Origin of the sequence: Anaerobiospirillum sp. NML120449 (assembly GCF_023051105.1) — a bacterium.
GTDB lineage: Bacteria > Pseudomonadota > Gammaproteobacteria > Enterobacterales > Succinivibrionaceae > Anaerobiospirillum.
Genome location: NZ_JALKIL010000003.1, coordinates 1 through 57671, shown reverse-complemented (window position 1 = coordinate 57671; position 57671 = coordinate 1). Strand labels below are relative to the sequence as shown.

The following is a 57671-nucleotide window of genomic DNA, read 5'->3' as shown; positions in this document are numbered from 1 at the left end:
ACTTCTGCAACAGGCAACAGCTTCATAAAAGTTAAATAAGCCATGCCACAAGTCCCATACGTTAGAGACCAATAAAAGCAATATAAATCACTTAAGGAAGCAAAAAGAGCCAAATAAAAAAGGCGAGCCCTTGTGGCTCGCCTTAGAAAAAGATAGATAAGTAGAGAGAAATTTTCTAATCAGTTTTGTATTTTACTGTCCGAGCAGATTAAGTGCAATAGTAGGACGCTGATTTGCCTGGGCAAGAACTGTCTGAGAAGCCTGCTGGATAATGTTGTTCTGGGTCAGGGCAGCGGTCTCAGAGGCGAAGTCTGTGTCCCTTATGCGGCTGCGGGCGTCAGACTGATTTTCAGAAATATTGGCCTGATTGCGTATAGTGCTTTCCATTCTATTTTGTAAAGCACCCAGTCCTGCACGCTTGGAATCAACTACCTGAATCAGCGCATCAATATGCTTAAGTGTATTGGTTGCCACATCAGCAGTACATACACCAAAACGTACAACAGCATTTTGAGCACCCTGGGCAGTTGACTTTACCAGACCCTTACCGCCAGTAGCAGTAACATCTGCAGCTTGAATACCGGCAGCATCACCAATTGATGACAGGGTAAAAGCCATAGCCCAGTCGAGATCCAGGGTGTTACCGGCATTGGCGCCAACCTGGAAAGTAAGCTTACCGTTATTTGGAATCAGGCTGTTAGGATTCTTTGCCTGATCATATTTACCGTTAAGAACCAGCTGGCCAGCAAATGTTGTCTGCTGTGCAATACGGGTAATTTCAGCAGAAAGCTGGGTAACCTCTTCCTGGAGAGCCTTTCGGTCAGCAGCTGAGTTGGTTCCGTTAGCGGACTGTACGGCCAGCACGCGGATGCGCTGGAGCATGTTGGTGGTTTCGTCCAGAGCACCTTCAATGGTCTGGGCTAAGGCAATGCCGTCATTGGTATTGCGGTTACCCTGGTTCAGGCCATTAATCTGGGAGGTCAGACGGTCGCTGATTTGCAGACCGGCAGCGTCGTCCTTTGCAGAATTAATACGCAGGCCTGATGAGAGGCGCTGGTAGCTTGTATTCAGGCTCAGAGTCGCATTGCTCAGCTTGCGCTGAGCATTGATTGAGCTGACATTCGTATTAACGTATAAAGCCATTTGTAAAGTCTCTTTATCTTAAATTAATCGTTAGCTCTGGCGTACTCTTAAATGGTTTTGTTTAGCTCTGTTGAGTTGCCTTGCAGGCAATTTCCAGGCGCCAGATATTGTTAACAAGCTATTAGCAACATGTATACCACTACCCTGATGGATGACTTATATATCAGGAATACAGCTTCATAAAGACAAACAAAAAGGCGACCATGGTCGCCTTGAATTCGATAAGAAATGAAAGCTTAAACGCCTTATTAACCGCCAAGCAGGCTCAGTGCAATTGTAGGACGCTGATTGGCCTGGGCCAGCACGGTCTGGGATGCCTGCTGGATAATGTTGTTCTGAGTCAGTGCAGCAGTCTCAGATGCGAAGTCTGTGTCTCTTATGCGGCTGCGGGCATCAGACTGATTCTCTGAAATATTGGCCTGATTGCGAATAGTACTTTCCATTCTGTTTTGTAAAGCACCAAGAGCTGCACGCTTAGAATCTACAGCTTGAATCATAGAGTCAATGTTTTCGAGTAGATGTGTGGCGCGGCTTGCTGTAGATAAAGAAAACCTGATAGCGCCGTTGCTCAGCATTAAGCCTTTTGTAGCTTTAGAATTATCGATATCTGCTTTCTGTAACTTGGCCTGGCTGGCTATACCACTTAAAGTAAATGCTGACTCCCAAACTAAATCCAGAGTGTTACCTGCATTTGCGCCTACTTGGAAAGTAAGTTTACCGTTTGCTGGAATAAGTCCTTTATCTTTTCCCTGAAGAATAGTTTGACCAGCAAAAGTTGTCTGATTTGCAATACGAGTTATTTCCTGAGACAGCTGGGTTACTTCCTCCTGGAGAGCCTTGCGGTCAGCTGCAGAGTTGGTGCCGTTGGCAGACTGAACGGCCAGCACACGGATGCGCTGGAGCATATTAGTGGTTTCGTCCAGAGCGCCTTCAATGGTCTGGGCTAATGCGATGCCGTCATTGGTGTTGCGGTTACCCTGATTGAGACCATTGATCTGGGAGGTCAGACGGTCACTGATTTGCAGACCTGCAGCGTCATCTTTTGCGGAGTTAATGCGCAGACCTGATGAAAGTCGCTGGTATGAAACATTCAGGCTCAGAGTCGCATTGCTCAGCTTGCGCTGCGCATTGATTGAGCTGACATTGGTATTAACGTATAAAGCCATTTGTAAAGTCTCTTTATCCTAATTTAAGCTGTTACTCTGGCGGGTTATTGAATGTCATATTTAGCTCATACTGATTGCCAGAGTGGCAATATCAGTGCGCCAGATGTCGTTTACAATCCATTAGCAACATGTATACCAGTGCCCAAATGGATATCTTATATATCAGGAAAATGATTAAAGTCAGACCAACAAAAAGGTGACCTGTGTTTTGTATCCATGCACTTTCTAAGTTAGTCGAAATCCAAAGGCACCAAAATGGTGCTTCATGGTAATTTTTATGAATTTTCACCCCCAAATGCAAGATTGTCTATACATCTGTCCCCGGGATTTAAATATTCATGTTTTTTAAGAAATAGCTCCACTGCCGTACAGATTAACTGCACAGCATAAAACATAAAAGAAAGCATAACTTCAGAAGTTTAGATGGACGCCATCTGAACTATCAATCGTCAAAAATTGACGGAAGCTCGTTCTTCGACTCAATATCGATGATTAGAGATTTTGCCAGCTCAGCAACACATTCATAGCCTGCTTCAGGGATGTTCTCGCTGATAAAGCTGTCAAACAACCGCTGTCTTACATCCTTCTCATCGAACGGAAGCACATAACCATGAGTTCGTGCATGGCGGATGTAGGCTACATGACGCTTCATAATTCTGACAAGTGCTGTGTTCTTTTGTAAAGTATATTGATATAGCCAACCATCTGTAGAGGCCATACGAGCACTTCTGTCTGCATCAACCTGCTGCACTGCCATACTTAGCACTTCATTGAGATCACATTCGAGCAACTCCTTGTTATCAATAATAGTACTGCTGAAAAGGCGTTCAACAGTAATAGTCATTCTGCTCTTGTGAAGGGACGTTGCGATGTTTTGCTGTGAGGGGCGGGTTCTTTTGCATCGGGTCGTTATAACCTGAGCAGTGGCTTTTTCACTAAGACTGCCATGTAATTGAATGCCACTTACACGAGCAATAAACTCATTAACAAACTCAGAGACCTGACAGGACTTTGAACCCTTCTCTGGTGATGGCCAGGCATCACTGACAGCTACTTTAGACCTCTTCTGCTTCTTCAGGCACCTGTCAGCACTGTTAGAGAAAGTGTTGGCAATCACGAAGCACCGTTGAATCAGGTTTCTGATGACAGCGGCAAACATGAAGCTTCCACAGAAGAATGGGCACAGGCGTTCACAATGCTCAAAAATTGTATTGCTCTTAACCTGACAGAAGTAGCGCTCCTCCCTCCATCTGTAATGGTAAATCACAATCAAATGCAAAACCTGCTCTGAAAGCTTGATTATATTGTCTGTGTCAAGAGGAAGGTTAGTTACGAAAACAGTGTTATCTTCGTGGTTCTCATGCCCTGGTATGACTACCGCGTGCACGCCTGGTCCATACACCTCAGGAGCCAGCTCGCAGAGGTAGATATGCCCTGGCTTAATATCACGATCCATATCCTTAAGACAGCAGTGCTTATCGCTTACATGCTGCACCATTGCGGTCTTATACATACGTCGTCTAGGATTGTAATCTGCCCGCACAGAGTAGACTTTTACTACATCAGGGTTGAATGAAACCGGAAACCGAACAAGGTAATGCTGCCCCTTGCTGCCATCGAAACTACATAAATTGTCACCAAACATTCCTGCATCAGCAACAACCAGCATATTCTTTTCAGCAAACTCCTCTCTCACCTCGTTGAGAGCTCTTCTTTCAGATACGACGCCAGGGTAAATATCAAGGAAAACTGGAACATCGTACAGCAGAGAGTACGCAGCAAAAGTCTTAAGGCCCGGCACTAATGTTCCTCTTGATATTGGTGTCAGCCCATTAACAGTTAAATTTGTGGAGGTGCCGTCACAGGCGAGAGCATCACTCTTGCCAAATGAATTCAATGCTCGTGCAACGGGAGTTTCTGAGGATGGAATTTCACGCAGGAGTGAATATACTGCATCCATAAGATCAAAGAAGAGCTCTCTCATAACCTTAAACAGCTTGACTCGGTTCAGGTCGAGAGGGCTGTCTGACTTAAAGTAAGCAGAGAAAACTTCAGCCAGGCTGGCAATAGTAATATCGCTGTCTCTACCTGAATACTTATCAAGAATATCTTTAAAGCCTTCATAAAATGAATTAGACAGTTGCTCTCCAAAAGATTTAGTAAGCAAACTCTTAAATTCAAGTAGCTCTGCCATGCATCCTTCGTTCTTAAGTGCCTTGGCAGCAAGCTCCTTAAACTCCTCCTCAGAATAAAACAGCTCTTCAAGAGGCAATGGGCTAAATAGAGGAGTTACTGAGTACTCGGCTGCTGAGTAGAAGCACCTTGAAAACAAATAAAACTGACGCGTTGTAGTACATTCAGGAAAGAGGTAGGAGAAAGTTGATGCTGCAATGGGATGCAGGCCATTCATACATGATTTGGTCCAAAGAAATGACTTGAAATCCTCCATATTGAACCGACTGCCCTGGTCAGAGCAGATGAGCATGATAATTACGATTAAGTAAAGATGCTCCCCATTAAGGCTGTCACTACGCTTACCAGGTAAGAAGAAATCTGTCTTATCGAACTTCGACAGAACGTTTTGTTTAGAGAAAACAGTGGCCACTGTCTTCTTAATCTTCTTAGAGAACTCTTTGAGCTTTCCAGGCTTGATGGACTCCTCAACAATCACTTCAGGAGTGGTATCTGCGAAGCCTAATTTTTCTAAAACATCTTGCTGATCGCGGGTAGTTGCAGCAGGGCGGGGATTGAATGAACTGGACTTGTCTGTTTTGCTTGTAGCGGCCATAATACACCTCTATTTTTTTGAGAGTTGGCTCCGGAACATAGATTGATTCTCCGGAGCCATTCTTATAATATCATAGATGCTACATAACCGCAAGTTTTTTAATGATATTTTCCTGTATTTATCTGATTTATACACATACTGGAAAACATGTACATTTACTTATGTTAATTCGAATTTATAACGCGATCGATTTTGGTGCAATGACTATTTATGTATATAGATATATCAAACAAAAATTTCGTAATTTCTCTCTAAATTAATAAAGTTAGAAAGTGCATGGTTTTGTATCACAGGTCACCTTGATATTGGTTGAAACGAAAAAGTCATTAAGGCTTATTAACCGCCGAGCAAGCTCAGTGCAATAGTAGGACGCTGATTGGCCTGGGCCAGCACGGTCTGGGAGGCCTGCTGAATAATGTTGTTCTGAGTGAGGGCAGCGGTCTCTGAGGCGAAGTCTGTGTCTCTTATGCGGCTGCGGGCATCAGACTGATTCTCTGAAATATTGGCCTGGTTGCGGATTGTGCTCTCCATTCTGTTCTGTAAAGCACCAAGTGCTGCTCTCTTTGAGTCTACAGCCTGAATAAGAGAGTCAATATTTGCAAGTGTGTTTGTTGCAACCTCTGCAGTGCAGACACCAAAACGAATATAGTCTACATTGCCCGATTTTGATTTAACCAGACCTTTCTTGCCGTCCGCCTGATCGGCAGCATTTTTTAGTCCTGCCTGAGAGCCGATGCCGCTTAAGGTGAACTCAGAGCCCCAGTCCAGATTAAGGGTATTACCAGCGTTGGCGCCTACCTGGAAAACAAGCTTGCCATCTGCAGGAATTAAGCTGTTAGGATTCTTCTGGGCATCATGCTTGCCATTGATGACCAGCTGACCTGCAAAGGTAGTCTGCTTGGCAATACGTGTAATTTCCTGGGAAAGCTGGGTAACTTCTTCCTGCAGAGCCTTGCGGTCGGCTGCAGAGTTGGTGCCGTTGGCGGACTGAACAGCCAGCACACGGATGCGCTGGAGCATGTTGGTGGTTTCATCCAGGGCACCTTCAATAGTCTGGGCAAGGGCAATGCCGTCGTTGGTGTTGCGGTTGCCCTGGTTCAGGCCATTAATCTGGGTGGTCAGTCTGTCGCTGATCTGAAGACCTGCTGCGTCGTCCTTGGCGGAGTTGATACGAAGGCCGGAAGAAAGCCTCTGATAGCTTGTATTTAAGCTAAGAGTTGCATTGCTCAGCTTGCGTTGCGCATTGATTGAGCTGACATTGGTATTAACGTATAAAGCCATAATCTCATCTCTTTATCACACGAGCTGTATCCTGGCGCTATACGTAAGATTGTTAAATAAGCCTTCTGTTTAAGGGGCTTGTATGCCAGGTAACAAAGTCGTTATTAGACCGGTGTATACAGGATGTAAATTGCAATAAATGTACCATTTATTGAATCTATGATTTTGCTCCAGGCCTTACTGGGACTGGTATTTCGATTCGTCTATTTAAAAAGGCGACCAGAGGTCGCCTTGAGCATAGAGGTGTAATAGATGATAGCAGTCCGTTATACGCCTTATGCCCGCATCACCAGTATTTTGTTCTTTGTTGTACCGGGTGGTGGTCCGGGCTCATGCTGTGGTAATCAGTCGCGGCCAGCCCATGGTTCATCAGGCTGGATGATGTGGTCGCAGTCGAAGTTGCCATCAAAGACCTTTACGGCTGCCATGCCGGCGTTCTTGCAGCCCTTCATGCCGGTAATGGTGTCCTCAAATACCAGACACTGGGTCGGAGAAGCGCCAATCTTCCGGGCGGCCATGAGATAGATGTCAGGGGCTGGCTTGCCGTTTTTTACCATCTCGCCTGTTACCAGAGCATCAATATGCTCAAGCAGGCCATTGCGTTCGAGCTGATACACAGCCTCTTCCTGGTGAGATGATGTGGCAATGGCCACAGCGCGGCCCATGGCCTTGACCTCTTTGAGCAGGTCGCAGATTAAAGGGAATGTTCCTACCTTGCTCATATACTCATCAAGATAGAGACGGGTCTTAAGTACAGTCATGTCATGAGGATCGCCCTTGACGTTATACTCGTCGACCAGTTTCTGCGCCAGTACACGGGTAGGTAAACCTGCAAGGTCAATGAGCAGCTGAGTACTCAGGGGCGGTGCCCCGTGCTCTTCAAGCATATGGTTCCAGGCCTCACGGTGCCAGACTTCTGAGTTGAGCAGAGTTCCATCCATGTCGAAAATGAATGCCGGGTAGGTTTTGACAGCTTCGAGAAGAGATTGCATGGCGCATCCTGTATTCGTTCAGCAGGGATTTTTGAAGCATGGTTCAGGGACTGTACCTGCTCTGCAGCTCCCTGTCTTTCCGGTTAAGAATTAATCACAACGAGGAAGTTCTTTAGTTCAAGACGTCTCCGGATGACATCACAGGCAGGACTGGTAAAGATCCTGCGGGCATTATCTGATTGACCTGGCTTTGCGGAGGCATTATGCAGTGTCATGCCATGCCATGCCATGCCATGCCATGCCTTGCCGTGCCATTGTTTGCGTGGAGGCACCCAGATTGCCTGACCATGCCTGGAGTGGCATTGCATTGCCGGGCCTGGTTTTCGTGGCAGGTGGTGCACCAGTCATGTCATGTCATGGTATACCTGGATTTATAGTAAACGAATTAAAGTTTTGATTATCAATCAGACTAGTGGCCTGTAAACCAATGTCTTATTAATCAACAATATGTTTCGTTTACTATAGTTAAGGCAACAGGCCTGTCTCATCAGACAGGCTGCATTATCTGTTCTGTATAAGAAAATCTAATAAAGTGATTGTGAATTTAATGTTAAATACTGCGATTTTAAGGGATTTTTCTGCTACTGAAAATTATGAATCTGTCGTTTGAAAGTGATTTTCAGGGACGCTTTTGCTCTGACATGGGGCACAATAGTGTGCTTTGACGAAATTTATGTCCTGACTGGACTAAAAAAATGGCAGCCCCTCTATCAGGGAGCTGCCATTTTTTCAGGTGAATCAGATGTTAATACTTGCCTGCTGAGCATATGGGCAGATAGGGATATCAGCCTCCGCAGCAGCCACCGCCGCAGCTGGAGCTGCCCATCTTGATGTTACGGATAGCAGTGATTGCCTCAATCTTATCGTCAACAGACTGATTGCTGTTTTCGTTGGTAAGGCCCATGTTACGACGATGCTCTTCAATAAGACGGCTGTCGTCATCCCAGTCCAGAGGGTTGACCTCAACCAGAGTACCATCCTCAGAACGCATTACCACGCGCTCAATCTGAGCGTTGAGAATGAGGCGCTCACACATGGCGCAAGGGCTGATGTTTTTGGTAGGTGTATTGGTTGCAGCGTCGGTACCGCACAGGTAAAGGGTGCCTCCCATAATGTCCAGCGGGTTGCCATTGATGATGGCGTTGGCCTCAGCGTGAACGGCACGGCAAATCTCGTAGTGGGTGCCTGGCTTTACATTGAGCTCATCACGCAGACAGATACCAAGGTCGGAGCAGTTGTCGCGGTGGCGAGGTGCACCGTTATAGCCGGTTGAAACAATGCGTCCATCCTTGGATACGATAATGGCACCGTAACGACGGCGCAGACAGGTGGAGCGCATTGATACGGTCTCAGCGATCTCCATAAAGGACTCATCTTTTGATGGGCGGGTGTAAGTAGTTGTCATTGAAACCCTCGCTTTGAGCTGTCTATTACAGGCCTGCGTACTGAAAAACAGCCTGTCAGATCCTTCTGGCCCGGCCGGGCTTATATATATTGTACCGGATGGGGCAGTGCGGCACTATTGTACGCTGCAAAGATATGCAGGCAAGATGTACGCTAACCATTATCATTCTGTCAGGCTGAATCATTTTGCTCTCAGGCCTGAGTACCAGTTATGTAAAGTGCTTTATTTTCCCGTTTGTATAAAGCAAAATCCCGTGTTTGCGGCTTTTTCCACACATGTACTGCTGAATGCTCTTAGCGAAGTGCTGCCAGACAAAGTGAAAAATACAGTCAAAATGCAGCAGCTTACCAGTCATGGAACTCTGCTCATGAGCTGGTGATTGCTGGAGATGCCTTTGCGGCCTTTGCCAGCGATTAGGCCGTCTTGAGCCGCTAGAATCTGACTTACGGGCATGTGCAGTAAAAGCTGTGTACAGCTGTCAGATCAGTTCGCAGGGCGCTACATTAATGATGAGGTATTACTGTTGGTTGCGTGGCATGGGACTGGTGCAGGGGAATCGGTCGTATATTCTGATTTGTTGCTGGCTGGTCGGATTTATAACATTTTCCGGGCACGATTAATGCGGTTGCAGATGGCGAGGGTTGGTTCAGGTCCATTGATGGACTGTCATTTGCGATGATTGAGACATGCATTGCCAGGGCCAGAATCAGGCCAGCTTATGTATGTCAGGAGGTGCAGATCTTTGTTAAGTATATTTTCAGTCTTTGTCAAAAAAATGGTTGACAGTCACATATGCCCTCTTTAAAATATGCGCCGTCGGTGATTAGCGCAGTCCGGTAGCGCAACTGCTTTGGGAGCAGTGGGTCGTAGGTTCGAATCCTACATCACCGACCAGTTTTCTGAGCGCTTTATGAGCGCTTTTTTTTTCAAGCCGTTGGAAGTTTAAGTTTGCTGCCCTGCACAGTCCTAAGATAAAGGAGTGCATCAGCATGGAATACCAGGGCAGGGAGAATGTGAACATCCCTTTTCCTGCTTGCACGGCAGATGTCTGGCCAGACGGTCCGGTCGCAGACGTTTGGCATTAACCATCAATACGAGAGTATCTAATCATGGCTATTTCATTAGACGTACAGGTTCGCAATGACTTAGGGAGAGGTGCGAGCCGCCGCCTTCGTCGTGCTGAGCAGATTCCGGCAATCGTTATTGCCCGTGGCCAGGAGACCTTATCCATCATCCTGGACGAGAAGAAGTTAATCCAGGCTACCACTAAGCCAGAGTTCTTCACCGAAAACGTGACCTTAAACATGGACGGCAACCAGATCGTTGTAAAGCCAATCGCTATGCAGCGTCACCCAGTTTCCTCCCGCGTAATTCACGTTGACTTCCAGCGCGTTTAATCGCTGAAAGGCACGGAGCCTGAGGGCTCCTTACGCTGCGCTTAAAGCGCCTCTCAGGGGCAGGCTGTTCAACAGTCTGCCCCTGAGTGCATCTGGGGTCCATGTTTTTTCCCGACTGCCTGGATACGTGCTGCAATGTGGTTTTGGCAGGCCGCTCCCCATGTACCGGTACATGCATTCTGCTACATACGTATCTGTCCCGGTCTAAATCCATCCGTCCATCAGCCCATCCATCCATCCATCCATCTGACCATTCATCCGTCTATCTGCCTGTCCATCCGTCCGTCCATCCATCCATCCGTTTTCGTCGGTACTGAGCGTTACTGAATTTGTCAGTTACCTGCCTGTTCTGTTAATGCGTTCTATTTCCTTTTATAAAATGTCGCCATGCGAGGTTTTGCTGCAGCTTTATGCAGGCGGGTTTTCGTCTCTGTGTGACCTCCTCATGTTTTGACTGTTACCTGTTTTCCTCCAGCTGCTCGTCAGGCATAGATTTGTTCTATTTCAACCCACATAGGTGTGCTGTTCCTGGCAAAGCCTATGAGCATTGCCCCTGTCGCTGCCTTTGCTGTTGCCATGCTCCTGGATACGGTCATGGAGCTTTGAATATTTTTGGGACTTGCCTGGGGTGGAGGTGATTTTTTTCTGTGAAAAAGCTCAAAAAATCATTTGCTTTTTGCGGTCAAAAGCTCCATTATGTGATCTGAAACCTGTCAAGGGACAGGTAACTTATGATAGACACCTGACAGTTAACTCATTGACATGTTCAGGCCCCTGAAGACAGGGGAGGGACATGCTTCTCAAGGGCGCGACTGCCCCTCAGCTTTTGGCACCGACCTGTGCCGTCAGCTTTCACTGTGAGCTTTACAGCTCGTTTTTCAACAGCCAGATCTCTGTAATCTGAGCCCTCATTCTGGATCTTTTCGGCCCTGTACCGCTTTTCTGGCACGGCTCCCCAGTGGACTCCGCAAGCCAGGTGGCGTACCGCATGCTTTGGGCCTTGCGTACATACTTAATTATCTTTTCCTTTCTTTACTTCCCTGTAAACATGCTCCTGAGCTTTAGCTCTGCATCTGCAGCTTGCTTTGCCTGTGACTGCATTATGGCAGTGGCCTGGCCTGCTGACGGCTTAAGCTGCAGTCTAACTGCAGTTTGCTGATTGCGCAGAGCGCGGCAACGAGGGGCTGATTTACTCTCAGTTTAACTGCCTTGCTTCTACTGGCATGCTTGCATGCTGAGGTCGGAGCTCTGTGGCTTTGCTGCTGTCTTAAGTGGCTGTGCTGAGCTTGCAGGCACATTTAGCGGTGTTACATCTCAGTGTGTTGCCTGATCCAGCTGCAAAGGCTGATGCCATGGCAGCTGAGGATTATGGCAGCAGTATGTGCTCTGCAGTGCAGTGTGCTCTGCAGGGGCGGGGAAGTGATGAGGGGAAGATTTTTGTACGACGGATGAGGGCTGACTGGTTCCCATGGGTTTTGGGATGCGGCAGGGCCTGAGGCCCCTGTCAGGTGCAGGAAAATATAAATGGAACGACCTGAAAACACTAATCTGCCGTCTGGCAGCTCCTCTACTTCTGGTAGCACTACCAAAGTTCTTTCCCGTTTTGCCGAGCGCGCTGCAAAGCAGGCTGCCCGCCGTGAAGCCCAGAATTCCCAAGTTGAATACAAGGTTACTGCCACCCCATGGGTCAGCGGTACCTTCAACCTGAGCAACCGTGATCGTGATGATCGTGGTTTTGGCCGTCGTGATCGCGATGATCGCGGTTTTGGCCGTCGTGATCGCGATGATCGCGGCTTTGGTAGGCGTGATCGCGATAATGAGCGTGGTCTGGCTCCTCGTGAGCGCTATGATCGCGATGGCGATCGTGGCTTTGGCCGTCGTGACCGTTTTGAGCGCGATGATGACCGTGGTTACGGCCGTCGCGAGCGCTTTGAGCGCGATGGTGAGCGCGGTTTTGGCCGTCGTGATCGTGATGAGGACCGTGGCTTTGGCCGCCGTGAGCGTGGTGAGTACAGTGACCGTAGCTCAGCCCGCCGTAACCGCGACCGTGCTGAGGGCCGTGGCTCTGACCGCAAGGTAATTGATGTACGCAGCATTTACCAGGGTGAAGTCCCTATGGGCTGCATGGTTTCCCTGCCTGTTTCCGAGCTGTCTGAAAAGGGCGCTTTTGTAAACGGCAAGGAGCATGGCGCCCTGTTTATTCCGAACTCCCAGCTGCCTGAGGGTATTGGTGAGGGTGATGAACTGCGAGTCTTCCTTTATAAGGATGGTGAGCGTACCCTGGCAACAGCCCGTCGCCCTTACATTGAGCTGGGCATGACTGGTAACCTGCGCGTAAACTCCATTGAAAATGGCACTGCCTATCTTGAGCTTGGCATCCCTAAGGAACTGGTAGTTCCAGTGTCTGAGCAGCGTTCACGCTTTTATGTAGGCTCTGATGCCATGGTGCTGGTTGCCATTGACGATCGCGGCCGTATCTTTGGCACCCAGTGTTTCAACCGCTACATAAGAGAAAGAGCTGAACCTGGTGAGTTTGAGGAAAACCAGCGAGTTCGCGTAGTAGCTGTTGCCCGTACTCCGCTTGGTATGCGCGCCATCATTGACGACAAGGTCTATGGTCTGGTCTATGAGTCTGAGATCAAGGGCGAGTTCATAATAGGCAAGCGCTACGAAGGTTATGTCCGTGCCGTTCGTGATGACGGCCGCCTGGATATCTCTCTTAGCGAGGCAGGTCGCGATGGTGTTGAGCACGCCGCCATGGATATTCTCCAGGCTCTGCACTTCTCTGACGGCGCACTGCCATTTAACGACCGCTCTGAGCCACATGTCATTGAAGACTACATGAAGATGTCCAAGGGCCGCTTTAAGAAGGCCGTAGGCTATCTGTACAAGCTGCGCTTCATTGAGATTATGGAAGAAGGCCTCAAGCTCACAGATGAGGGCTCTGCAGAGGCCGCTCAGCGTTTTGCTCACCTGTCCCGCCGCTCTGAGAGTGCCGTTGGTGCTGACAGTGACGATGCCGCTGCTGTCGCTTCCGGTGCTGGTGCTGGCGAGCACGCTGACTCTGATGCAGACGCAAGTGGTGCAGCTTTATCTGAGCGCTCCGGCGCGTGGGCTGACTCCGACACCGGTGCTGAGTCGTGCTTTGATGCTGAGCGTGATGGTCATGATAATGAGGACTCTTCAGAGCAGGCTGAGTCATCAGGCCGCGCTGACTATGCTGACATTGATGCCCTTGCTGATACTGATGCCAGCGGAGACAGCGACCCTATGGTCGATGAGGTTGTTCACGCCGTAGCCCGTGCCCGTCGCATGAACGGCAATGGTGGCTACCAGCCTCCATTTTCTGTAGACCGCTCTGCCAGATCAGAGTCTGATGATGACTTTGATATGGAGCGCCCTGCTGAGGCTGTAATCGAGTCCTCTGATGAGAACCGTGAGGAAGTCGAGCGTCGCGCTCAGGAGGTTCTGGGTGAGAGCCTTGAGGACTTCGGTGACTTCGCAGGTCGCAGCTCCTTTAATGCTGCTCTCGATAACGCAGCAAGCGCTTCATATGATAAGTCTGAAGACGGTGTTTATGGTCGTGAGCGTCGCGACAGCGATCGCCGTGATGGCCGTCGCTCTGACCGTCGTGAGGGATTTGGCGATCGTCGTGATGATCGTGGCAGCCGCTTTGGTGACCGTGATTCCGGTCGCCGTGGCGGATTTGGTGGTCGTCGTGATGAGCGCCGTGACAGCCGTGACGGCTTCCGTCGTGATGGTGATCGCAGAGACGATCGCCGTGATGGTCGTGAGAGCCGTTTTGGCGACCGCAGAAGCGGTTCTGGCAGCTTTGGTCGTCGTGATGATCGTGGTTTTGGTTCCCGTCGCGACGGTAACCGCGAGGAGCGCCGTGGTTCACGCGGTGATCGTTTTGACAGCCGCCGTGGCAGCTTTGGCGGCCGTGATGACCGCCGCGATGGAGGCCGTGACCGTGGTTTTGGTTCACGCCCTGACTCCGGCTCAAGGGGCTCACGTTTTGACCGCGACACTCGTCCATCCCGTGGTGGCCACGCCTTCAGAGGTCAGCGCTAACATTTTCAGTCGTCTTGAACGGCCTGACTTTACCTGAGCTTCCTTTTCAAAGGCATGGTCAAATCAGGCCAGATCACTGTAAGTCTCGACGGCCAGTTGCCAGATATGCAGCTGAGCTCTGAATGGCTTTTCAGACGGCTGTCATTTGGCATTGCCCAGTTACTGACTGGCGCCAGCTGGCGCCATAATAATAGAAGCGGCATATCATTCTGGTGTTAACCGGGGGATATGCCGTTTTTATTTTTGCTATGTTTTCGCACCCGGCCAATTCATGCTTTTGTGCATCAGCGTGTTGAGCTTATAATGCCCCAGTCCTGACCGTTGTCTTGAAAGCAGCTTAACCCGACATGCACTGAAGCTTTAAAGAACATATTGTGCCTGTCATGCCGCACGGCCTGCCATGCCTTGTGGGCAGCCATGCCGTTCATGCCAGCCACGCTGCTCGGGCCAGCCATGCTGTTCAGGACGCTATGCTGCTCAGGTCTGCGATGCCGTTTAAGCCAGCGCTGCCGCTCAGGCCGCTGTGCTGTTCAGGTCTGCGTGCCGTTCAGTCCCTGCATGCTGCTCATGCCAGCATGTTGACAGGCTGGTCTTTCCCGACAGGCTTTCCATGACTGGCCTTATGGTTCATGCAGACAAGATGGGATAGCAAGAGTGTGGCAGCGGCGCATTTTTCGATTTATCAAGAGCTTTGCAGCAATGGCAGGCACCTGGCACCTTCAGTCAAATGCAGGTGATTATATGCCTGATGCTGGCTGTTTGAGGCTGATGCCTGTCATGGACAGGCTTTTATGTGCCCTGGATTGTCCGGCTCTGCGGACTGGACCTGGTGGCCGGGTATTGCCATGCCGGGCCTGACTGCTGCAGGTGTGTCTGGCAGAGTTGTATTTTTTGGGCCTGGATCAGGCCTGATACAGGGTGTATTAGTTTTTTGAGGATAGGTAATGGTTGAGTTTTTACTTGATTTACTGGCCTTTGTGGTAAAGGGTGCCATAGTCATGGCCGTGGTGATGATTCCGGTCATTGTACTGGTCAGCGTTATTCAGAAGGCCAAGAAAAAGGCAGCCTCAGGTGAGGAGCGCGGCTCTCTGGTGGTTACTGACCTCAAGAAAAAGGCCCGTAACCGTCGTGAGCTGATGGAAAAGAGCCTCAAGCGCTCCAATCCTGAAGAGCAGCTGCATAAGAAGGAAATTAAGTCCGGTCTTATCAAAGAAGATAAGGAAGAGGCTAAAAAGGCATCCTCCAAGCAGGCCCGTAAGGACAAGGTCAAAGAAGCCCGTGAGGAGCGAAATGCTTTAATAAAGGATATTGAAGAGCGTCGTGCCGCAGGTGAGTTCTGCCCGGAAAATCTCTATGTAATTGACTTCCGTGGATCTGCCAAGGGCAGTGAGTTCCGTCATCTGCGCATTAAGATTGAAGCCCTGCTGGAAGTAGCTACCAAAAATGATGAGGTGGTAGTGAACCTGATGAGCCCGGGCGGTCTGGTCAATTCCTACGGCCTTTGTGCCTCGCTGCTGCAGCGTATTCGTGACCGCGAAATCTACCTTACTGTTACTGTAGATGAGGTAGCAGCTTCAGGCGGATATCTGATGGCCTGTGTAGCCAACAAAATTGTGGCTGCACCTTTCTCCTACATTGGCTCTATTGGTGTTATTGCCGGTATCCCTAACTTCCGCAAGCTTTTAAAGAAGTTTGATGTAGATTACGAGCAGATTACAGCTGGTAAGTTCAAGCGTACTCTGTCTGTGCTCGGTGAGAATACTGAGGAAGGCCGTAAGAAGTTCAAGGAAGAGCTTGAAGCCGTTCACGAGCGCTTTAAGGAGCAGGTTCTGCGCTACCGTCCACAGCTTGATGCTGAGAAGATCGCCACAGGCGAGCACTGGCTGGCTGTTGATGCCAGGGAGCTGGGCCTCGTTGACGATATCATCACCTCAGATGATTACATTCTTAAGCGTATGGCTGTAACCACTGGTTCTGCACTCAAGATTGATTACAGGAAGCAGGAAAAGAAGACCCTGGTAAACCGCATTCTGCCAAAGGGTGTTCTGGGCTCCCTGTTCAGCTCTGACAAGTCTGCTGCCGAGCAGGCCGTAGATGAGATAGAGCAGATTGAGCAGAGCTCTTCCGTTCGCTGGCGCTAACTGATTTACGACAGATCCTGCACGGCAATCCTTTGCATCCTTGCTTAAAAATCGCAAAATCTGCAGCTTTGACCTGAGTGCATCAGCTGAGCTTTGCTCGGGAGCGATAAGCTTTAACCTGACTGCATCAGCTGAGCTTATTTTGCCTGTGTAATCTGTCCCTTTGCTGCCGTATTTATACGGCGGCCTGGCCCTGCCCCGCATTGCGGAGTGGGGCCTTGTTTTATCTGCAGTGTAAGGCCATTAATGAAAATCTCAATGTAACAGGGACATCCCAAATCCAGGCTCTGTGTCGATATGCACAGGCTAATGCTCCAGTGCGCAGATTAGCAGCTGTCTGACTGTTGCTCTGAAACAGCAGCTACGTATATTAAGTGGGGCATGGCGGGGCATGGTAGTGCCAGTCCGGGGCAGTGCTCAGCCCCCTGCATGATGATGGTTGCTCAGGGGGATGAATACACTTACTGCGGCTCGCCCCATGCCAGAGACAGGCTGTCAGTCTTACGCAATTATGTATCAGGAGGGCCATGGTGACGGAGGCGCACATCCATGAGCATCCTGTGCAGGTTAGCGCGAAACCTCTCCATGTGCTGAGCTTACAGTACGGTTTTTCCTGCTCCTGGGGATGGCTGCACGGTGCATTGGCCTGCCCGGTGGTCTGACTGGCGCGAGCCGGCCGGGTGTTCTGACCGGTGTGCAGGACTGGTCGATGCAATGGCCTGCCCGGTGGTCTGACTGGCGCGAGCCAGCCAGGTGTTCTGACCGGTGCGCAGGACTGTTCGATGCAGTGGCCAGCCCGGTGGTCTGACTGGCGCGAGCTGGCCAGGTGTTCTGACCGGTGCGCAGGACTGTTCGATGCAGTGGCATGACTGGCTGGTGCTGGGCCTGTATGAGGCGGTGCACTATTGTGGATATTGTTTAACGCCCTTAAGGATTTTGAGGAACTTTATTAGATTTTGCTATAAACAAGCATATATAAGGGCACTTTTGAGTAAAAGTTGCCATTGCGCATGGCGCTGCGGGAAAATTATTTCGCTTTGAGCCGCTTGCTCAACATGAATATCTGAGCTAGCCTATAAATAAGAGTGCAGAAAAGTTAACAGAAACGTCCCATAAAAGGGCGCTGTACGGAGACTGCAGTCGGGAGTTGATACCGGCTGTGAAATTACTGCGGTTTTCTGCGGTGAGCAACTCAACGGAACCAGACTGTTCAGTGGCGTGCCGTCATCTGGCCTTTATGGCATGGTATGGCATGGCCCGTATGGCCTGGCTGGCGTTACCTGCCTGGTTTTGCCTGACCTGAATATCCGTATACATTCATATATGGTCAATTTCAGGAAATTAAGGTTATGTCCTTGCACTGAGACCGTTCCCTGACGTTCAGGCTCTTGATGATGAGCTCTGGATGTTCAGTTGAGGTTACTGGTCTGAGGTCACTGAGCGCATGCTCCGGCAATTAATGTTATGTCCTTGCGATGAGGCAGTGCTGTTGCTTATGCGTTGCTCTGCTTTTGGGGCTGATGCGGTCAGACATGTACATGCGGTCAGACATACAGATGCTGCGGGCATGCACATGCGGTTAGACATGCACCTGCTGCGGGCATGCACATGCTGCGGGCATGTGCCTGTTAATGGCAAAGGCCTGCAGGAAGGTTCTGAAATGCTGCCTCTTACCCGAATGGCAACCTGCCTTACCCTGAAACTGTACGCAGATTTTGCTTATGCCGTGCAGTGTTTTATCAGGATTACAGGCCTGGGCTGCAAAGATACCGGTTCTGGCTTCATTCAGGCGTGATTGGCCTGTATGGAGGCTGTACTGTGTGGCGGCCGGGCTGTGTGTGATGCAGAGCATCATGGCGGGAGGGTCGGGCCAGACCAGCGCTGTGAGAGCGCAGGCTCGTGGTCTGCCATGGATCATGGTGACATGATCTTCAACAGCGCTGCCTGTAAAGGCGGCTTTGTGCTGTCTGAAAAGCACACATTTTCAGCGCACTGTCATGCCGGACGGGCTCTCATGATGCCTCAGGGCGGATTGCTTATTGTTAGACCTCAGGATGTCCTGAGGTGAGGAAAAGGAATGGGCAAAGCGTTAGTTATTGTAGAGTCTCCATCCAAGGCCAAAATCATCAACAACTACCTTGGAGAGGATTACATTGTTAAGGCCAGTGTCGGCCATATCCGTGACCTGCCTACAGGTGCCACCAAAAGCCGCTCAGCCAAAGGTGAAGATGGCGAGCCGGTCAAGCGCACCCGCAAGACAGCTGAGGAAAAGCGCTCTGCACTATTTGATCGTATGGGCATTGACCCGCTTAACGGCTGGAAAGCTCATTACGAAATCATGCCGGAGAAGACAGCTGTCGTAGCTGAGCTCAAGCGTCTTGCCAAGAGTGCAGACGTCGTTTATCTGGCAACTGACCTTGATCGCGAGGGTGAGGCCATTGCCTGGCACCTGCGCGAGATCCTGTCATCCAAAAAAGAAGACAAGCCTTTCTGGCGTGTCAAATATCCTGAAATTACCCGCAGCGCCATCCAGAAAGCCTTTGCCAATCCAGAGCAGGTTAATATGGACATGGTTAATGCCCAGCAGACCCGCCGTTTCCTCGACCGTGTAGTAGGCTTCATGGTAAGCCCGCTGCTGTGGGAGAAGGTCGGCCGAGGCCTGTCTGCAGGCCGTGTGCAGTCTGTAGCCGTTGAGCTTATTGTTGACCGTGAGCGCGAAATCAAGGCTTTCATTCCTGAAGAATACTGGACCATCAGTGCCAATACCCTGACCCCTGGTCAGGAGCAGCTGCAGCTTATGCTGGCTACTGAGGGCAAGAGCAAGGTAAACATTACCAATGCCGCTCAGGCCCAGGAGGTAGTAAACCAGCTGCTGAGCCAGACTTTCCAGGTAGTCAAAATCGAGTCCAAGAAGGGCTCTGCTCACGCACCGGCACCATTCACCACCTCAACCCTCCAGCAGAGCGCTAACACCCGTCTGGGCTTTTCCGTAAAGAAGACCATGACTGTTGCCCAGCGTCTGTATGAGAGTGGTCTGATTACCTACATGCGTACTGACAGCGTCAACCTGTCACAGGAAGCCATTGATGCTGCCCGTGACATCATTGCCGAAAACTACGGCAAGCAGTACCTGCCAGAAAAGCCAAATATCTACCAGTCAAAGGAGTCAGCTCAGGAAGCTCACGAAGCCATTCGTCCATCCCATCCTGAGTTAAAGCAGCTCCCTGGCAATATCGATCGTGATGGTCAGCGTCTGTATCAGCTTATCTTCGAGCGTTACCTCGCCTGTCAGATGAGCAACAACATTTATGAGACCCGCTCCATTACCGTTCAGGCCGGCAACTATTTCTTAAGAGCCACCGGTCGTACCGATATTTTTGACGGTTTCCGCATCCTGCTGGGAGGTCGCAGTGACGACAAGGTGCTGCCTGATGTATCAGAGGGTGATACCCTTAAGCTAGAAGAGCTGATCCCGGCTCAGCACTTTACCCAGCCTCCGGCACGCTTCAGTGAAGCTACTCTGGTTAAGGAGCTGGAAAAGGATGGTATTGGCCGTCCATCAACCTACGCCTCCATCATCAATACCATTCAGGAGCGTGGCTACGTAAAGGTTGAGCGCAACCGCTTCTTTGCTACCAAGATGGGCGAAATCGTAACCGATCGACTGCGTTACTCCTTTGCCAATCTTATGGATTATCACTTTACCGCTTCCATGGAAGAGTCTCTTGACGAGATTGCTGCCGGACGCCGTAACTGGATATCCAGTCTCGATGAGTTCTACAAGGACTTCTCTGACCATCTGGAAAAGGCCATGCTGCCAGCTGATCAGGGCGGTATGCCGGAAAACCGTGCCATTGAGACCGACATTATGTGCCCAAGCTGCCACAAGTATCATATGGCCATTCACATGGGACGTACCGGTACCTTCTTAAGCTGCATGGGCTATCACGACCAGGAGGTCAAGGCCAAGGATCGCTGCCGCTGCACAGTCAATCTGACTCCAACCAACGAGCAGCAGATTCCTGATGGCGCCGAGATGGATGAGGCTACTGAGGCCGCGCTGCTGCTTGAAAGCCGCCGCTGTCCTAAGTGTGGTTCACGCATGGAAGCCTATCTCATCGATAAGAACAACAAGATTTACATCTGCTCCAATGCCCCTGTCTGTGACGGCTTCTTAAGAGAGCAGGGTGACTTCTCCGGTGAGGCAGCTGCAGGCCCTGTAGTTGAGTGCGAGAAGTGCGGCCATGACATGGTTCTCAAGGAGGGCCGTTTTGGCAAGTACATGCTCTGTACCAACGAGGAATGCAAGAACACCCGCAAGATCCTCAAGAATGGTGAGGTAGCACCTCCACGTGAAGATGCTGTTGATCTGCCAGAGCTGATCTGCAATCAGAACCCTGAGTCCCACTACGTGCTGCGTGACGGTGCCTCAGGTATCTTCCTTGCAGCCCACGACTTCCCTAAGGTACGTGAGACCCGTCCGGTAACTGTAGGTGAGCTGCGCCGCTTCCGTGAGCGCATTTCTCCGAAGTTCTACTATCTGGCTGACGGTCCTGAGTTTGACAGCGAGGGAAATCCGGCTCAGGTACGTTTCTCCCGCAAGTTCAAGGTCCAGTACCTGTCTTCTGTTGATGCCAATGGCAAGCAGACTTCCTGGGCAGCCTACTACAAGCCTGAGAGCAATACCTGGGAAGAAACAGTAATGCGCCGCTCCAAGACAGCTGCAGCCGCAGGCTCAGCCGAGGGTGAGGGTGAAGCTGAGGCTCCAAAGAAGCGTGCCACACGTAAGAGCACAGCCACCAAATCCAGGAGCACCACCAAAACCACCCGTAAGAAGGCCGAATAAAGCCTGATATCTTACATACCTCCCGGATGAGACACACGGCGCAGCGCAGCAGCGCCACCGGCCTTCAGAGCAAGCTGCTATGCAGCCGCTGCCGCTGCTGCCGCCGGCGCTGCAGGCGGCCGCAGGCCAGCCTGACAGCCCGGCCATTGCAGGGAGGTAATTACAGCGCCTCAGCAGGCTCCCGCCTGCCGGGGCGTTGTGCTTTCTGGCGACAGAGCGGTTAGACGGCCCGGGACTGACAGTCGCGCTGCAAGGCATGGGCGTGGCACAGCGGCCCATGGTGCAGGGAGCGAAGTTCAGTGGCCACGGAGCAGGGAGCAAGGTTGCAGCGTCGGGCCTGGCTTATGGGGCTGATGTGATAAAATAGCGGCGGCCCCGTGCGGGATGTTTGAGCACCAGTCAGGAGTCCGATGACGTGAACCGTAACCTTTATTATGCTGTTCCTTTGCCTTTGAGTGCCCCTTCACTGCATTCCCGTATGGCAGGCATGAGCATATTGCGTATTCCTGAGGGTGTATCCCTTGACTATGCTACTGTTCGCAAGCTGATGCTGTGCCGCATTCCTCTGCATGGTCTGGTGTCCCCGGCCTTTCTGTTACGCCAGAATATCGATCCTTTCAATCTCAAGCACGGTATGACCTCGCTGGAGTTTATGACCGAGGCTTCAAGTCAGCTTCGTCCTCTCCAGGAAAATGACGTGCTTGTCACATTTGCCATGCGCCACCTGTCGGTGTTCAATGCCATGGCCATTCAGAATTATTTCCTGCCTGATATCTTTGCGCGCTTTAACTACATGGTCGATCTCAAGACCGCTCTTGAGACCTGTGCCCTGTTTGGCAATACCAGACTGCGCCGCATCACCAATCTCAATCAGGTAGCAAGGGATCTGGGATTTACCGGAGATCTGGATAACCAGCTCATCAGAGCCGATGCCCTGCATCATATCTTTACCTGGCTCAATGAACACGATCCAAAGATCATGTCCTTCCTGTGCGCCCCTCGTGCCCGCAGACTTAATCTGCAAAACGGACCATACTTTGTGCACATTGATGAAGGCCGTCTGTGCCTGATCCGTGTGCTCAGCCAGAGTCAGGATCTGCGCCTTGTCAAAGCCATCAAGAATGACGGCAACAGCTTAAGCCTCATTACCATCAACCTTGATCTGGCTCCGCTGATGGCCCCGCCAGGCATTCTTACACCTGAGCGCCAGCAGGAACTCAAATTCGATCTCAATGCCGAACGTGCCCGCCTGGAGAACGCCAATCTGGCCGACCTGTTGCCTCACGACCAGCTCAAGGCCCTGCAGCGTGCTGCAGCCGGCATAGCCGATGGCGCCACCGGCAGCGCCGCTGCCGACGCCAGCGCTGCTGCATCTGCAGCAACTCACGATGCGCCTGCGTCTGCTGATGGCGGCCATGATGCCGGGGCACCTGACGATGTTCAGGGTAAGACTCAGGCAGAGGCTGATGACGTCATGCTTGAGGGGGTTCAGATTGACCCTCAGGCTCTGTATCAGGCAGCAGCTGCTTTTACTGATAAGGACCTGCCTTTCTACGATCTCTACTTCAAGAAACTTGCACCTTACGAAAAGCCTGTGTTTGAGCGTCTGATGAGTCATGACATCAGGCTTGAAACCAATCTGTCCATGGTGGGTAATCCTTACACCCGTTTTGCGGCCCAGGCCATGTGCTATTTCAATGAGAACTTCCCGGGTGCCTGTTTTGAGGCCGAGCGCGACATTTATGAAGAGTACTGCCGCAATCAGTTCAACCGCAGGGCCAAAAGCCTGATGCAGGAGTGCCAGATGCTCTTCAATACCATTGATGAAAAGGACACCCGCTCTATGGTGCTGCTCCGTCGCATTAGCGAGTACTTCTAGGGAGCTGCCCGCACAGCAGTCAGCAGCTGCAGGCAGCAGGCCGCAGGCAGCACAGCCTTGCTGTCGCTCAGGATGCCCGGCGGTCCTCTATGCCCCAGCCCCCGGAATCAGCAGCGGCACCTGCAGCAATGGTGTCAGCACCGGCACCTGCCGCCAGCAGCTGAGCTGCGGGTATTGCGCTCAGTCTCATGGGCCATAAAAGCAAAAAGCAGATTAGATTACTCTAATCTGCTTTTTGCGTCTTTGCAGCCTGCGGGAATGATCGCGGCAATGGCAGCGGCCCCTGACTGTCTCAGAGGCATATATGTGAGCTGTCCGGGGATTAATCGCCGTCGTAGCCCAGCTCGTGGCGCTGCATATCACCTGATACGCCGTGAAGCAGGGTTACGCCCTCTTCGGCATCACGGCTGCCGTTCTGGAAGTGCTGCCAGTCAGAGCGGCTGTAGCCACGGCCACGGAAGCGGCTCATGGTGGTCAGGTCAGGATGGTTTTCCTCCATGAAGCGCTCGATGAGGTGATTTTCCTCTGAGGTCATGGCAAAGTCAGTAACCTTCTCATGGATAGCACGCATCCAGCCGTCGAGATAAGCTGTGGCAGAGCGGCGCAGGTTACGGTTATCTGCATTTTTGCAGGATTCAGACACGAGCTTGTAGATATCGCTCAGACGCTTGCAGCGCTGAATTTCCATAAAGAATGGATTGGCCTCTTTCCACTCATTGAGCAGCTCTTCACGTCTTCTGGCAAGGAAATTCTTTTTGGCAATAGCGGCCTGGCGGGCCAGAACAGTAAAGGTATAGGTGGCAGTCTGGCAGCGGTCGGACGGACCTACAAACACTACAGACTTAACAGTAGAGCCATTCATACGGTAAAAGCAGGTAAGACCGAAAGCTCGGGTTACAATACTGGACAGAATGGTATACATGCGCTTGTCTTTGAGGATAGAAGGTACCTTTTCCTCAGTTTCATTAATGGCGCGTAAGGCAACGTCCTCAGTTGAAAGCTGGTGGGCTTCCATAAGCTTGCGAGCGCGCTCCAGCGCAATGGCAGCCTCATTAGGGTTACCGCTTTCACTCATAGCAAGAAGCTTGGAAAGCTTATCCAGAATTCTGCTGTCAGCCATTTAGCCTGATCCTCATACGATTACAAAAATTACATTCTGCAGGGGCAATCCGCCTGCGACCGCAAAATTATAGCAAAACAAGTCTTTTTATGAAGAGCTGAGCCCATTACTTGCAACTCAGCGCACATATATACACTACAGATGCCCGCAGCAGCGCTGTCATGGCATCACACCGGCACTGCAAATCATGGCCTTGCATCAGCACCGCGCTGCTGTGGCTTCACACCGGCACCGCTGCGATTGGCTTATACCGGCACCTCGCTGCCATGGCATCACACCGGCACCGCTGCGATTGGCTTATACCGGCACCTCGCTGCCATGGCATCACACCGGCACCGCTGCGATTGGCTTATACCGGCACCGCGCTGCTGTGGCTTCACGCCAGCACAGTTACTGCCTCAAGGACCGCAAGGCGGCATGCCGTGGCCGGAAGCTTATATGGCAGGAGCCAGGCCGGGCCCGGGCTGGGGTGGGGAAAAAAGGACCGGGCCTTTTGGGGCGCGGTCCTGATGGCCTGAGCGGTACTGCCTGGTACTGGTACCTGCCATGCTCAGGCGGCGTAACTTTCCCATCCCTTAACAGGGACTGCAGAATTATCGGAACTGGTTCTGGGCTGCGTTGTAGGTAAAGCCGGCCTCCTTGAGGCGGGTTACCAGCTTGTCCTCATCGATCTCGTGGGTCTTGCACAGATCTTCAAGTGAGCTGCAGCTGTCTCTGAGCTTGAGATTAACTGCAGAAAGAAGAATGAACGGGTCCATGGTCAGATAATTCTGAAAAATGTTTGGCATGCCAAATGTCCTTCAATTAACAAAGACCGAAAAGCCGAAAAATAACTGTCTCAGACCTCATGCTTATACAGGGTCATGCATATGTTACTGCTGACAGTGCTGGCGGCATGATAGCACTGCAGGGGCTGATACCAGCAAATATCGATGAAACTTTGTGTTACCAGCCTCAAATTTTGGTTGAAAAACCATAATATGCACCATAATAATGCAAATTCTTGCTGTCTTGTGCAGCAAAATCAGCTTACTGTCAGCCCCTGTTATTCAATTTTTTTCCGATAAATTCGGGATCTTTGTCATATTAAACACCATACCAGCCCATTAACAGGACATGGGCAAGGTTAAAACCGGACAAAATCTGTTTAAACCGCTGCGCATCCATAACTGCCGCTGTATGGGATTGTGCAGTGATGGGCAGGATGCAGGCAGGCTGGTTTTGAGATTGACACTGCAAATGCCACGACCTCGGACACCGTCATAGCCACGGACATGGACATGGCCATGGCCATGGCAAGTGCTATGGCTATGGCTAAGGCAATGGAATGGCCCGGGCTAATGCCAGTGCCTTACTGGGGCAGGCGGTTGGGACGGTAACGTTCGTGGTATTTGTTCATGTCTACCTCAAGCCACTGAGCGGCCTGTCTGTCAGTAAGGTCCAGCAGGGAGGGACTGTAGCTGTAGGAGCTGCCGTTACCGGCTGCGTTCTGATAGATCCTTCCGTAGGGATCGATCATCAGATACGAGTTGATCATGAGATCGCTGTTCTCATGGGCAATACAGTGGCTCAGATGACGGTGGGTGTGGAGAAAATGGCTGAACTGTTCATCAGTACAGAACTGCCTGTCAGTGTTGATACTGATGGCCTGCAGCACTTTCCATTTGTCAGGGCATACGGTTTGGATGAGTTCACTTAAGTCCTCGTCGAAATTGAAGGCATTGACCACGGTATTTATCTTGAGGTTGATCCCGGGACATGCTTTTCTCAATGACGCTGCCAGAGCCTGAATATCTTCAAGTCCGAGATTGTATTTGCTGTTACATCTTCCGGATCTGATATTAGTCTCAGGGTTAAGTGAGTCGACACTTATGCCAAAAACAGACATAAGCGGAGCATACTTTGTGACAAATGCGGGGGTGATAAGGGAGGCGTTGGTGATGATTGAAACGGCAAAACCCATTTTATGGGCTGTTTCAATAATGAAACCAAGGTCACGACACAGAAGAGGCTCGCCTCCGGCAATATTAAGCCGCAGGGTATCTGCACCATATACCGAGGTAAAGGAGGTGTGAATCCTGGCCAGGAGGGCTGTTATCCTGTCCCTGTCTGTGTGGACTTCCTGGCGGTCACAATCTGCGTATCTGGCAAAGCAGTAGTGACATTTGAAATTGCATTTTTCTGTTACATGCCAGTTAACAGTCAGGCTGTTCATCTTTGATATCTTCTTATATTGTGCCTGTTTCTCCTCAAATAAACTGTATTACTTCTACTGGACTAAGTTTCTGACCGGTCGGACTGATTCTGGCTCATGGAGCTGCCCCTGGCAGGTCCACTGTGCGTGTGGTCACGACCTTTTAATTTCAAAATATCAATATGCCCGGCACTAATGCCTGTGCAAAGTGCCTGTATTCGGGCCTGGCCTGAATAACATAGATGTAAGGCCATGAGTATTATAGATTCTTGTTTTGCTCATCTGATTAAAATTTGACTTTCAAAATGTCTTAGTGTGACAGAACTCACGTTATCAGATGGCTGCAGCCCATGGAAAGGCATACTATGCACCTCAATGGCCCAGTCACATCGGATCAGTGCAGCAAAACAGATAAGGGACAGCTCCCGGGGCGCTGTATGGCAAAGCACTTTCTTAGTACATGGCCACAGCCGCGACAACTGTGCCTGTCATGGTGGCAGGGCAGGGATGTTTTTTAAGGCCCGCCGGTTGGCCAAAAACAGCAGGGGCATGCTCCAGAATCTGGAGCATGCCCCTGTTTATGTCTGGCCCACAGCGCCCCGGTGAGGGTTGCAGGGCCTGGCTGCCAGGCACTGGCCTTGCCAATCCTGGCAGTCATGCCATGCCGGGCAGGTTCAGGCCAGTCATGCCTTGCCATGCCAGTGCTGGCATGGCAGGCTGGACCTGAAGTTATCAGGCGGTTACGGTGGCCTTGATGGTGGCGCGCATGGCCTTGGCCTTCTCAACGGCGTCCTCAACTGAGGTGGAGCGGGCCAGCATTACACCCATACGGCGCTCGCCGCGTACTTCAGGCTTGCCGAAGATACGTACATTGGAATGGGCACCGCCGGTCTTGAGAGCCTCGGCAATGTTTTCGTAGGTGATGGTGGTGCCGTCACCTTCAACGAGCAGGGCTGCAGAGGCAGATGGGCCGATAAAGGTGATCTGGCCAATTGGCAGGCCAAGCAGGGCGCGGACGTGCAGGGCAAATTCGCTCTGATCCTGGGAGATCATGGTTACCATGCCGGTATCGTGTGGACGTGGGGAAAGCTCGGAGAATACTACCTGGTTTTCCTGACCAGGGCAGATAAAGAGCTCTACGCCAAAGAGGCCGTGACCGCCAAGGTGCTTGACCACCTTGCTGGCAATGCGCTCGCACTCAGCCTGGATGTCAGCTGGCAGCTCATCACCCTGCCAGGACTCATGGTAGTCACCATTTACCTGGTGGTGGAAGATAGGGCGGCAGAAGTGGATACCGTCAGCGGCGCTTATGGTTAATAAGGTGATTTCCTTTTCAAAGCGCACAAAGCCCTCAACAATCACCTCGGCCACACCGCCACGGCCTTCGGTGCAGGCCTTGTTCCAGCTGGTCTCAACATCCTCAGGGGTCTTAATGGTGCTCTGACCCTTGCCTGAGGAGCTCATGACAGGCTTCATAATGCATGGGTAGCCTACCTTGTCGATCTGAGCCTTTACTTCCTCAAGGGTAGTGGCAAAGAAGTAAGGGGAGGTTGGCAGACCGAGCTCTTCAGCAGCAATGGTACGGATCTGCTTGCGGTTCATGGTGATGTAGGCAGCCCTTGCTGTAGGTACTACGTGGAGGTTTTCCTTCTCCTCAAGCTCCATGAGCATGGTAGTAGCAATGGCCTCAATCTCAGGAATAACTACATCTGGCTTGATGCGGTGGATCTGAGCACGCAGGGTCTCAGGATCTTTCATGTCAAAAACGGCACGCTCATGGGCAACCTGCATGGCAGGGGCATTATCGTAGCGATCGCAGGCTACGACATGTACACCAAGACGCATCAGTTCAATGGCCACTTCCTTACCAAGCTCGCCAGAGCCTAATAACATGGCGGTAGTGGAACGTTGGGTAGCATTTTCAAGCTTAAAAGACATGTTTTAATTCCTGGTTTTCAACCTGAAAAACCGCCGGCATTCTTACTCCGGCCCGGCCGGGCCTGTGGGATAAGGTGCTGACGTATGATGTGCCGACAGACAAAGGTCATGCTGCCAGTAATCAGTATTACCATTGAACAGCGCCGGCTGTGCTGCGCATCGAGGAAGCCCTTACTGTGCTGCACATCGAGGAGCCCTTACTGTGCTGCGCATCGAGGAAGCCCTTGCTGTGCTGCACATCGAGGAGCCCTTACTGAGCTGCACATCGAGGAGCCCTTACTGTGCTGCGCATCGAGGAAGCCCTTGCTGTGCTGCACATCGAGGAGCCCTTGCTGCGGTACACCTCAAGGCTTTCCATGCTGTGGAGCACACAGTCATTGACTGCCTGGCGTACAGCAGGCACCGGATGCGGTGCCAGCTGGCAATGGCTGCCTGGCACCAGGCTGGTACCTGATGCGGTGCTCGCATTCATTGGCTGCGCGCGCCACTGGGGGGCGCTGCTCAAATGAGCTGACTGCGGGGCTGTCATGTACTGCAAGGGGCAGGGCCCTGTGCAGCTGGGAGCGTGGCGTGCCTTTTGCCGGTATTTTGCGGAGATTTTCCTCCCGGCCGGGCAGGAGTAAAAGCTGATAATTCAGCGCCGCGCTAATTTAGTAATCCTGATTAATAAATGGTGGCCCATTATACCGTGCCGTGCCGTCACGATACACACATGAAAATGCGTTTCTTTCTTGTTTGACAGCATTGGCGCCCGGCAGTCTGATAAAAATGATCCATATTGTTAACAAATGGCTTAAAAAGCCATTTTCAGATGCGGGATATGGCTTTTTTCACAGGGCTCTTTAGGCTAGAATAGCGCGCTATGATGGCTGATGTGCGCCATTAGTATGTACACGCACAGCCATGCCCGCTTATACCACTGCTAATCCGGCAAGCAGGTGCGACACCTGCACCATTCCTGTGATGGGGGCTTAGACGGCTATATGCCTGAGTTCTGCCTCAGGGCATCCTGATGGAACAGACCAGCGGTCCAGAATGCTGACTGATTGCTGCAGTTTACGCAGCAGCTGATTTGGCAGGAAGCTGGATCCATGGCTCTCTGTATGCCTCCTGCCATGGCTTTGTTCCTGGCCTGAATATGAGGTCAGCATGAGCCTGTATTCAGGTCAGATCGGGGATTGAGGGTGGTTTTTTGGTGATCTTTGCAGATCTCGTGAGCTTGTCTTCATTTTTTCGGGCGTTTTCCTGATAAGATATGCCCATGCCCGCCCTGTGGGGTGGCAGCTGCTCTGACTCCGGTGCAGGGGCAGGGTAGACGGCAGAATTATCTGCCGGGAAGAATCATGATGAGCGCAGCAGTACCCCGCTGCCTGTTTATCTGACATAAGGGTACCAGGTCCGGTTGCCTCACAGGTTACCGGGGCAGCTGCGCGGGCATAAGCGTGTCGCATAAATGTGAAAGGGGCAGGATGTTACTGCCCGGCAGTCAGTGCCTTAGTGCACCATCTGTCTGCAGGCTTTTGGCCGGCTTTCACTACACAGGTTTTTAGCCTAAATTGCAGTTAACTTTATTTTGATATCGCCTGCTATCAAGGCAGGTGAATGGCGCACGCTTAATGCCCATATTCCTGTAAGTGCCAGATCATCACTGATCCGGGGTTTTCGGGGATATGGGCTTTGTTTTTTCCGCCAGTCCCACAGTCTGTTGTCATCAGCTGACATGTTTATGAACATGCTCACCGGCAAGCTCCCTCAGTGGTGCTGCCCTGGGGCAGATTCCAGATACTTCAGCTGGCAGCCGCGCAAGCGGTGGGCGGGTCCCTTGTGGTAGCAGGAATGTTTCAGAGGATTAGGTCATGTTAAAGATCCTTGCGGATCAGGCAATTCCCAATGCCAGGCAGATTTTTTCGGCCTTTGGCGAAGTTGAGCTTAAATATGGACGCGACATTTGTCCTGAGGATCTTAAGGACATCGATGCACTCATAGTGCGCTCTGTGACCAGAGTAGATGATGAGCTGCTCAAGCATGCAGACAATCTCAAGTTCGTAGGCACAGCCACCTCCGGCATCGATCACATTGACCGTGCAGCTCTGGAGAGCCGCCACATTGCATTTTCAGCCGCTCATGGCTGTAATGCCCGCTCTGTAGCCGACTACGTGCTGTCTGTATGGATGGTTCTGGCTCAGCGCTATAATCTTGATTTTGGCCAGATGTCCATTGGTATTGTAGGCATGGGCCATGTAGGTACCCGCGTTTACCGCCGTGCTCAGGCTCTGGGCATGAAGGTGGTCTGCTGTGACCCTTTGCGTGCCTCCCAGTTCAGCTCCCTGCTTGAGTCCATGCAGGGCAAGGGTGATCCACGCTATGGCGGTGTGGACGAAAAGGTTGCTGCACTGCGCATACTCTCCGAGGGTGACGAGTTCATGTGCGATCTTGACCTTGCCGATCCTGAGCTGTACAACCGTCCTCTTGAAGAAGCCCTTGCCTGTGACATGGTCACTCTGCATGTGCCGCTTACTGATGAGTCCCCTGATAACTACTTCCCTACCCGCTATCTTATTGGTCAGAAAGAGCTGGCCTCCATGCGTGAGGGTCAGATTCTGATCAACACCGCCCGTGGCGCCATAGTTGATAACAGAGCTCTTTATGAGCTGCTCAGTGCCAATCCTGGCTATATTCACGCATGGTTTGACGTTTTTGAAAACGAGCCTGAAATTCTGGTACCAGAGCTTATTCCTCTGCTTGAGGGCTGTACTGCCCATATCGCCGGTTACTCCCTGGAAGCCAAGAACCGTGGTACCGAAATGGTAGCTCAGTCTCTGGTTGACAAGCTGGCACTTAACGTACAGTTCGAAATTCCTAAGGTTCCATCAGATGTGGCCTGCATTGAGCTTAACAAGAACGCTCTGATAACCAACAGTCTGCTCAGCCGCCTGGTATTTTCAGTATATGACGTGCGCCGTGACGACAGTCTGTTCCGCACCCAGTGCTACAACGGTCCATCTTTTGATTTCCTGCGCAAGCATTATGAAGAGCGCCATGAGCTCAAGAAGGTTACCATTAAGTGCAGCACTCCTGAGCAGGTGCGCAAGCTCTACCATCTGGGCTTCCAGATCCGTACCGGAAACACTCCATCTGCCAACTGATTTATGGCTATCCTGATGCACCCCAGGTTGACCATTGCCCCGGCCACAATGCCAGGGCCTTGCCCGCAAGGGCCTCAAAGCCGGCTTAATGCCGGCTTTGCCGTATCTGGAACCTGCCTTTTGAATGCCACCGGCCCTGCTCAGGCGCTGTGTCAGTCCCACAGCTCCCAGCTGCAAAGCGCAGCCCTGCCCAGTCTGCAGCCTGCAGGCTGGGCAGGGCGGGGCTGGGGAGGAGTTGCCGGCATGAGGGGTATAACCTGAGAGGTATGACAAGGCAGGGCTGTGTAAATGGGGCGCGGAGGGGCGGGCCGCGAAAATTGCGCGGCGGAGTGGTCAGTGATGCCAAAGCCTGATGAATAACGATATAATGAGCGGTTGACTTTCATTATTCTCAGCAAGGGCGATGATATGCAGAAATTTTTCGCAACCTGTCCCAAGGGACTGGAGAATCTCTTATTCCGTGAACTGAGTGCTCTGGGAGCATCCTCGGTCAAGGAAACAGTCTCAGGTGTTTCCTTTTCCGGAGACATGGAGCTGGGCATGCGTGTCTGCCTGTACAGCCGCTTTGCTTCCCGCATTATTCTCAACCTCAACACTTTCAAGTGTGAGGATGACACCGATCTGTACATGGGTGCTCAGGGCATTGGTTATGAGAAGTACTTCGACTCTGACAGAACCATTGCTGTAACCTTCAATGGCACCTCAAGCGCCATTCGTAATACTCAGTATGGTGCCCTGCGTATCAAGGATGCCGTCTGTGACCGCTTTGTAGCCTGCGGTATGGAGCGACCTGATGTTGAGCGTCATAACCCTGATGTGCATATCATTGCTACCCTCAAAAAGGGCGAGCTTGCTGTAGGTATTGACCTGTCTGGCACTGCTCAGTTCTGGCGTGAGTACAACCGCTCTACCGGTGCCGCTCCGTTAAAAGAAAATCTCGCTGCTGCCATGGTTGCCCGCTCAGGCTTTAACGGCTCCCAGAATTTTGTCGACCCTATGTGCGGATCGGCCACTTTGCTGCTTGAGGCTGCAACTCTGGCAACTGATACCGCCCCTGGCCTGATGCGTACCTCCTATGGCTTCATGAAGCTCAAGGACTATGATGAGGCCTGCTGGCAGAAGATTCATGAAGAGGCCTCAGAGCGCGCCCGTAAGGGCCGTGAAGCTGCTGCCGCCCGTGGCATCAGAATGTTTGGCTTCGATGCCGACCCTTATGTCATAAAGCGTGCTGAAGAAAACATTGCTCAGGCCGGCTTTTCCGATTTAATCACAGTGGAGCACCGTCCACTGGACAATCTCATTAACCCTTGTGCCGGTGTTAATGAACTGCCATGCGTTGTGGTTACCAATCCGCCATATGGCGAGCGCATGGGCAATTTCAATGAGCTGATTCTGCTCTATACCAACCTTGGTCACCGTCTTAAGACCCTGTTTAAAGGTGGCATAGCCGCTGTTATCTCCACATCCCCTGAACTGCTCTCCTGTCTGCGTCTTACTGTAGACAGGAGCTATCGCCTGTTCAACGGCGCCCTTGAGTGTCAGCTGCGTGTTTTCAAGCTGGACCGTCAGGCAGAGGGGGATGAAAGTGCATCTCAGGGTGCTGCAGCAGCTGGCGCAGCAGGAGCAGCCGGTACTGCCTCAGGTGCTGCTGTTGGTGAGGCTGAGGTTGCTGTTGATTTTGCCAACCGCCTGACCCGCAATATGAAGCATCTGGACAAGTGGGCTGCCCGTGAACAGATTTCCGCCTATCGCGTTTATGATGCTGACCTGCCTGAGTACAACGCAGCCATCGACCGCTATAACCAGTACTACATCATTCAGGAGTATCAGGCTCCGGCAACAGTAAAGGCCCATGTAGCTCAAAAGCGCCTTCTGGACATGATTGCAGCAACCATTCGTGTTACCGGTGCTGCCGGCGAGAATGTCATTGTAAAAAGCCGTGAAAAGCAGAAGGGTGAGTCCCAGTATGCCCGTCGTGAGGATGCTCTGGGTCACTTCATTACTGTTTATGAAGATGATGTGGCTTTCAGCGTTAACCTGCACGACTATCTGGATACCGGTCTGTTCCTTGATGCCCGACCACTGCGTCGACTGATCCGCAAGCTGGCCGCCGGCAAGAGCTTCCTTAATCTTTTTGCCTACACCTGCTCTGCCTCTGTGGCAGCTGCTCTGGGCGGTGCTGTGCGTACCACCTCTGTGGACATGAGTCGTACCTATCTTGACTGGGGTCGTGAAAACTTCAAGTTAAACGGCATGGATCTCGACGCTCCGGGAGGCTTCAGCGTGCCGGCTGTTGCGGCAGCTGCAGCCGCAGCTGCACTTGGTGAGGACGCAGAGCCTGTTCATCCTGAGCACCACTTCATGCAGGCTGACTGCCTTGCCTGGCTGTCTGCCGATCAGGGCCAGCGCTACGATCTTATCTACATTGATCCGCCTACCTTCTCCAACTCCAAGCGTATGGAGAAGAGCTTTGACGTGCAGCGTGATCACAAGCTGATGCTGGGCAATCTTACCCGTCATCTCAATGATGGCGGCACAGTAATTTTCTGTACCAACAGACGCAATTTCAAACTCGATGATGGTCTTGAAGAGTACGGCTTTACAGTCAGCAATATCACCTCCAAAAGCTTTGATCCTGACTTCAAGCGCGATGAGCAGCTGCATACCTGCTTCCGCCTGATATGGAACAAAGAGGCTCAGACAAAAGAGCCTGAGGCTCTGGTAACCAACACCATGAGACCTAAGTGGTCCCGTGATCTTGAGGTTCGTTCCGAGCGCTTTACCTGGTCAGGTGAGCGTGCCGCCCGCCGTGAGGATGAGGGACGCTCCCGCAGCGATCGCACCTTTGAGCGCGACCGCGCCCGTACCCGCTACAGCAACGACGACCGTCGCTATGACCGTGATGGCAGCCATTATGAGCGCGAAGATCGTGACAGCCGTTACGACCGCGGCGAGCGCAGCAGCTACAGCCGCGACGAGCGTCGTGGTGGCGGTGGTTATGGCCGCGACGGCTATGGCCGCGACGGGCGCCGTGGTGGCGGCTACGACCGTGATGACCGTCGCGGCGGCTACGGTCGCGGCAACGGTGGCGGGGGCAGCCGTGAGCGTGAGGGCGCTGGCCGCGCAGGACGTCCGGGCAGCACCGGCCGTCGTCCGGCACGTGTATGGGGCCCACAGGGCCTTAAGGAGCTTTAATCCATGGCCCTGATTACCATGATGGAGGCCTCACTGGCCTATGGCGACGATGCTCTGCTGTCCAGGGCTGACTTTGCTCTTGAAGAAGGAGAGCGTGTCTGCCTGGTAGGCCGTAATGGCACCGGCAAGTCCACTCTGCTCAAGCTCTTTGACCGTCGTATTGAACTTGACGACGGACGCATGATCTTCCGTGATGGTCTGCGTATCAACCGCCTGGCTCAGGATCCGCCTCAGGATGCTCTGGGCACTGTCTACTCCATGGTAGCCCGGGGTATTGATGTCGTGGGTGATGCTCTGGCTTCATTCAAGGAAAGCACTGATCCAAGGGAGCAGGAGCGTCTGGCAGCCTTTATCGAGCAGCATGACGGCTGGATCAAAGATGCCCTGATCTTCAAGATTCTCAACAAGATTGATCTCGATCCTGATACTCCGCTGAGCTCTCTGTCAGGTGGCTGGCGCCGTAAGGCGGCACTGGCTGCTGCTCTTGCCAACGAGCCGCAGGTACTGCTGCTTGATGAGCCTACCAACCATCTTGATATTGCAACCATTGCCTGGCTTGAAGAGTATCTGCTTGGCTTTAAGGGTACTGTAGTATTTGTCAGCCACGATCGTACCTTTGCGGATCATCTGGCTACCCGTATTGTGGAGCTGGACCGTGGCAAGCTCTATTCCTATCCAGGTGCTTTTGATGACTATCTGCGCCTGCGTGATGAACGCCTGCGTCTTGAGGAGCTGCAGCGAGCTGATTTTGATCGTGTCCTTGCTGAAGAGGAGGCTTGGATTCGCCGTGGTGTAAAGGCTCGACTGGCCCGTAATGAGGGTCGTGTGCGCAATCTTGAAGCCATGCGTAAGGAGCGCTCTGAGCGCCGTGACCGTCAGGGGCGTGCCATCATCAAAATCACCGAGGCTGACCGCTCTGGAAATATTGTTTTTGAGGCTGATAACATCACAGTGACCTGGGATGGCCGTGACATTATCAAAAACTTCAGCCCTGTAGTAATGCGTGGTGACCGTATTGGTATTGTCGGACCAAATGGCGCAGGCAAGACTACTCTTATCAAGGTGCTGATGGGGCTTGTAAAGCCTGATCATGGCTATGTGCGTATCGGTACCAATGTCGAGTCTCAGTACTTTGACCAGTATCATGAGCAGCTCGAGCCTGCCAAATCAGTAGCTGATAACGTAGCTGAGGGCAAGCAGGATGTTCCGGTCAATGGCCGTACTGTCCACGTTCTGTCTTACCTCAAGAACTTCCTTTTTACCGCCCGTCGTGCCCGCAGCCCGGTTTCGGTTCTGTCAGGTGGTGAGAAGAACCGTCTGATGCTCGCCCGCATCTTTGCCCGTCCATGCAATGTGCTCATTATGGACGAGCCTACCAATGACCTTGATCTTGAGACTCTCGACCTGCTTGAGGAAATGTTGCAGAACTTCCCGGGCACTGTGCTTGTTATTTCTCACGATCGACGCTTTATCGATGAGTTTGCCACTGAAACCTGGGTATTTGACGGCAATGGTCATATTGAGACTGTTGTGGGCGGCTGGTCTGATGTTGAGGCCTATTACCGCCGCATAGGCAAGAATGCCGCTCTGGTGGTCTCAGGCAAGGGCAGTGAGCCTGAAAAGGCTGAACGTGCTGATAAGGCTGACAAGTCAGACAAAGGTGCAAAAGACAGTCAGGTTGACGCTGCTGCAGCTTCAGAGGGCAGCTCAAAGAGCAAGTCCAATAAGCTGTCCTTTACCGAGGCTCATGAGCTTGAAGCTTTGCCGGAAAAGATTGAGCTTAAAGAAGAGGATCTGGCTGCAGTTGATGCCCAGATTGCCGATCCAGCTCTGTACTCAAAGAGCCCTGATGAGATCAAGGCAGTTAACAACAAAAGAGCTGAGCTCGCCGCTGAGCTCGATGCCCTCTATGAGCGTTTTGAGCTGCTGATGGACAAGTCCGAAAGCTGACCTTGCAGCTCTTAGCCTGCAGGTTGCAGTCAGCATGCGCAATATCAGTCTTTCAGGGCTATTGCAGCCGCTGCAGCCGCATCCTTGCTTGAGCTGCCGCTGCGGCCGCATCCTGGCTTGAGCTGCCGCTGCGGCCGCATCCTGGCTGGGGCTGCAGCTTTAGCGCTATCCTTTCCACAGCTCGGCTTCACACAGGCGCCATGCACGGCAATGTGCTCGCTCACAGAGCTGGCTGCTGCCAGGCCTGTCAGCCGGGCTGCTGCAGGATTAAACAGCTGGGATGCTGGAGTGCTGAAGAGCAAACTGGAGCAGGAACACGGCGCAAGGCAGGTTCAGGACCAGGAGCCATGCTGGACAATTATTTTTCAGTTTAAATGAGGCTGTGCCGCTGATTGCCTGAGGGTGGGCAGGGGCGCTGATTGAAGATGACCACCATTAGCAATATTGATTTTCATTGCCATACCAAAGCATCAGATGGCGGACTGACCCCAACAGAGGTTGTACAGCGCGCATTCAGTCGCGGCCTTAACTATCTGGCCATTACCGATCATGATCTGGTTGCCGGAGTTGCTGAGGCCATGGCTGCTGCGCAAAAAGGCAACAAGCTGCTGTGCAGCGGTGCTGCAGATGCTCCTGAGGAGAATTACATTCTGCCTACTGCCCTGGTAACAGGGGTTAAAAATGGCACCCTGGAGCGCGATCCTGCAGAGCGTCAGCTCAATATCATCCCAGGTATTGAATTTTCCACTACCTGGCGTAATGAGCAGATTCATATTGTTGGTCTTTACCTGGATATTGAAAATGCCGAGCTGACCCGTCTTATTGATGTCAGACGTGGTCAGAGAGTTGCCCGTGCGGTTGCCATAGGTGAGCGCCTTGAGCGCCTGGGCTTTGAGCGTCCTTATGAGCGCTGCTGTGAGCAGGCCCAGCCCGGTGCCTCCATTACCCGTGGCAATTATGCCCGTCTTATTTTCCAGGACGGCAAGGCACGCAGTATTGACGAGGCCTTTAACAAATACCTGCGCCGTGGTCAGAAGGCATATGTGCGCAATGACTGGGGGCCGGTAGATGAAACCGTAGCCGCCATAAAGGCTGCAGGCGGCATTGCAGTGCTGGCCCACCCTCGTCGCTACAAGATTTCCAACCGCCGTCTGCGTATGCTTATTGAGGACTTCATTGCCTGTGGTGGTGAGGCCATAGAGGTCTCCTCATCACAGCAAAGTGAAGCCGATCGTGAGTACCTGACTACCCTGTGCCGCAATTACAAAATAATGGCCAGCCTGGGCTCAGACTTCCACAATCCGGATATATTCCGCAATTTAGGCCAGAACCTCGACCTTGCTGAAGATCTGACCCCTGTATGGCATGCCCCGCAGGCACGTGCCTTTGCCATGGGCGAGCAAATCAGGCAGCGTGTGGTCTCACTGACCTTCAATCCAGACGCCGATCCTCAGCCCCAGACTGAAAATACCAGTTCAGCTGCTCAGCCAGCTCAGCAAGTCTGATCCTCATGCCTGCCAGGCCACTGTGCCTGCCAGACAACTGTGCCTGCGGGGCTACTGTGCATGCGGGGCGACTGTGCCTGCCGGGCCACTGTGCCTGCCAATGACTGATACAGCCCCCGGCATTTAAGTTGCCATATGCCATAGGCCTCTGCCGTGCGGCAAAAGGCTGAGACGGCTATAACTCTATTGTCAAAACAGCAGGGCCCGCCATGAGTTGAATCTCAAGGCGGGCCCTGCTCTATTGGGGCAACAGTTTGAGGCATCATGCGCGATCACATACCGGCTAATCCTGAGGGCATCCTGATTGATGCATGAGGTCACCAGGGCACGCCAGCTGACAGCCTGACCTGGTCTCACCATGACGAAACCAGGGCGCGCCACCTGACAGCCTTACCTGGTCTTACCACGACGACACTTTGACGTCACCAGGAGGGCCATGGCAAAGGTCAGAACATGTTCAGGCGCTTGAAAATGAAGTCAGGGATATGGCGGGTAACACACATAATGTAGCGCCACAGCCACATGGTATAAAGCACCGCAGGTCTGGTATGCCATGCCCTGACAATGTCCCTGGCTACTGTTTCTGTGGAGGCAGTGATATAGGGTGGCAGTTTGCGGCCAGCCACCATACGTGTTCTGACATATCCCGGTCTTATGTCCACAACTGATACGCCGCTTTGATACATCCTGACACGCAGTCCTGAGAGAAATGCGCTCATGGCAGCTTTGGAGGCTCCGTAGAAGTAGTTGGAGCAGCGTCCCCTGTCTCCAGCTACTGAGGTGATGACCATAATGCATCCGTGCCTGCGCTCCTCAAAATAGCTGGCTGCGGCGCTGACCAGAGGCATAAGGCCGGTGCAGTTGCTGCGCATTATCTCTTCGCCCTCAGACGGGTCATGCTCTGCCCACTGCTGATTACCAAGATAACCAGCAGCACAGAAAAGAGTATCCACCCCACTGCATACCTTCTCTTCACTTTCACTTACCTGATTGGCCTCTGATGTAAGTCTCTGCCAGAGCATCTTCATGTCAGCATTCGGCATCCCGGTATCAAAGTAGTGACAGCTGCATTGACATCCGTGGGTTGAAGTCAGCTCAACAGCTGTCCTCTCAAGAACTGTCATATTGCGACCACACAGTGAAAAGCGCCATGAGCCGGTGCGGGCAAATTCCCTGATAGCAGCTATGGCAATCTCCGATGATGCGCCCAGCACCACCATATGCCTAACCGCCGTATCAGCCTGATCAGCCAGTTCCTCATCTCCATCATCAGCGCAATCCCCCTTAAGCTCAGCGGCTTCATCGTCAACAACTTCAGAGGCATCATCGACCACAACGTCAGCGGCATGCCTTGCTTTTTGGGCAGCAGCTGAAATGCATCCATCACCCCTTGCCCTGCCTGTTTCAGAATGAGCAGCAATCACATGTACTGCTGTTGCAGATCCCATGGCTGGGGCTGCTACCTCGTGTTCGTTTCCTGAAGGAGCAGCAGACTCACCAGTTTTACGATCAATCTCAGTGCGCAGATGAGAAGAGCTGTCAGTATCATTGAAAAAAGAAGGTGACGGCTCTTTTCCTATATTACTGACGCTACTTGGGCTGCAATGGTCATTTTTGTGCCGATCCATGGGCTGTCTCCAAGATGACTTTGTGCGGTCTGTACCCTATTATCCATGATAAACCTGTCATACAAGCCAAAGATCTGAAAGAGCCATTTTTGTACTCAGAAAATAGATATAACAGGCGTTTGTTTTGTAAACGGTTGCATGAGAGCGGTTTTAGGCATTGGACAAACAATCTTACGAAAGGCGCCTGTGCTTGATCTGTGGTCTATGTCTGGTAATCTGTCTACAGAGAATACATATATACATATGGCGATTATAGAGAGAAAGTGCATGCATCAGAGGATTTTGCAGAAAACTCAAAGCCTGCACAGAGCGAGAAGAGAGAACCCGGATCGTCATATAAACAGTCAACACAGAATAAAAATCGGATAGCCGTGTCAGCAGATCGGTTTATCGGATTTTGCCTGAAACATGTTCGGTATACCCAACACATCAGGCCTTTATGCAGACGACCAAAGTCTGCTGATTGTAGTTGTAATGGCATCTTTGCAGAGATGCCCGTCATGTCAGGCTTGCGGCCTGACATTCAGGAGAGAACCCCATGGCAATTTACGTCAACACGAACGTCAGCTCTTTACAGGGCAGAAACCAGCTGAACAATGTACAGAACAGCTTAAATACGACCTACCAGCGCCTCTCTTCAGGTCTTAGAATTAATTCTGCAAAGGACGATGCCGCCGGCCTTCAGATATCAAGCAGGTTAACCACTCAGATTAATGGCCTGAATCAGGCTAACCGCAATGCCTCTGATGGTATTGCTCTTGCCCAGACTGTTGAAGGTGCCATGGACGAAATATCCGGCATGCTGCAGAAGATCCGCACTCTTGCTGTTCAGTCTGTTAACGGTACCAACACAGCTGAGGACCGCAATGCCCTCAAGAAAGAGTCAGATGCCCTTGCTGCCGAAATTCAGCGTGTTGCAGAAAAGACCACCTTTGGTGGCAAGACTGTCTTATTTGGCGATGGCACAGGTTCTATTTATGGTGCTGCCCAGGCCGCAACCGCAGGTAAGATGATCCTTCAGGTAGGCGCTAACAGTGGCGATACCATTACATTCAATGTTAATACTTTCTCTATTGGAAAGTTTACAGAGCGTGCTAATGGTGGCGCTGTAGATGCAAAGTTCTTTGATCAAAAGCAGTTCCAGATTCAGACTGTTGAAGGCGCAAATGGTACCATTGACCTTGTAGATAAGATGCTTGGCGTTATTGAGGGTGATCGTGCCAACCTGGGCGCTTTACAAAACAGATTAGAGTCCAGCATTCGTAACCAGGCAAATGTTTCTGCAAACCAGGCTGATGCTCGTAGCAGAATTCGCGACGCAGACTTCGCAGAAGAGTCTTCCAACCTTACTCAGCAGTCAATCATCCAGCAGGCTGCCACCTCTATGCTGATGCAGTCTAATACCCGTCCACAGCTGGCTCTGTCCATGCTCGGCTGATTATAAGTTTTTTGTTCTCTCTCTCTTAGTCCAGGGCGGTGCGGCTTATGTTGTGCCGCCTTTTTGAGAACAAATGCTGTAGTAATACGGCATTTTATTGCGATCCTGATATGCCTCAGAAATGCTTTACATAACTAAATAAAGATTAAGTTAACACCATCACATGCTAAATTACCGTACTTGCAGAACGGCAATACATACTACTTTATAATATGTTTTGTAGCGCATTTCACAGCAGTCTTAAGGTTTATCAACAGACAATACTGGTCTGATTTTGCAGTTGTTATGACATCTTTGCAGAGGTGTCTGTCATGTTCATTTGCTGTAACAACTATGGATCCTGATAAGTTTGTTACACTCGTCGGCTAAAGTTATTGCAGCTCTTGCGGCTGCCCAGTCGTCTGAGTTCGCGGCTGCAGAACCTGGGGCTGCACAGTCATCTGAGCTCGCGGCTGCTGCTGCGCTGTCGCAAGTCCCATACGCCACTTGCTAAAGTCATGAGATATTAAACGCGCCCTCCGTTGTGCCGCCTATGCCACTGTCACGCAGGGCCTTTATCACTGCAGGCGGCGGCGAATGTACCTGTGACGCAAACACCTGCTGCCATCCGACGCTGCTGAAGTCTTCAGATACTGTGTACACGCGCCAGTATTCGCCGGTATCCAGTTCATACAGCCATGATGCCCCCTCCCCGTCATGCCGCTGTCCTGCTGTCAAAGGCCTCGTTGTAGACAGAAAGAACTTGCGACTTAACTGAGCCTGCATCACTTCATTGGCAAGCTGGATATCATCGCCGTTCAGAGTCTGCTTTTGTGCACTGATGCGCTCGCTGTCGCCATACTTCATAATGCGCTGTCCGTGGTCATTTAAAAAACCGGTGCAGAATATCGCTACCATAGGCGCTTAAGGGTGCAGCGTCATGACGGCGCCGCGAGCCAATGCATGTAAGTTAAACGCCATAACACCCTCCGTTCAGGCATAAAAAAAGCACCCGTATTGGGTGCCTTTTCGTAAGCTACTCCAGTGGAGTAATATTCCATTCAAGGGCTGTAAAGTGATAAAAGTCCTTGTAAAGCTGTTTGGCCTTAGCCTTGTTTGCAGGTGAGTCAATGAATGGCATGCATGCTTTGATAAGCTGTTTGTATGCCTCGCGTAAATCGCTTGTAACCCTGAACACCTTACGCCACGAGTCCCCCCTCTCCTCCATCATTGGCCCGGCGCCAGCCCACTTGACAAACTCATCTTCTGTCTTTGGCGCAGCAGACCTGCAGCCACGTTCCAGGTAGTCATACAGTTTTCCGGAGATAGGAGGGGAATTTCTTTGAACTATGCTATAGGCATTGGCTTTTCTGAACGCTTCAGCGCGCGTTTTAAAGACTGAGTGATCTTCAAAATACTCCTCTTCAGGTTCATTTTTGTCATCAAGCTCGAACTTTTTTTCACCATAACTCCAGGAGTCTGCCGTGGCATAGACAGCAGCAAACGCTTCACCGGCATGAAGTAATTGCAGCACCTTCTCCTTGTGTTCAGGGGCATCTACTAAGTTATGTGACATAAGAGTAGTGAGCTCATTAGTCCAATATGAAAATGAGTAGTTCGCGTCTTCCTCACTTAATGATTTTGGCTGATTTAAGATCACATAAAAATTATACACAATGTTATCTATGGAATTGGATTTGTATTTAAAGTACATTGTTTCCCCCAAATTTGTCTTTGTATGCTTTTTCAACTATATCCGCTAATTTTGAAAATTTTGGACCAATATCTGAAGTTTTTTAGCAGGAAAATCGAATATTTTGCATCGATACACACCGAAAACTATATGTAGATATTGGCCTGTGATTATGATAACTAAAACATATTAGTTAGTATTTGTAAGATAATGCATGAGCCCGTGATTGCGGCCTACTGAGACCGAGCGGCTGACGCTATAGCCTCCCTGGCAAGAGTTTTCTTATTCTTGCTGCCTGGCGGTCTTCCTCGCCCCCGTTTTAAGGACTGGGAGCCACAGTTAATCACAGCAACTCCTTCACGAATCAGAGTCTTCTTGTTTTTGCTGCCAGGTGGCCTGCCCCTTCCACGAGGGAGAGCCTGAGCAGCTGCAGCCATCTCTCGCTCAATTGTTTTCTTGTTCTTGCTTCCTTTTGGCCTTCCTCTCCCACGCTTGAATGTACTGAGGTCAGTACTGACTGATGAAACAAAAGCGTTTTTGTAACTGCTGATATTTACCTCACTGCCACTCTTAATATCCTGCTCTGAAAGAGCCTCAGCCATAGCAGCTTCGCGTGCCAGGGTGCTCTTGTTCCTGCTTCCAGGTGGGCGCCCTCTGCCCCTTCTCTGCACCTGTTCTGACGGGGCATTAGCCATGGCAGCTTCGCGTGCCAGAGTGCTCTTATTCTTACTGCCAGGAGGACGACCTCTGCCCCTTCGCTGTGTCTGTGCTGACGGATCTCCCGACATTGTAGCTTCGCGTGCAAGTGTCTTCTTGTTTTTGCTGCCAGGAGGGCGACCAGGCTTTCTGGTCTTTACAGCCGGGGCGGCTCCGGAAGAGCCGTATGGGTAGCAATAGTCCTTGTTAATAGAGTTTTGGATTATGTCAACAAAACGGTCTGCCTCAGTCCTGATATTGTCCTGCTCAAATGAGGTTAGCTCCCTGTATTGGGATAGATTGGTTCCCTGTCTAATCTTTGTCATTTGGGTTGCCAGGTCTGCAAGATCAGCCTTTGTAACCCCAATAGAGCTAAACAGTTTTGATACGGAAACATCTCCGCTGTTTGAGACGCGGAAAATTCCATCCAGGTTTGCTTCCACAGCTACAATGCAAAGCCTGTCAATAAGATGATTAGGCTTTGCACCTATGTTATTGCAGTGATTTGAGTAAACCTGTCTGAATACAGCTGAAATGAAAGAAACCGCAATTCTTGCCTCTATGCCAGCATCTGTATGGCCACGAAGTGTATCGAACTCAAGTTCAGACTTGATCATTCTGAACGTCTTCTCTGAAGTGTCTATTAACGAGTACATACTATAGAGATGGCGTGCGTCTATGTCCATTGACGATGCCACTGCAAAATAGCCTTTTGAGTCATAGACACTTTGCCAGGTATCAAAATCTACCGCTACACCAGCTGGCAAGCCGTCATCTGATACCTCAATTGAAATGATGTCACTGAACCTGTTATTAACAGCAATGTCGTGGCGTCCCTGACGTAACTCCTCATCAATTCGCTCTATCTCGCAGGTTAACTTGTCAGAAAAGTCTTCAGCTCGTTCATCAGCATTGAGACTGCTGAAAAACAGGCCTACTTTTGTCATAGAGTTACTCTTTCTAAATACCTTTACCTCTCCAGTTATGCCGTAAAGACCGCCGTTCATGATACGGCGGGAAACCACGCGTCTTATATCATCACAATGATGTTTAAACATCTCACTGAAGCCATTACAGTCATCTTTCAGCATGATGATGTACTCAAGGCCGTATGAGCTGATAAGACTCATGATTGCCTCAGAAGCAAAGCCTCGGTCCAGAAGAACGCCCTTGACCCCCAGATCATGCTCTCCCAGAAAGGTCATGATTCTTTCAAATGCAACGCAGTCAGGTACGTTTCCCTCATTAACGAACCATGTTACTGGGACGCCTGTACTAACATCAACAGCCCAAATCTGACCAATAATCATGGTGCTGTTGCCTGTTTTTGACTTGTCATGAGCAGCTAAAGCGCTTCCTACAGTCTTGCAGTCACTGTTTGATCCGTCGATACTGAGCCAGACCTCCTTAAGGTCATTGTTTCTCTGGTACTCGTTAATCCAGCTGACTTTGAAGTCTTGAATTTGACTGGAACTAATACGCTTTGTAAGCATTTTGCTGACTGATGAGCTACTGACTTTGTTGAGGGAGTAGTGCATGTGGGCCTCAACAAAATCATCGATAAGATAAACAGCACTGCTCCTTTTAGCGAAGGCCATCATTGCAAGATCCATAAGGATATTACCATCAGCGGTGCCAAATGACCTTTGCACACACTGGTACAAGCCTATAGCGGCGCACACTCTAAGATTTGCAGCGTAAAGACCGGTAATTACGCGGTTTGATGAGGAGCTTCCTGCTCCGTAACACTGTTCAAACTCATCTGAGTACAGTCTGCGCATGTTCTCGTTAGGAGCCATCATTAAAGCGCCATTAGTGGATACTTTATCTACAAGCTTGCCTAATACAACCTTTCTGCGCTTGCCTCCCTCATAGTACCTGTGAAACACACGGCCATCTGATGTTACAGACGCCCATGCAGGTACTGGCATCTCAGGAATATTATAAAAAATAGCCACCAAACAACCCCTTTAATATTGTCCCGCCTGGATCAGTAAATTCTACAATATATTCGGGAATATGCCAATGGAGTATTTTTAAAATACTTATATTAAATGTGATATTTATGAGATTTTTGGCAAAATATTAATAATATATTTTATGAGGGGTTTTATATTGTGGTCCAAAAGATTCAAAATTAGCGTATATGAGCCTGCATCTGCATCAGGTGAAGGCAAGGGTGATGCATCAGGTGTTTCAGGGGCCAGTGTACTTTTATGGGACAGGATGGCCGTGATCTTGAAAACAACAGGGCCCGTAACTGATTGAAAGTCAGTTACGGGCCCTTTTTGTTGCCTGTTGTGAGCACTGTTTACATCATCTGGCAATTTAGTTATGGTGCTGTGATGTCCATTATCATGCTCATTCACCACTTGCCATTATTACGCTTTGTATAACGATTTACAGGGCGTATTGAGATAATTGTAGAATTGCCGGAATAAAGATGTAAGCTCTTGCAGCTGTTATCAGACAATGTGCTGCTCGATGTGTTCCTTGAAGCGGGCAAGATCGTGCTTGATGCTTGGGTTCTTGTAGATGTCGTTAGCGGTAAAGCTCGGCAGAGGGCTCATGCCGACAAACTGGAAGGTCTTGTGGAAAGGTACGAGCAGACCGTCAATACCAATGCCGCCAAAGAACTGCTTGGCATCGGTAAATGCCTGAAGAGGGGCATTCCATGTTGATGACAGCATGTACTTCTTGTCTGTGAGCAGACCGCCGGTACCATAGCGGGACTCAGGGTTGTCACGATGACGGCCGTCACCACCACCTGAAATACGACGATCACCAAAAACGGTATCAAAGTACTTCTTGAGCTGCCATGGGCCGCCCATCCAGTAGCCTGGCATCTGAACGATGATGTAGTCAGCGGCAAGTACCTTGTCAGCCTCGGCAGTAACATCGTAATCCTTTTCTACCAGAGTCACGTCTACTTTCATGCCACGTTCCTGCAGAACTTCTGAGGCAATGGCGGAAAATGAGTGGTTAAGTTCGCCTTTGGCAAAGGCACCTTCGATGCCGGCATCAATGATTAATACGTGTTTCTGCTTTGCTGTTTTATCTGTCATCTGGTCAATCCTGTCCTGACTAAACTGAGTTATTCCACCCGTAGCCCTGTCCGGTCAGCGCTTCTGCTGACTGCATTAGTAAAGCTCTGCAGCTTTTACTCCTTGCCTGATCCCGGAGACTTGATGTCCCATGTTATGGTGCCTGCTGAACAGATCAAATTGGCTTCATGAGAAGCTCATACCTGAGCCTGCACTCTGATATTGATCCTGCAGCATAGTCCTGTCGTGCTCAGGACTGGGGCATTTACATGCTTTGCATGAAGGCAGAGCTCGCTAAGCAGAGCCTGAAGCTGTGGTTGCCTTACATGAACATGTGGCAACGTTTACTTCGGGGCAGAAGAGCTTTAACCGGCCTGAAAGTAAGGCAGCATGGGACAATTCGTGCTGCATGGGCATAACGGGCCTGAAAAAATTACCCGGGCATTGTATTGGGCCCGGCGGCATAATCCAACTGGGCTTAATAAAAGCTATCATTTTGGTGCACACTTGTAAGAGCCAGTAAAAAATCTGCATGAAATGCATACTTATGGGGCATTTAGTGTGTGACCCCGTGTTCAATGGGGATGTATAACTATGCTCACAGTGGCAAACAGTCTGTCAATTAAGCGCTTGCGGACCTGCGGTCAGCCGCAATTGTAGATAAAGATTATTAGCGCACTGTAATAGCACTGTAAGCATCAGATTAAGCAGAGAGCGCTCGGTGCATCAAACAGATGCACATATTGTATGCAGCTAACCCAGGGAGTAATATCGGCCTGTAATAACCTCACTGACTGATCTGCCCCCTGCATTGCTCCGGTATCTGGGTGAAGCCTTTTACAAGCGACAGCTTGCCTGAACATGCCTGTTTGAACATGTTAAGGCACTAAAGGTCCAGAGCGGGTGGTGCCATGCTGTCGAGCATATTGCTTAAAAAGCTCATGGCCTTTCGCTTTATCTGGTGTGAGCAGCTTATCCGCCCGATGGACCTGCTATTCGGCCCGATGGTGCAGCTCAGCAGCTCTTTGGCTCAGCTTCCTGGCCTGATGGTGCAGCACAGCAGCTCTTTGGCTCAGCTTCCTGGCTCGATGGTGCAGCTCTGCAGCTCTTTGGCTCAGCTTCTTGGCCTGATGGTGCAGCACAGCAGCTTTTGGGCTCAGACTTCCACCCGATGGGGCAGCCATCTGGTGAGCTGCAGATATGTACAGTGAGGTAATGATCAGAGTGTTTCTGTCCGGCAGGATGAGATATTGGAGTACACAGTGAAGATTGTTGACGGCCTCCCTTACCTCGATGAGGTAAAAGTCATGATTAAGGACTATGTCCAGTGGTTGAACAGAGACCTCAGTTTTCAGAATCTTGAGGAGGAGCTGGCAGATGTAGCGGCCCGTTACTGTGAGCCAAACGGACATCTTCTGGTGGCTCTTGCTGACTCAGGTGAGGTTATGGGCATGGTTGCCTATAAGAAGCTCAGTGAGTGCACCTGCGAGATGAAGCGACTTTATGTTAAGGAATCGTTCCGTGGCAGTGGCGCAGGTGACGCCCTGATTAAGGAAATTATCACCATTGCCCGCAACGAAGGCCTTGATGAAATGGTGCTTGATACCATTGAGCCTCTCAAAGCAGCAATAGCCCTGTACGAGCGCAATGGCTTTGTACAGTGTGCTCCTTACTACCATAACCCTATGCCAGATGTGCGCTATTACTCAAGAGCTCTGTAGCCAAACTATACAGGGCATGACCCATAGTCAGGGCACATGGCAGGGCAGCTTTCTTAGCACGTGACAGATCCATTGTGTCTGTCGGTCTTTATTGCAGTTACTGGCTACGCAATGGCTGTAAGAGCAGCCTTGTAAATGCAGTATTGGGCAGAAAGATCAGTGCTTTCCGTCAATGCAAATGTAGTCTGCACTAAGCTTAATTTACCTCCCTTGAGTGAGCTGGCATTATGGTGATGTAAGAGCAAATTGATCTCAGGTGCTGTAGTGAATTTGCCTTAGTGCCGGGCTGCTTGTACATAAGACAATCTGGTGCTCAGCAGGCTTGCGCAGTGTATGTTCTGCCATATGTCATTGCATGCGTCTGTAAAGGTAGCATGCAATATTGCAGAAGCGAGGCTTAAAGAGCAGACAAATTATGAAACATATCCCTGGGTACTTATGCCAGGATTATGTATGTGATGTGTTTCATAATGTTTTGTAAATTATATTGTCTGCCTGGAGGTTATGTTTTTTTTGTCAGACAATACAGCCCATTTGCTTGAGTGCGGAGCGGCGCCGATACTGTTGCAACTGCATTGCCTCGACATGTACAAGGACTTTGAGTTTGTACATATCCTTTTCTGAGGCACGGCGCTGAGGCTGACATTCCTGGGCTCTGGCGCCTCTTTAATGAGGGGCTGAGTGAGGAGCTGTAACTTGTCTGGGCTTATGCCTTGCGCCACAGGCGTAGGCGAGTCAGTTCAAGTTGCCACCAGTTATTTCAATGTGGTTAAGATGAGCTGTGCAGCCTGTCTGTGCAGCCAGTCTGAGCAGCCTGTCTGTGGGGGCGTAGCGGCCTGGTTTTGTTGCTGCAAAAGTGCATTATTTTAGAGCAACAGGCAGCTTTAACTGTCCTGGTTAAATATGAATAATGTCAGGTCAATTCAGTGTACATTTGATCTTCTGATAACACTGACCTGAGCTTTTTATGGCTTATATATCGTATTTTTTGTATAGAGAGGATACAGCTCTTTCTTGCTTTGCCTCTGCATTTGAGGTAGCAGCTTTATGCATCCTCCTGTATAGGCAAAATGGCCTGGTATGCCTGAAAAGGCTATATACAGGCCATTTTTGTATGTCTGATACGTCTGGGTGGCTGTCAGGCCTGATAGGGGTGTCTGACAATATGAACCAGTCATAGATGATGGCCCTGATGCAAAAACGCGTTCTTTGAGTTAAGATTAAGAACATACAGTGATCGTTATTGCAATCAGTGCAATTAGTAGAGCAAGAGCTGTTCTTAATTAATACACTCAGTATGCTTTTATAAAGCATAATCATGGTATGTTGTCTTTCTTGAACAGCTGCGATACCGGCAGGCCAACAGGGTATAAAGGCCCGGTCGTAAACCGGTATAAGACAGTCAGTACAATGCAGGTGGCGTGAGTATCAGCTTATTCTGGCTATCCAGAGTGCCTGGTCATGATGCAGCCTGTTATGTCGGCACAGCAGTGTCGATTCGTGAATCTGTTTGATGACAGGTTATTTCAGCTCAGAGATGATGGCAAAAAACAGTCTGTATACCCGGGTCACATGTGATTGAATCATTTACATGAGACCTGTATGCAACAGGTTAAATGCGTCAGCTCAAGGCTGTAGACGTATGTCATAAATCATCAGGTCCCTGTGATCGTGAGCAGACGAGCATAGGGATGCAAAGAATAAAACAGTTCACATAATGGTACTGATCTGCGACATGGAGTGGTGGAGACTCTTTGCGCCTGGATTTGCATTTCTATTTAGAAATATGGGTCTATTATGTCTAATATCGTTATTGCCATTTCCCGTCAGTACGGTGCTGCAGGCCGTGAAATTGCCACTCTGGTGGCTCAGAAGCTGGGAGTACATCTGTATGACCGTCAGCTCGTTCACATTGCTGCAGCGCAGCTGCAAATCGATCAGCTTACTGAGGAAGAGCTCCTCAGACTCGAAAGTGAAGTTCCTCCTCTCAGCATGAACTTCACTCCTTTCTTCTCCTTTGGTATGCGTGGTGAGAAGCCGCTCAACCAGCAGATTTTTGAAGCTGAGGCTGGCGTTATTGCCCGTCTGGCCCGCCATGAAAGCTGCGTTATCCTGGGTCGCTGTGCTGACTTCGTACTGCACAATGAGCGTAATGTTCTGACAGTGTTCATCGGAGCCTCTGACAAGTTCCGTGAGCATCGTGCAGCTACTGTTTATGAGGGTAAGAGCCTTGCTGACCTTAACAAGGAAGATGCCAAGCGTGCCAGCTATTACAAACACTTTACTGCTCAGACCTTTGGTGCCAAGGAAAACTACGATCTGATGATCCGTTCTGATAAGGGCACAACTGAGGAGATTGCCGACTCTATCGTAGCTTATGCTCGCGCCTTTATTAAGTAGTAACAAATTACATTATGGCGTGGTCTGAGACTGCGTTGTGACGATTATGAAGGGGACTGCCAATGGCTGTCCCCTTTTTGCTGTACTTTATAAAACAAATTATGCGGCAGGTATATTTCTGCAATCAGCACACCGTAGCATCAAAGTGCTCAGCCACTTGTGAGCATTGCTCTAAGCGCTTTGTAATCTTTACCTTATTTTGAACAGCAATTGCCAGCCAGCTGGCATCACAGTTTCAAGCTCAGATGCAGCCAGTACGCAGCGCTTGTCTGCGTGTTTTAAGCGTTCAATGGGGTTGTGCTTCTATGGAGGCCACAATGCATTGCCCTCCGCATAAATACACGCTACAACTGCTCCTGCAATCTTGCCGCTCCGCAGGAGCCGGCAGGACACCATGTTCAGGCAGGCATACTGCTGTTGTGCCAGCCTCAGCGCATGCACTGGAGCGTGCAGGAGCGTATGCACTGGAGTGTGCAGGGGGCTCATGAACTGGAACGTAGATGGGCACATGCAATGGAGTGTGCTGGAGCGTAGATGAGCGCATGCACTGGAGCGTGCTGGGGCGTTCGCACCGGATGCTATAGTGGCGCATAGATTTGTCCATATCCAGTCCCAGGGTATGGCTATGGCTCCTCCTGTTCATTTACCATGCTTTTGACTCCTGATTCATTGCTGGGGCTGCTATTCATGCTGTCATGACTCATACCGTTCTGCCTCATCTGGTGCCAAATACCGTGTTGCACCATGTGGTGCCAAATACCGTTGTGCATCATCTGGTGCCAACAGGCAGGCCTCAACACATATATCCAGCACGACATGTTATGGAGTTTGTCTTATGACCCTGTCATCAGGCCTGGCTGGAGCCTGATATCGCTTTACTGGTGTTTTGCTGTTGAGCTCACAGGCATGGACGGTGTTTTGCTGGGGATATTCACGTTATGGCCATCCCTGGAGGAGCTGTCTGGGCTAGTCGTCAATAAGCTGCAGCTACATGCTACCATCAGGCGGTCGTCTGGACTGTAATCAGCTGGAGTTGCAGCATAAAAAAGGCCCGCAACTCGGTCAGGAGTTACGGGCCTTCGATTCGTGGAAACATAGGATTAAAAATCTTTCTGCGTAACAGATATTACCAGTCATATCTGTTGTTTAACCGTGCAGATTCGGTACAGGCAATCCATACAATTATGTCTGCATCACTGTGGATGCATCAGATTGCAACACTGTGTACAGCGGGCTCATGCAGGACTTGCGAGCCGAATTTATGCTGCGGTGAGCTTATGCTTCATGCATCAGGCTGTTCATTGTTCATTCTCAGGCGCTAACCGTGAGTCCAGTTTGTGTGATCCTTGCTGAGGCGTAGAAATATCAGCTCAGATCCATGAGAGCAGGGACTGTTCTATCTGCCTTTTATCCCTGCTGTTATCTTTAACGGGCCTTGCAAACGATTGCATCTAAACAGGTTATTTACGCGCTGTCGTAGCGATAGTTACGTCAGAACTATATCTGCACTAGATGTTAAAAATCGTCTTTTTTTATATATTATTTACATTAAATATAATGCAAACGATTGCAAAACTGAATATGATAAGGCCTGCATACACAACATATGAAAAGCCCTCACTGACTGGGCAGGCATGCGCATGCGCAATTGCATGCGCATTTGCATGTCGGCCTTAGTGCTCATGCACGAACTCCTGTCCTGGATTGCGTTAAATACACTGCTCATGTATACGCAGATAAGTGACTTCTTACTGATGCTCTGACTCTTGAGTAATACTCTGTGGGATATGGAGATTAGCAATGAGGTGTCAGCAAGATCTGCAGAGTGAAGAATTATCATGCTCTGGTAGAGTTTAATTGTGAAGACTGGTGGAGGAGAGATCGGGGCTCATTGTGCCGTGAAGTGCGGTGCATTGCATCGCAGTACAGTGCCAGACTGTTTTGTCTGATGGCATATCTGGGGAGGGTGCATGGTCCGTTGCCTGTGAATGGGGGCAGCTTTAACAGAACAGGGCAGAGATGAGAAAGGGCCTTGCCTGATTTTTGCTGGCAGTTGCGTGCGTATGCTGCCTGATATCCTGGTGCTGGTGTGTGGGGAGCGATGGTTCCGCTGACTGCGGTAGTTCGGATGCGGATGAGGTTGTGGACGCAGTGATGTCTGCAGGTAAGTTTGAGGGGGAGCCATGGCGCGCAGCAGGCTAAAGGGGCCAGCTGGATGACATTCTCGCAGACCTCTGGCTGGGCATATGCCCTGAGGTGGTCAGCCACTGCAATTGGTCTGACCGGACAGGATGGGGTATGTCCGTAGTCCTGTGGCCAATGGCCATGAGACCCGTTGCCTATGGCCATGAGGCCAGTGGGATCTGGTCCTGGCCCTGGTCCGGACTGTGGCCTGGAGTGTTGTGACTGATGGCGGATAAATGCACAGAGCCCGCACCCTGAGTAAAACTCAGGTGCGGGCTCTTTGTTCATGAGGCCAGAGCGGGACTCGGGCCGTCTGATACCAGGCCTGTTACCGCACCGGGAAGTTCGACTGCGGGGCTGGTCTGATATCTGGTATTTGCCTTATTAGAAGAACATGAGCTTCTTGTAGTAAGGGAGCATGACAGCCTTGAAGTTAGCGACGTAGTTGCTTACTACATTGATAAGCTCGTCCTCGCTCAGGGCCTGACCGTCATTGTTGAAGTTAACCTCACCTGATACACATAAGGTAAGAATGGCTTCAACCAGAGCCAGATCGTGGCACTCAGGGTTCTGCAGGTAGATGCCCAGCAGTTTGACCTGAAGAGGATCAACAGCAATACCGCCCTGGGTTAAAGGTGAGCACATGAAGACAGTTGGGCTGTCAGTGTAGTTCTCAATGGTATTGAAGTTATAGCGACGGCAGCGGTCCATCTTCTCTTCGTCTACAGACTCAGCGGCTACGCAAGGAGCACAGATGTTGGCGTATACCAGGGTGTTAATGGCATTTGCTACCTGATCAAAGGCCAGCTCCTGGTTGCTGGAGAGGATAATGTCCAGAATAGCACCAACGTTGTGTGGCTCGTTGTCAGCAAGGATCTCGATGAGAGGACCATATACAGCCTTGTCCAGCTCTACCTCGCCATTGCGGCCAGTGATGGTGTAGTTGAAGCTGTCAGCAGGATCAATCATGAGGATGTTGAGGCTGCGGAAGGTGGCCAGGTACTCATTAGGTGACAGAGGGATACCGCCCTTGACGTAGATGTCATGACGGAAACGCTGGTTGACGATGAAGTCGCGGGTGTCCTCATACATCACGGTACCAAGCAGTGGCTCAATGAACTCGATCTGCTCAGGGGTGAGATTGGCAAAATCAAGGTTATCATTGCCCAGAGCGGAACACATGAAGCCCAGGTCAGCACGCTCAAGACGGTGTGACATGTCGGAGAAGTGGGACATGGACCAGTGGGTATTGAGATTCTCACTTAAGAACTCATTGGTATTGCTGGCCAGAGCAGCGGTAATGCGCTCAGCAAAGTCAGGCTGAGATACCACAAAGCTTGGGTTGGCTCTGACGATAGGCAGCAGGTAGGTAGCAACACGGTTCAGACGCTCATGATCAGCCATGTTGGAAGGGTTCATCTTCTGATTGTACATGTGCATGAGGTGACGCACAGGCTCGAAGTTAATCATGCCTACAGTACAGTTATACGAAACGTAGAAGATACCGCCATCCTTGAGGTGACGATCAGCGATGTCGATAATGGTTTCCTGGTCGCGGGCAGAAATCCATGACCATACGCCGTGCAGACAGATAAGGTCAAACTTTGGCAGGTCAGTGCGACGGGCAAACTCTTCAAGAGACTCTGAAGTTAGCTCTGCTTCGATATTGCACTCTTTGGCAACTCTCTTGGCTGTGTTAACCAGAGATGGGTTAAACTCGGTACCCATCCACTTAGTGGTGGAGGTGGCAGCATGCATGGAGATGCTGATGCCCTTGCCAAAACCGATTTCCAGAGCGTTACCATTCTCAATATCTGGGAAAGAGAAGCCCTTGGAGGTCAGAAGGTGCTTGAGGTAAAGAGGGTTTTCTTCCTTGTAGTAGCTGTAGGAGCAAGGAAGGTCATATAAGAATTCTGAAGACCATTTTGACATGGCGAAAATCTCTTTTAACTGTGACAGCCTTACATAAAAAGCTTTGTAAAGCCGTATGAAATTCTGTTCACGGAAGTCAGTTCAGACCGCAGGCAGCCTGGCTGTCCATAAGCTCTGAATATAACTGTCCGCCCTTGGATATGGCAGCAGTAGCATGTCAAACATGCCTGACTTAAGTCAGGAAATATGTGTATCCCTGTCGTGCCTGCGCCTGTATTGCAGTGCAGCTGCCTGAAATCAGGCATATCTGGCTTTTTGCAGGCAGTTGTTCACGGCATGTCATGTCATGTAATGTAATGTAATGTAATGGCATGTCTTGGCATGTTGCTTTGGCCTTATATCAGGGGGCCGATTCCCTTCAGACCGTGACTGCTGTCATGTGCCTGAGCTGCTTCATGGCGAAGCATCAGGCAGCACTGAGCCTCTTCAGGCTGCAGCTGCTGCCGCTCAGGGCCATGTCAGGCTTAGATAACCATCAGCCTCTTTAAGCTTGGCAGATCAAAGGTCATGAAGCGGTGAACCTGCTTACGAACAACTTCGTACTTTTCCTTAGGATCGGTGATTTCACGATCCTTGAGCTTCATTGGGACATCATCGCCGGCAATGGAGAGAATGGCACGGGTGATTTCTTCCTCGGTTACGCCCTTGATGCGTTGAACGAGGTTGATCATGATCTTGGTGATGTCGTCAACGTAGTGACCGCCAGCCAGTACAGGAGAGCTCAGGAAAGCAATGGAGTGCTTCTGATAACCCTGAAGAATATTGGCGTTCAGAGTGAGGCAGCGTTCCTTGACCTCGTTGGTGATAGTGGCAGGATCTACAGCCAGAGCTACCAGGCCAGAGCAGATAGCATAGACCAGATTGTCAAGGAGCTCTTCCTGTGGAATACGGCCGGTAGTGTCACCCTGTGGAGCCGGAGCATCAGGATCAAAGGCCAGCTCAGCACGCAACTCGGCAAAGCTGTGAACCTTGTAGTCACTAAGGAAGTGAATGATCTTGCGTACACGGCTCATGTCAACCTTGTCGGTACCCAGACGGGTTCTGATGGTGAAATCATCGTCCTTGAAGTTGACCATCAGCACCATGTGGGTAGCATCCAGCTGCTCCTGGAACTGCTTTTCACTTAACTGCAGAGCGCCCTTTACATAGAGGTCGGAACGGAACTGCTGACCGGTTACATAGTCATAGCTTGCCTGATAGACAGGAGTACCCTTGAGAGGAGCCAGAATTTCCTGCTCTTCCTTCTTGAGGTTCATGTCATCGACATTGTCAGACAGGCGGGCCTGACAGATATAGGTCAGTTTGGCAGTTTCAAACTTGGCAGCAACATCATCAAAGTGCTCAACAAACCAGTTGCCGTTGAGATACTCGTGGGCTACATAGTTCTGATCCTGACTTACCATCTTCTGCTCAAAGTGCTTTTCTACCCATGGAGCAGCAGTTACATAACCTGGCTTGAGTTCAAGCAGCTTCTTGATGAACTCAATACCTGGAGCTACCTTCTGTACGTGGTTCAGAGCTGGATCAGCAATAAAGTTTGCATAGTTGTCCAGGATGTTTCTGATTGGCTCGATGTAGTTGAAGCCTGGAGAGGTGTTGTAGGAGACGTACAGCACGCCGCCAACCTTGAGCTTGTTGCGCACGAAGTCGACGATTACGTTCTGATTGTCCTTGTTAATCCAGGACCAGATACCGTGCAGGCAGATGTAATCGAACATTGGAACGTCTTCACGCTTTGCAAAATCGCCAAAGGCGTCATCGCGAAGATCAACAGGTACATGACCTGTTTTGGCCAGCTGCTGGGCAAAGTTTACCTGGGATGGATTGAAGTCAGTGCCATACCACTTAACATCGGTAGCTGCACCATGCATGATGACACTGATACCGTTACCAAAGCCCAGCTCACAGGCAGTGGTATCCGGTCCCAGCTTAGGGAAGGCCAGACGCTGAGTAAGGAAGACGAACTTTAAGATTAATGGGTTGAGCTGACTGAAGTAACCGAAATTGTAATTTGTATCGGTGTCATAACCCATGTTCCAACTTTGCACGATATCTCTCCTAATAGAGCACGAAAGGATTCCGGCTAAGGAAACCTGTAATTAAGCCTGGCGCCTTACGGCATCAGTCATGAAGCCATGACTCCCGAGGTGCTGGGCAGGCTTCCCTCCCGGGCCCGCAGGCCCGCCACCGCCTTTATCCATGCACTGCAGCAATAAGGCTGCACCGCCATGAACAGATTTATGAGCACAGGCCTCCATACCTGGACAGCCCTGATCTCTGTCGCCTGAAAAACTATGATCAAGCCAGGGATCGCACAGGAAAACTGCTGGATAATATGCAGAAGCGGCCTGCTCAGTTCTGCAGCAAAAGCTTATGCTGCGCATGCATATCATGTATGCAAGGAGGGAGGCCGCCCGAGACGGTTAATGAAATAAGAAGACAAACAGACCCTGACGTAACTGCAATTGCAGTCACTTATCAGGCTCCAGTTACTCCATAATCTGTTCTGTATGACCGGTTCAGCAGCATGACCATAAACAGATATGGAAGCATGCGCAACTGCGATGGTGTATGGTCGTACCATACGGACAGTAAAGTGTCCTTATCATCAGTGAAATGACAGTCACAACAGGTATGAAACTGTTTTATGTGGCTTTTAAGCCACTTGATACGGCAAACCGATGAAGGATATGCCTCTCAAAAATAATTGAAATTAATTGACTTTTAAAATAACCAGTGTTAGGCGTTGAGGCGTATTCGCCAAATATTGGCTTATTTATGCCTTTGTTGGCTCGT

Annotated in this window: 31 protein-coding genes and 1 tRNA gene; 15 read left to right on the top strand and 17 right to left on the bottom strand. The window is 50.6% G+C overall.

The annotated features are described in order from the left end of the window. Positions 1 to 192: 192 nt before the first annotated feature. The 6 genes from MXE41_RS01705 to MXE41_RS01680 all read right to left on the bottom strand — a co-directional run bounded on the left by MXE41_RS01705 (position 193) and on the right by MXE41_RS01680 (position 8775). Positions 193 to 1143 (bottom strand): flagellin, encoded by a 951-nt coding sequence (locus MXE41_RS01705; RefSeq protein WP_246977368.1) that lies wholly within the window; start codon positions 1141 to 1143, stop codon positions 193 to 195. 248 nt (positions 1144 to 1391) lie between these two features. Continuing rightward, the gene (locus MXE41_RS01700) at positions 1392 to 2309 is read right to left on the bottom strand and encodes a flagellin (protein WP_247099133.1); all 918 of its coding nucleotides are present in this window, start codon (positions 2307 to 2309) and stop codon (positions 1392 to 1394) included. Positions 2310 to 2751: 442 nt separating this feature from the next. Beyond that, positions 2752 to 5097 carry a transposase gene (locus MXE41_RS01695; RefSeq protein ID WP_247099132.1) on the bottom strand — a complete coding sequence of 782 codons (2346 nt, stop codon included), beginning with the start codon at positions 5095 to 5097 and terminating at the stop codon, positions 2752 to 2754. Between the two features lie 336 nt (positions 5098 to 5433). Beyond that, complete coding sequence (locus MXE41_RS01690; RefSeq protein ID WP_247099131.1) at positions 5434 to 6378, bottom strand: flagellin; 945 nt, start codon at positions 6376 to 6378, stop codon at positions 5434 to 5436. A gap of 344 nt (positions 6379 to 6722) precedes the next feature. Continuing rightward, positions 6723 to 7370, bottom strand: a complete 648-nt coding sequence (locus MXE41_RS01685; protein WP_247099130.1) for an HAD family phosphatase — start codon at positions 7368 to 7370, stop codon at positions 6723 to 6725. Positions 7371 to 8154: 784 nt separating this feature from the next. Next, positions 8155 to 8775, bottom strand: coding sequence for a deaminase (locus MXE41_RS01680; protein WP_246977362.1), 621 nt, complete (start codon positions 8773 to 8775; stop codon positions 8155 to 8157). A gap of 817 nt (positions 8776 to 9592) precedes the next feature. Between MXE41_RS01680 and MXE41_RS01675 the strand changes: the two genes are divergently transcribed. The 6 genes from MXE41_RS01675 to MXE41_RS01650 all read left to right on the top strand — a co-directional run bounded on the left by MXE41_RS01675 (position 9593) and on the right by MXE41_RS01650 (position 23112). Then, a tRNA-Pro gene (locus MXE41_RS01675) sits at positions 9593 to 9669 on the top strand. Between the two features lie 215 nt (positions 9670 to 9884). After that, positions 9885 to 10172, top strand: a complete 288-nt coding sequence (gene rplY / locus MXE41_RS01670) for a 50S ribosomal protein L25 (protein ID WP_246977361.1) — start codon at positions 9885 to 9887, stop codon at positions 10170 to 10172. A gap of 1524 nt (positions 10173 to 11696) precedes the next feature. After that, entirely contained in the window at positions 11697 to 14246 is a 2550-nt protein-coding gene (locus MXE41_RS01665; RefSeq protein ID WP_247099129.1) for a S1-like domain-containing RNA-binding protein, read from the top strand. A 944-nt stretch (positions 14247 to 15190) separates the two neighbouring features. Next, complete coding sequence (sohB, locus tag MXE41_RS01660; protein ID WP_247099128.1) at positions 15191 to 16387, top strand: protease SohB; 1197 nt, start codon at positions 15191 to 15193, stop codon at positions 16385 to 16387. A 2077-nt stretch (positions 16388 to 18464) separates the two neighbouring features. Next, positions 18465 to 21233, top strand: a complete 2769-nt coding sequence (topA, locus tag MXE41_RS01655; RefSeq protein ID WP_246977357.1) for a type I DNA topoisomerase — start codon at positions 18465 to 18467, stop codon at positions 21231 to 21233. 415 nt (positions 21234 to 21648) lie between these two features. After that, on the top strand, positions 21649 to 23112 hold the full coding sequence (locus MXE41_RS01650; RefSeq protein ID WP_247099127.1) for a hypothetical protein: 1464 nt from the start codon (positions 21649 to 21651) through the stop codon (positions 23110 to 23112). Between the two features lie 322 nt (positions 23113 to 23434). Here the strand turns inward: MXE41_RS01650 and MXE41_RS01645 are convergent, their stop codons facing one another. The 4 genes from MXE41_RS01645 to purT form a co-directional block, all read right to left on the bottom strand. Further along, positions 23435 to 24232, bottom strand: coding sequence for a DUF2786 domain-containing protein (locus MXE41_RS01645; protein WP_247099126.1), 798 nt, complete (start codon positions 24230 to 24232; stop codon positions 23435 to 23437). A 593-nt stretch (positions 24233 to 24825) separates the two neighbouring features. Further along, entirely contained in the window at positions 24826 to 25020 is a 195-nt protein-coding gene (locus MXE41_RS01640) for a DUF4250 domain-containing protein (protein ID WP_246977352.1), read from the bottom strand. A 563-nt stretch (positions 25021 to 25583) separates the two neighbouring features. Then, a complete protein-coding gene (locus MXE41_RS01635; RefSeq protein ID WP_247099125.1) occupies positions 25584 to 26447 on the bottom strand; it encodes a viperin family antiviral radical SAM protein in 864 nt (287 codons plus the stop codon). 711 nt (positions 26448 to 27158) lie between these two features. Then, complete coding sequence (gene purT / locus MXE41_RS01630) at positions 27159 to 28364, bottom strand: formate-dependent phosphoribosylglycinamide formyltransferase (protein ID WP_246977350.1); 1206 nt, start codon at positions 28362 to 28364, stop codon at positions 27159 to 27161. A 281-nt stretch (positions 28365 to 28645) separates the two neighbouring features. Here purT and MXE41_RS01625 point away from each other — a divergent pair, with 281 nt between their 5' ends. The 5 genes from MXE41_RS01625 to MXE41_RS01605 all read left to right on the top strand — a co-directional run bounded on the left by MXE41_RS01625 (position 28646) and on the right by MXE41_RS01605 (position 38160). After that, positions 28646 to 28873: a hypothetical protein gene (locus MXE41_RS01625; protein ID WP_247099124.1), complete on the top strand. Its 228-nt coding sequence runs from the start codon at positions 28646 to 28648 to the stop codon at positions 28871 to 28873. 1347 nt (positions 28874 to 30220) lie between these two features. Next, positions 30221 to 31510 carry a 4-phosphoerythronate dehydrogenase gene (locus MXE41_RS01620; protein WP_247099123.1) on the top strand — a complete coding sequence of 430 codons (1290 nt, stop codon included), beginning with the start codon at positions 30221 to 30223 and terminating at the stop codon, positions 31508 to 31510. Positions 31511 to 31918: 408 nt separating this feature from the next. Beyond that, the gene (gene rlmKL, locus MXE41_RS01615; RefSeq protein WP_348647406.1) at positions 31919 to 34705 is read left to right on the top strand and encodes a bifunctional 23S rRNA (guanine(2069)-N(7))-methyltransferase RlmK/23S rRNA (guanine(2445)-N(2))-methyltransferase RlmL; all 2787 of its coding nucleotides are present in this window, start codon (positions 31919 to 31921) and stop codon (positions 34703 to 34705) included. Positions 34706 to 34708: 3 nt separating this feature from the next. Beyond that, positions 34709 to 36655 (top strand): ATP-binding cassette domain-containing protein, encoded by a 1947-nt coding sequence (locus tag MXE41_RS01610; RefSeq protein WP_247099122.1) that lies wholly within the window; start codon positions 34709 to 34711, stop codon positions 36653 to 36655. Between the two features lie 425 nt (positions 36656 to 37080). Further along, entirely contained in the window at positions 37081 to 38160 is a 1080-nt protein-coding gene (locus tag MXE41_RS01605) for a PHP domain-containing protein (protein ID WP_247099121.1), read from the top strand. A gap of 446 nt (positions 38161 to 38606) precedes the next feature. On the opposite strand, the gene MXE41_RS01600 is transcribed toward MXE41_RS01605, so the two are convergent. Continuing rightward, on the bottom strand, positions 38607 to 39788 hold the full coding sequence (locus MXE41_RS01600; protein WP_247099120.1) for an SDR family NAD(P)-dependent oxidoreductase: 1182 nt from the start codon (positions 39786 to 39788) through the stop codon (positions 38607 to 38609). Positions 39789 to 40326: 538 nt separating this feature from the next. Between MXE41_RS01600 and MXE41_RS01595 the strand changes: the two genes are divergently transcribed. Then, positions 40327 to 41226 carry a flagellin gene (locus tag MXE41_RS01595; RefSeq protein WP_247099119.1) on the top strand — a complete coding sequence of 300 codons (900 nt, stop codon included), beginning with the start codon at positions 40327 to 40329 and terminating at the stop codon, positions 41224 to 41226. Between the two features lie 495 nt (positions 41227 to 41721). On the opposite strand, the gene MXE41_RS01590 is transcribed toward MXE41_RS01595, so the two are convergent. The 4 genes from MXE41_RS01590 to MXE41_RS01575 all read right to left on the bottom strand — a co-directional run bounded on the left by MXE41_RS01590 (position 41722) and on the right by MXE41_RS01575 (position 46659). Beyond that, the gene (locus tag MXE41_RS01590; protein ID WP_247099118.1) at positions 41722 to 42123 is read right to left on the bottom strand and encodes a hypothetical protein; all 402 of its coding nucleotides are present in this window, start codon (positions 42121 to 42123) and stop codon (positions 41722 to 41724) included. 118 nt (positions 42124 to 42241) lie between these two features. Further along, positions 42242 to 42955, bottom strand: coding sequence for a hypothetical protein (locus tag MXE41_RS01585; protein ID WP_247099117.1), 714 nt, complete (start codon positions 42953 to 42955; stop codon positions 42242 to 42244). Between the two features lie 176 nt (positions 42956 to 43131). Then, positions 43132 to 45552, bottom strand: coding sequence for a transposase (locus MXE41_RS01580; protein WP_247099116.1), 2421 nt, complete (start codon positions 45550 to 45552; stop codon positions 43132 to 43134). Between the two features lie 507 nt (positions 45553 to 46059). Further along, entirely contained in the window at positions 46060 to 46659 is a 600-nt protein-coding gene (locus tag MXE41_RS01575) for an NAD(P)H-dependent oxidoreductase (protein ID WP_246977340.1), read from the bottom strand. 920 nt (positions 46660 to 47579) lie between these two features. On the opposite strand from MXE41_RS01575, the gene MXE41_RS01570 reads away from it, so the two are divergent. The 3 genes from MXE41_RS01570 to MXE41_RS01560 all read left to right on the top strand — a co-directional run bounded on the left by MXE41_RS01570 (position 47580) and on the right by MXE41_RS01560 (position 50759). Beyond that, on the top strand, positions 47580 to 47849 hold the full coding sequence (locus MXE41_RS01570) for a hypothetical protein (protein WP_247099115.1): 270 nt from the start codon (positions 47580 to 47582) through the stop codon (positions 47847 to 47849). A 51-nt stretch (positions 47850 to 47900) separates the two neighbouring features. Further along, positions 47901 to 48359 (top strand): GNAT family N-acetyltransferase, encoded by a 459-nt coding sequence (locus MXE41_RS01565; protein ID WP_246977338.1) that lies wholly within the window; start codon positions 47901 to 47903, stop codon positions 48357 to 48359. A 1797-nt stretch (positions 48360 to 50156) separates the two neighbouring features. Beyond that, the gene (locus MXE41_RS01560; RefSeq protein WP_246977337.1) at positions 50157 to 50759 is read left to right on the top strand and encodes a cytidylate kinase-like family protein; all 603 of its coding nucleotides are present in this window, start codon (positions 50157 to 50159) and stop codon (positions 50757 to 50759) included. A gap of 2568 nt (positions 50760 to 53327) precedes the next feature. Here MXE41_RS01560 and MXE41_RS01555 read toward each other — a convergent pair. Both MXE41_RS01555 and MXE41_RS13180 read right to left on the bottom strand, forming a co-directional pair. Continuing rightward, positions 53328 to 54875, bottom strand: coding sequence for a methyltransferase regulatory domain-containing protein (locus MXE41_RS01555; RefSeq protein ID WP_246977335.1), 1548 nt, complete (start codon positions 54873 to 54875; stop codon positions 53328 to 53330). Between the two features lie 464 nt (positions 54876 to 55339). Then, on the bottom strand, positions 55340 to 56923 hold the full coding sequence (locus MXE41_RS13180) for a class I SAM-dependent methyltransferase (RefSeq protein WP_246977334.1): 1584 nt from the start codon (positions 56921 to 56923) through the stop codon (positions 55340 to 55342). Positions 56924 to 57671: the final 748 nt, after the last annotated feature.

Bases quoted from the DNA above. Each gene is read 5' to 3' on its own strand.
- MXE41_RS01645 (WP_247099126.1), bottom strand. From the start codon at position 24,232: ATGGCTGACAGCAGAATTCTGGATAAGCTTTCCAAGCTTCTTGCTATG.
- MXE41_RS01635 (WP_247099125.1), bottom strand. From the start codon at position 26,447: ATGAACAGCCTGACTGTTAACTGGCATGTAACAGAAAAATGCAATTTC.
- MXE41_RS01605 (WP_247099121.1), top strand. From the start codon at position 37,081: ATGACCACCATTAGCAATATTGATTTTCATTGCCATACCAAAGCATCA.
- MXE41_RS01560 (WP_246977337.1), top strand. From the start codon at position 50,157: ATGTCTAATATCGTTATTGCCATTTCCCGTCAGTACGGTGCTGCAGGC.
- MXE41_RS01570 (WP_247099115.1), top strand. From the start codon at position 47,580: ATGGCCTTTCGCTTTATCTGGTGTGAGCAGCTTATCCGCCCGATGGAC.
- MXE41_RS01590 (WP_247099118.1), bottom strand. From the start codon at position 42,123: ATGGTAGCGATATTCTGCACCGGTTTTTTAAATGACCACGGACAGCGC.
- rplY (WP_246977361.1), top strand. From the start codon at position 9,885: ATGGCTATTTCATTAGACGTACAGGTTCGCAATGACTTAGGGAGAGGT.
- MXE41_RS01640 (WP_246977352.1), bottom strand. From the start codon at position 25,020: ATGCCAAACATTTTTCAGAATTATCTGACCATGGACCCGTTCATTCTT.
- MXE41_RS01600 (WP_247099120.1), bottom strand. From the start codon at position 39,788: ATGGATCGGCACAAAAATGACCATTGCAGCCCAAGTAGCGTCAGTAAT.
- topA (WP_246977357.1), top strand. From the start codon at position 18,465: ATGGGCAAAGCGTTAGTTATTGTAGAGTCTCCATCCAAGGCCAAAATC.
- MXE41_RS01555 (WP_246977335.1), bottom strand. From the start codon at position 54,875: ATGTCAAAATGGTCTTCAGAATTCTTATATGACCTTCCTTGCTCCTAC.
- MXE41_RS01690 (WP_247099131.1), bottom strand. From the start codon at position 6,378: ATGGCTTTATACGTTAATACCAATGTCAGCTCAATCAATGCGCAACGC.
- sohB (WP_247099128.1), top strand. From the start codon at position 15,191: ATGGTTGAGTTTTTACTTGATTTACTGGCCTTTGTGGTAAAGGGTGCC.
- MXE41_RS01695 (WP_247099132.1), bottom strand. From the start codon at position 5,097: ATGGCCGCTACAAGCAAAACAGACAAGTCCAGTTCATTCAATCCCCGC.
- MXE41_RS01665 (WP_247099129.1), top strand. From the start codon at position 11,697: ATGGAACGACCTGAAAACACTAATCTGCCGTCTGGCAGCTCCTCTACT.
- rlmKL (WP_348647406.1), top strand. From the start codon at position 31,919: ATGCAGAAATTTTTCGCAACCTGTCCCAAGGGACTGGAGAATCTCTTA.
- MXE41_RS01705 (WP_246977368.1), bottom strand. From the start codon at position 1,143: ATGGCTTTATACGTTAATACGAATGTCAGCTCAATCAATGCTCAGCGC.
- MXE41_RS01595 (WP_247099119.1), top strand. From the start codon at position 40,327: ATGGCAATTTACGTCAACACGAACGTCAGCTCTTTACAGGGCAGAAAC.
- MXE41_RS01685 (WP_247099130.1), bottom strand. From the start codon at position 7,370: ATGCAATCTCTTCTCGAAGCTGTCAAAACCTACCCGGCATTCATTTTC.
- MXE41_RS01680 (WP_246977362.1), bottom strand. From the start codon at position 8,775: ATGACAACTACTTACACCCGCCCATCAAAAGATGAGTCCTTTATGGAG.
- MXE41_RS01575 (WP_246977340.1), bottom strand. From the start codon at position 46,659: ATGACAGATAAAACAGCAAAGCAGAAACACGTATTAATCATTGATGCC.
- MXE41_RS01620 (WP_247099123.1), top strand. From the start codon at position 30,221: ATGTTAAAGATCCTTGCGGATCAGGCAATTCCCAATGCCAGGCAGATT.
- MXE41_RS01700 (WP_247099133.1), bottom strand. From the start codon at position 2,309: ATGGCTTTATACGTTAATACCAATGTCAGCTCAATCAATGCGCAGCGC.
- MXE41_RS01610 (WP_247099122.1), top strand. From the start codon at position 34,709: ATGGCCCTGATTACCATGATGGAGGCCTCACTGGCCTATGGCGACGAT.
- purT (WP_246977350.1), bottom strand. From the start codon at position 28,364: ATGTCTTTTAAGCTTGAAAATGCTACCCAACGTTCCACTACCGCCATG.